Below are 57,671 nucleotides of genomic sequence, written 5' to 3' on the forward strand. Positions count from 1 at the left end.
GTTAAAACCATCATCTGCTAAGGGTACTTATGTGAAGAGCATTTATCTGTCGAGCACCATGAGTCCGGGAATTCGAATTGAACCCAAATCTCTTGAGGTTTAATGTTTAATTTAATGAGAAATTTGGAATCATGAAAAAGACAGAAAAAGCTGCTATAATAAACGACCTGACTTCAAAAATTGGTGAATACAGCCACTTTTATGTGACTGACACTACAGGATTGAATGCAGGTGCTACTAGTGAACTGCGTCGTCTTTGCTTCAAAAAAGATGTGAAACTGATGGTTGTTAAAAACACCCTGTTTCAAAAAGCTATTGAAGCAAGTGAGAAGAATATTGAAGGTCTGGATGTGGCCCTTAAAGGTACCTCAGCTATCATGTTCTGCAATACAGGAAATCTACCTGCCAAACTGATTAAGGAATTCCGCAAAAAAGGAACCATTCCTGCACTTAAAGGTGCATTTGTGGAAGAGTCGGTTTATATTGGAGACAATCAGCTTGAAGCGCTTACCAACATCAAATCCAAAGAGGAACTGCTTGGAGACGTTATCGGATTGCTTCAATCGCCGATCAAAAACGTGGTATCGGCCCTTCAATCTGGTGGCTCAACAATCCATGGCCTCCTGAAAACTTTGGAAGAAAGAAACTAACACATTACTAACAGAAATTTATTAACACTTACAAAAATGGCAGATATTAAAAAGCTTGCAGAAGAATTGGTGAATTTAACTGTAAAAGAAGTTACTGAACTTGCTAACGTTTTGAAAGACGAATATGGTATTGAGCCAGCTGCTGCAGCTGTTGCTGTTGCTGCTCCTGCTGCCGCTGGTGCTGGCGAAGAGGCTGTTGCTCAAACTGAGTTTGATGTAATTCTTAAGTCTGCAGGTGGCTCCAAATTGGCCATCGTGAAACTGGTTAAAGAAATGACTGGTGTAGGTCTTAAAGAAGCCAAAGAATTGGTTGACAAAGCACCCGCTCCAATCAAAGAAAAAGTTTCTAAAGAAGAAGCCGAAGCACTTAAATCTCAATTAGAAGAAGCTGGAGCAGAAGTTGAACTTAAGTAATCTCATACCCTTCTAGGAGGGAACGGTTTAGGAATCCGCCTTGCGGAATCCTAAACCTTTTCATGCTTATATCTTTTTAAGTTCAATAAATAAGTTGATAGATGACTCCAAATACTGCCGAAAGAATTAGCTTTGCTACCATCAAGAATCAGCTTCCATATCCTGATTTTCTTGAGGTTCAATTGAAGTCTTTCCGTGAATTCTTTCAGTTGGGCTCCACACCTGAAGAGCGGAAAAAGGAAGGGTTGAACCAGGTTTTCCTGGAGAATTTTCCCATTACCGATACCAGAAATAATTTCGTACTCGAGTTTATCGATTACAATATTGATCCGCCACGATACTCCATTCAAGAGTGCATCGAGCGTGGTCTCTCATACAGCGTACCTTTAAAGGCCAAACTAAAACTCTTTTGTACTGACCCTGAACATGAGGATTTTGATACCGTTGTTCAGGATGTATATTTGGGTACTGTTCCATATATGACCGATAAGGGAAGCTTTATCATCAATGGTGCCGAAAGGGTTGTTGTATCACAATTGCACCGTTCACCGGGTGTATTTTTCGGACAGAGTGTTCATGCCAACGGAACCAAGCTTTATTCGGCACGTATCATACCGTTAAAAGGTTCATGGATTGAATTTGCTACCGATATCAACAATGTGATGTATGCCTACATCGACCGGAAAAAGAAACTACCGGTTACGACATTGTTACGTGCCATTGGATTCGAAGCTGACAAGGATATTCTTGAAATATTCAATCTGGCCGATGAAATAAAAGTATCAAAAGCTACACTTAAAAAGGTTGTTGGTCGTAAGCTGGCAGCGCGTGTGCTTAAATCATGGATCGAAGATTTCGTTGACGAAGATACTGGTGAAGTAGTATCTATTGAGCGTAACGAAGTTATTATCGATCGTGAAACCGTTCTTGAAAATGAACACATTGATGAAATTGTTGACTCTGGTGCTAAAACCATTCTTCTGCATAAGGAGATTTCTAATGTCAGCGATTATGCCATCATTTATAATACTCTTCAAAAAGACCCGTGTAACTCGGAGAAAGAAGCTGTTGTTCATATCTACAGGCAGTTGCGTAACGCAGAGCCGCCAGATGAGGCCACAGCCCGCGATGTAATCGACAAGTTGTTCTTCTCCGATAAAAGATATGACTTGGGTGACGTAGGCCGATACCGTATTAACAGAAAGTTAGGACTGAATACGGACTATGAAACTAAAGTTCTTACCAGGGATGATATGATCGCCATTATTCAGTATTTGATTCAGTTAGTGAACTCAAAAACGGATGTGGATGATATTGACCACTTAAGTAACCGTAGGGTGCGTACTGTGGGCGAACAGCTTGCCAATCAGTTTGGAGTCGGGTTGGCACGTATGGCTCGTACCATTCGTGAACGTATGAACGTGCGCGACAATGAGGTATTTACCCCTATCGATTTGATAAACAGTAAGACATTGTCATCTGTTATCAATAGTTTCTTCGGAACCAATGCGTTGTCACAGTTTATGGATCAAACAAACCCATTGGCTGAGATTACGCATAAGCGACGTATGTCTGCTCTCGGGCCCGGAGGTCTCTCACGTGAACGTGCCGGATTTGAGGTACGTGACGTGCATTATACGCATTATGGGCGTTTGTGTCCTATCGAAACACCTGAAGGACCTAACATTGGTTTGATATCCTCCCTATGTGTATTTGCAAAAATTAATGAACTAGGGTTTATTGAAACTCCGTACCGTCAGGTTACAGCCAAAAAGGTTGACTTGACCAACGAAGGAGTTGTTTACCTGAGTGCCGAGGAAGAAGAGGCTAAGACAATTGCACAGGCAAACGCCCCACTCAATGAGGATGGGTACTTTGTTAATCCGCGTGTTAAAGCCCGTTTGGAAGGTGACTTCCCAGTGGTTGAACCAGAAGAGGTTATCCTGATGGACGTAGCTCCTAATCAGATTGCTTCTGTGGCAGCTTCTCTTATTCCGTTCCTTGAGCATGATGATGCAAACCGTGCGTTGATGGGCTCGAACATGATGCGTCAGGCAGTGCCGCTGTTGCGTTCTGAGTCTCCCGTAGTTGGTACCGGTTTGGAGTCCGTACTAACCCGTGACTCAAGAACTCAGGTTGTTGCTGAAGGCGACGGCGTAGTGGAGTACGTTGATGCCGATGAAATTGTTATTCGTTATGACCTTACCGAGGAAGAGCGTTTCGTAAGCTTTGACCCGGAGACAAAAAGATATAGACTTACAAAATTTCTCAAGACAAACCAGAATACCAGTATCAACCTTAAACCCATGGTTAACAAGGGTGACAGGGTAACTACCGGTCAAATTCTGACCGAAGGGTATGCTACCGAGAAGGGTGAGCTGGCACTGGGTCGGAACCTGAAAGTGGCGTTTATGCCATGGAAAGGTTACAACTTTGAGGATGCAATCGTGCTAAATGAACGATTGGTTCGTGAGGATGTATTCACTTCTGTGCATATTGATGAGTACTCACTCGAAGTAAGGGATACAAAACGAGGCTTGGAAGAGCTAACCGCTGATATCCCGAACGTAAGTGAGGATGCCACCAAAGATCTGGATGAAAATGGACTCATCCGCATCGGTGCCCACGTTAAACCTGGTGATATTCTTATTGGTAAAATCACTCCAAAAGGTGAGAGCGACCCAACGCCTGAAGAGAAACTGCTTAGAGCCATATTTGGGGAGAAAGCCGGTGATGTGAAGGATGCTTCGCTAAAAGCTACGCCATCACTTTCGGGAGTTGTTATTGACAAGAAACTGTTTTCCAGGGTAATCAAGGATCGCAAGGCGCGTTCATCAGAGAAACCGGTCATCGCTAAAATTGATGAGGAGTTTAACAGATCTGTGGCCGATTTGACGAACCGTTTGGTAGACAAGTTATTTGCGCTGATTAATGGTAAAACCAGTCAGGGTGTAAAAGATTATATGGGTGTTGATGTTATATCCAAAGGCACAAAATTTACACAAAAAGTGCTTCAGGATGTGGACTATCTTAATGTGAACCCAAATAAATGGACCACTGACAAAGATAAGAACGATCTGATCTCCGCTGTGATTCATAATTACAGATTGAGATACAAAGAGTTGGAGGCGAAAGAGAAACGCCAAAAGTACAATGTGACCATTGGCGATGAGTTGCCAGCCGGAATTGTACAATTGGCAAAAGTTTACATCGCCAAAAAACGTAAGATTACTGTTGGTGACAAGATGGCAGGACGCCACGGAAACAAAGGTATTGTTTCACGTATCGTGCGTGCCGAAGATATGCCTTTCCTTGCCGACGGAACACCTGTTGATATTGTTCTTAACCCGCTGGGCGTACCCTCGCGTATGAACCTGGGGCAGATTTATGAAACTGTTCTTGGATGGGCAGGACAGGTGTTAGGTGTGAAGTTTGCTACGCCAATTTTTGATGGTGCTTCGGAAGAGGATCTGGAGCATTACACGAGTAAGGCAGGTGTTCCCAAATTTGGTAAGAGCTACCTGTTTGACGGCGGCAGCGGTGAGCGTTTCCACCAGCCAGCAACGGTAGGTGTTATCTACATGCTGAAACTTGGTCACATGATTGAAGACAAGATGCATGCCCGTTCCATTGGCCCGTACTCACTTATTACCCAGCAACCGTTGGGTGGTAAAGCGCAGTTTGGTGGTCAGCGTTTTGGAGAGATGGAGGTTTGGGCTCTTGAGGCTTTTGGTGCTGCCAACATCCTGCAGGAGATCCTTACTGTGAAGTCAGATGACGTGATGGGCCGTGCAAAAGCCTATGAAGCCATTGTGAAGGGAGATCCGCTGCCATTGCCCGGTATACCGGAATCGCTGAACGTGTTGTTGCACGAGATGCGTGGCCTTGGTTTGAGCGTAAACCTTGAATAGTTTAGACCGGGTAAATTCCCAGGAGTGGGAGTTTACCAGGCCTCTTTTTTAATTATCTAATACTCTACTATATATGGCATTCAGGAGAGAACAGAAAGTCAAGAGTAATTTTACCCAAATCTCTATTGGTTTGGCATCTCCCGAAGAGATACTGGAACGTTCCAGTGGTGAGGTTCTCAAACCGGAGACTATCAATTATCGAACTTATAAACCTGAGCGTGACGGATTGTTCTGCGAAAGAATTTTCGGTCCTGTTAAGGATTATGAGTGTCATTGCGGTAAATACAAACGTATCCGTTATCGGGGTATTGTGTGTGACCGATGTGGTGTGGAAGTGACCGAGAAAAAGGTCAGACGCGAGCGTATGGGGCACATTTCACTGGTTGTGCCTGTGGCACATATCTGGTATTTCCGCTCTTTACCAAATAAAATTGGCTACTTGCTTGGGTTACCAACCAAAAAGCTTGATGCTATCATCTATTATGAGCGTTATGTTGTTGTTAATCCTGGTGTAAAGGCTGAGGATGGCATTAAAACAATGGATTTCCTGACTGAGGAAGAGTATCTTGATATTCTTGATGCGCTGCCCAAAGGCAATCAGATGCTTGATGATGAGGATCCAAATAAATTCATCGCTAAGATGGGTGCTGAAGCATTACACATGCTGCTTTCCCGTCTTGATCTGGATGATTTGTCCTATGATTTAAGACATAAGGCAAATACAGAGACATCACAGCAACGTAAAAACGAAGCGTTGAAGCGTCTTCAGGTAGTTGAGTCATTCCGTGAGTCTAAAGGAGTGAATCGTCCCGAGTGGATGGTTGTTAAAGTTGTTCCGGTGACCCCACCCGAACTGCGTCCTTTGGTGCCATTGGATGGTGGCCGATTTGCAACATCTGACCTTAATGATTTATATCGCAGGGTTATTATTCGTAACAACCGTTTGAAGCGATTGATTGAAATTAAGGCACCAGAGGTGATTTTGCGTAACGAGAAAAGGATGCTTCAGGAGTCTGTAGACTCGTTGTTCGACAACTCTCGTAAATCCAATGCAGTTAAAACCGACGCCAACCGTCCGTTGAAATCGCTTTCTGATTCATTGAAAGGTAAACAGGGACGTTTTCGTCAGAACCTGCTTGGTAAGCGTGTTGACTATTCAGCCCGTTCGGTTATTGTTATTGGACCTGAATTAAAAATGCACGAATGCGGTCTTCCAAAAGATATGGCCGCTGAATTATACAAACCTTTCATCATCCGTAAGCTCATTGAGCGCGGTATTGTGAAAACCGTTAAGTCGGCCAAGAAGATTGTAGACCGCAAAGATCCTGTGGTTTGGGATATTCTTGAGAATGTATTGAAGGGACACCCGGTGCTGTTAAACCGTGCTCCAACACTTCACCGTTTGGGTATTCAGGCGTTTCAGCCAAAGTTGATTGAGGGAAAAGCTATTCAGTTACACCCACTTTCATGTGCTGCGTTTAACGCCGACTTTGATGGTGACCAGATGGCGGTACACTTGCCATTGGGCAATGCTGCCATTCTTGAAGCACAAATGTTGATGCTTGGTTCTCAGAATATTTTGAACCCTGCAAACGGAGCGCCTATTACTGTTCCATCACAGGACATGGTACTTGGGTTATATTATATGACCAAGATGCGTCCAGGTGCTAAAGGTGAAGGATTGGTGTTCTATTCTCCCGAGGAGGCTAAAATCGCCTACAATGAGAAGAAGGTAGAACTTCACGCAAAGGTTAAGGTTAAAACCTATGATATCAATTCAAAAGGTGAAAGAGAACTTACCTTTATTGAGACAACCGTAGGGCGAATCCTTTTCAACGAAGTTGTTCCTCACGATGCAGGTTACGTAAATGAACTTCTTACTAAGAAGGCTCTGCGTGACATCATTGGTGATGTACATAAAAAATGTGGAACACCACAAACCGCAGACTTTCTTGATAATATCAAGAACCTTGGATACCAAATGGCTTTTGAGGGAGGATTGTCATTCAACCTGGAAGACGTGATTATTCCGGCGGAGAAGGATGAACTTGTAAAGGCCGGATATGATGAAGTTGAAGAGGTATTGAATAACTATAATATGGGTTTCATCACCAATAATGAGCGCTACAATGCCATTATTGATATTTGGACGCACGTTAACGCCCGATTGACTCATATTTTGATGGATCAGTTGAGTTCTGACCAACAAGGTTTCAACTCAGTTTATATGATGCTTGACTCCGGTGCCCGGGGTTCTAAAGAGCAGATTCGTCAGTTGTCAGGTATGAGGGGTTTGATGGCGAAACCACAGAAGTCTGGTGCTGAAGGCGGACAGATTATTGAGAACCCGATTTTATCAAACTTTAAAGAAGGACTGTCGGTACTTGAGTACTTTATCTCAACGCACGGTGCCCGTAAAGGTCTTGCGGATACGGCTCTTAAAACAGCAGATGCCGGGTATCTTACCCGTCGTTTGGTGGATGTGTCACAGGATGTGATTATCACTGAGGAAGATTGTGGTACTTTACGTGGACTTACAGCTACTGCCCTGAAAAACAATGAAGAGGTTGTTGCCTCTCTCTATGAACGTATTCTGGGACGTGTATCAGTACATGATGTGTACAATCCAACAACCGGAGATATTATTATTAAATCGGGTTCTGAGATTACTGAGGAGTCTGCCCGAATTATTGATAAATCGCCCATTGAGAGAGTGGAAATTCGTTCAGTGCTCACCTGTGAATCAAAAAAAGGTGTATGTTCAAAATGTTATGGACGTAACCTTGCCAACGGCCGTTTGGTGCACAATGGTGAGGCTGTAGGGGTAATTGCTGCGCAGTCTATTGGTGAGCCTGGTACTCAGTTAACGCTTCGTACGTTCCACGTTGGGGGTACTGCGTCAAACATCACATCTGAAAGCAGCATGCTTGCGCGCTACGATGGTATTGTTGAGATTGATGAATTACGTACTGTTCCTCATACAACCGACGATGGTCAGGATGTGGATGTGGTTATTGGCCGATTGGCTGAGATGCGTATTGTTGATAAGAATACAGGTATTTCACTCACTACACAACCAATTCCTTATGGTGCCAAGCTGTTTATCAAAAACGGTGCAGAAGTAGCCAAAGGAGACCTTGTATGTGAATGGGATCCATGGAACGCATTGATTATATCTGAAAAGACAGGTAAAATTGCTTTTGAAAACCTTATTGAAGGTGTTACTTACAAAGAGGAGTCGGATGAACAAACCGGTTTCCGTGAAAAAGTAATCATCGAAACCAGAGATAAGACTAAGAACCCAGGCGTACAGATTCTGTCTGAGGATGGTGAAGTACTTAGGGTTTATAACTTACCTGTGGGTGCCCACGTTTCAGTTGACGAAGGTGACAAGGTAAGACAAGGTCAGATACTTGTGAAACTTCCACGTGCGATGGGTCGTGCAGGTGACATCACCGGAGGTCTGCCACGTATTACCGAGTTGTTCGAAGCTCGTAATCCATCTAACCCGGCTGTGGTTTCGGAGATTGATGGTGAGGTTGCATTTGGTAAGATTAAGCGTGGTAACCGCGAAGTTGTTGTGACTTCGAAAAATGGTGAAGTTAAAAAGTATCTTGTGCCGCTTTCAAAGCAGATTCTTGTTCAGGAGAACGACTATGTGCGTGCTGGTATACCATTGTCCGACGGCGCTACAACACCTGCTGATATTCTTGCTATCAAAGGGCCTACAGCTGTTCAGGAATACATTGTGAACGAGGTACAGGATGTGTATCGTTTGCAAGGTGTGAAAATCAATGACAAGCACTTTGAAATCATTGTGAGACAGATGATGCGGAAAGTTGAAATAGACGATCCAGGTGATACAAGATTCCTTGAAAGACAAGTGGTTGATAAAATTGAGTTCATGGAAGAGAACGATGAGATTTGGGGTAAAATGGTGGTCGAAGATTCTGGTGACTCACAGTCATTGCGTCCCGGCCAGATTATCACAGCCCGTCGTTTGCGCGATGAAAATTCTCAGCTGAAGCGTCGTGACCTTAAATTGGTAAAAGCCAGAGAAGCCGTGCCAGCAACATCGAGTCAGGTGCTACAGGGTATTACCCGTGCAGCTCTTCAGACTAAGAGTTTCATGTCGGCTGCATCGTTCCAGGAAACAACCAAAGTGCTTAACGAAGCTGCTATCCAGGGCAAAGTTGACCGCTTGGAAGGTCTTAAGGAGAATGTTATTTGCGGACACCTTATTCCTGCCGGTACCGGTTTACGTGAGTATGATAAACTGGTGGTTGGTTCTCGTGAAGAGTACGACAAGTTGGTTGGTAATAAAAAAGAGAGCGAACGGGTTTACGAATAGTAAATATCGACTCAAAATAGAAGAAAATAGGGGAGCTTGTGCTTCCCTATTTTTGTTTCTATTAAACGAGTGCAAAAACCGGCTTTGAATTCTGTTGCTTTCCTGTCAAAAAGAATATCTTTAACCGAAAATTGAATAATTCATATATCATGGAAGATACTAAGAACAAACAGCAATTAACGATTGAAATTAACGAGGAAATAGGACAAGGTATCTATTCCAATCTGGCCATCATCAGCCATTCGCCTTCTGAATTTGTGCTCGATTTTGTGCGCATCATGCCCGGAGTACCAAAAGCTCAGGTAAAATCGCGCGTGATATTAACACCTGAACATGCCAAGCGTTTGCTTAATGCATTAAAAGATAATATTGTACGGTATGAGCAGCAGTTTGGTCCCATAAAACACATCGAGGACGGACAGGGTGGTTTCAATCCGATGGCATTTGGTGGACCTGCAGGTCAGGCATAATGCGTTGATGTATATTGTTTAAGCCGCTTCGTGTATAATTAGATATTTCTGGATTATGGTTTCTTTGCTTTTTGGACGCTTATTGCCTCTTATCTTTCTTATGCTGCTTGGATGCAGTCAGATAACTGCTCCTGCTCAGGAGGAGGCTTCCAGGATTATTTTTCCTGACATGATTTATGACGAAAGTCGGGCATGGGTCGATTCGGTGTATGAATCATTATCTGAAAGGCAAAAAATTGCGCAACTGTTTTGGCTCGCCGTGGAGAATGTTGACAATCAGGTAGCTTACGGCCGGTTGAAATCTCTTGTGAAAGAGCATCAGCCGGGTGGTATCTTACTTTTTCGCATGCGTCCCGAAAGAGCCCAACAGGTGATTACCGATTTGCAGTCTGAATCCGAATTGCGTCTGCTGGTTTCGATTGATGGAGAGTGGGGATTGGCCATGCGTTTTGCAGATGTAACACCATTCCCTTATGCCATGACACTTGGTGCCATTCAGGATGACAGCCTGATATTCCGTATGGGTCTGGAAATGGCTCGTCAGTTCCGGCTGATGGGCATACATGTGAATATGGCGCCTGTGGCTGATGTGAATAGCAACCCCAATAATCCTGTAATTGGTCATCGCTCATTTGGAGAGATTCCCGATAACGTTTCGCGAAAGGCGGTGGCATATATGCAAGGATTGCAGGAAGGCGGCGTGATGGCTGTAGGCAAGCATTTTCCCGGTCATGGTGATACCGACACCGATTCACATAAAACGCTGCCCATCGTAAACCATACTCTCGATCGACTTAATGAGATGGATTTACCGCCATTCAGAGCACTGACCGATGCCGGCATTTGGGCGGTTATGACTGCACACATTGAAGTACCGGCACTGGAGGCAACAAAAGGTGTTCCAAGCAGTTTTTCAAAGGGTGTGATAGAGGATCTTTTACGTAAGCAAATGGGCTTTAATGGTTTGGTAATTACTGATGCTGTGAACATGCAAGGAGCGAAAGTAATGGGTCGTCCGGGAGTGGTTGATGCACTTGCTCTTGCAGCTGGCAACGACATAGTGGAGTTTACCGAGAACTTGCCTGCCGCCATCGAAGAGGTTTTGAAGTTTATTGAATCAGGACAGTTATCCTGGGCACAAATTGAGGATAAATGCCGGCGGTCACTGGCTTTTAAGTATTGGCTGACTGAACGGTTGCCATCTGGCGAACACTGCACGGAGGATATCGTTAAATGCCTGAATAGTGTCGAAACTTACGAATTAAACCAGAAGTTACACAATGCAGCACTCACCGTATTAAGAAATGAAAACGAAGCACTTCCTTTGTCTGGGGGCTTTTCAGGTAATTATGCCTGTGTGGTTTTGGGGAGTGCACCTTCCTTATCGGCCGATATCAGGATTCAATTTAAGCTGCCGGTGTATGAACTCTCAACTTCTGATGGTGCTGCTTTTGACCGTGTTATTTCTTCGCTCGACCGCTATGATGGATTTGTGATTGTTGTGGCCGATACCCGATGGGGACGACTTGCGGCTAATCAGGCACGTAAAATGCGATTGATGCGGTTGGCTGAAAAGGGGCGGTCTGTTTCTGTGTTCATGGGCAATGCTTACCATCTCGCCAGCTGGAGCGGTTTAACCAAGTCAACCGCCTTAATCGTTTCCTATCAAAACAATGTGTTTGCCGAACGTGCGGTTATGCAGTTGCTGCAAGGTAAAATAACCGCCAATGGTCAGTTGCCGGTTTCTGTGGGTGAGCTGTTTAATGCAGGTGATGGTATTAATATTCCTAAATAGGATTGCTATAGCGCTTGTTTTTTTATGATGCTTGTTTTTATCAATCATCAAATCAAGGGTCTTTACTGGATGTAACTCATTCATCACTTAAATAATTCCTTATGATTCCGATGCGACAAATGCCAAAACTCGGTATCCTTTCTTCAGCATTGATATTTACATGTGCTGCCATTCTCTTGTATCTCTCTTCTCACTATTTAATCCCTTTTTTGGCGAGTGTGACTGGTCAGGAGATGATTTTATTTTGGTTCATTGTGGCTGGGCTAATCGTTTTTACGCCACTAATTCTATTGGCTTTTGTAATGCTCCGAAATGAAGGTCGTCAAATTACCGACATTGATACTTGGCGTGTACGGATGCGATTCAGGAAGCTAACGCGCCGTGATTTAATTTGGAGTTTTTCAGGCCTTGTGATTGTTGGATTATTTAGCGCACTAATTCTTGAAGGTATTACCCTTATCTGGGGCGAATTTGACCATAGTCCGGTTTTTATGTCGTTTGAACCTTTAACAACAGGCCGGTATTGGTTATTGCTTGTTTGGCTGCCTTATTGGGTACTAAACATTATGGGAGAGGAGATAATTTGGCGTGGGGTGATTTTGCCGCGTCAGGAATTGTCATTTGGCAGATATGCCTGGTTGATTCATGGATTGGGATGGAGTATCTTTCATTTTGCGTTTGGATGGCAGCTCATGCTATCTCTGCTTCCGCTCATGTTTTTGCAATCCTATATTGTTCAAAAAACAGGAAACTCATGGGTTGGCGTGCTTATGCACGGAGGGTTAAATGGCCCTGCGTTTATTGCCATTGCTTTGGGGTTGATATAATCAGAAAAACTCACTGTTTTCGTTTTACGCCTCTAATGGCTTTTTCCGTCCAGGGATCATCGGGCCAAACATGTTTAGGGTATCTGTTTTTGAGCTCTTTGCGCACTTCAAAATAGGTGTTGTTCCAGAAGCTGCGTAGGTCAGCCGTTACTTGAACGGGTTTAAAGCCCGGTGAAAGCAGATGGAGCAAAACCGGCGTGGTGCCATTGTTTACGGTGGGTGTATCGGCCAGACCAAACATCTCTTGAAGCCTCACCGCAAGTATCGGAGCTGATGCGTTGGGCTGGTATTGAATCTTTATGGATGAGCCACTTGGAACCGTTATTTTTTGCGGTGTCAGCCTGTCGAGCGCAAGTTGCTTATCGGTTGGCAAACTGTATTGTAACACGTCCAGCAGGTTTATCTTCTTCAAATCATCGTTTCTTTTTACCTGTGTGAGATAAGGTGCAAGCCAGATGTGGCAATTTTTCAGCAATGTGGCTGTGCTTACATCGGGCCATTCATCGTTGGGGTACCATTGTCGAAGGCTTAAAACGCGGTTTTGCCATTGCGCTATCTCATCGTTAAAATTTAAGAGATTCATACCTTCTTTCTCAATCACTGCGCACAGTGCTTCGATGATTTTATCCTGATTGGGAGATTCTATCGGTTTGGATTGCAAAACAATGGTGCCTATTCTTAAGTCCTTGGTAGCCACTACGCCGCCTTTTCGGGTGTCCCAAGTGACATTCTCCCGCTCTTCAACCATCGGCAGGAGGTCTTTGGGGTTAAGCGGTGCTGCCAGAAATATTTTGCCATCGCCACCCCGGGCATCCATGTGTGCCACCGCCAGCCAGGGTTCATGTGCCAGGTCATCGGTATGTGAAGCCATCACATAACTGCCGTTTGCCATCTGGAACCGTGCATTGGTGCCGGGTCGTGCTCCGGCTATGCGTTCAGGATAGGCATAAACCAGAAGTAGGCCGCTTTCAAAGGCATCAAAGGTTTCATTGTTGGCCTGAATGTTGAAAATTCTTCGGTACGATGCAGCCGACCGCTCAATTTTGCTCCATAGTCTGCTCTCCCTGTCGTTGCGTCTGCTTCGGCGCAAAGCTTCAATTCTGATGTTTATGTCTATACCGGTTTCTTTGGGCATTGGGTCTCTCTCCTCCAGAATGGCCGCTATGTCGGTTGCAAGTGCAAGTTGGTTTGATTCACGCGCCTTAATAAGCATGTGCGCCAGCCGGGGGTGGCAGGGGAGGTCGGCCATTTGTCGTCCATGTGGGGTTATTTTGCCGTTGTCGAGAGCTTTCAGTTGTTGCAGGAGTTCAGTAGCCTGGCTTATGTGCGATTGCGGTGGTGGAGTTACCCATGTAAGTTCATAAATATTTTCCACGCCCCATCTGGCCATTTCAAGCATCAATGCGGAAAGGTCGGCATCGCTGATTTCTGGGGTGCGGTGACTGGCCAGTCTGTGGTGGTCGGCCAGACTCCAAAGCCGGTAACATTTTCCCGGCCCGAGGCGCCCGGCTCTTCCTGCGCGCTGGTCGGCCGAATCTTTTGAGATCAGAGCTGTTTCCAGTCTGGAGAGGCCGGTTCCGGGGTCGAACCGCTGATTGCGACCAAAACCGCAGTCTATAACTATTGAAACCCCTTCGATGGTGAGGCTGGTTTCGGCGATGGAAGTTGCCAGCACAATTTTTCTTTTGCCATCGCGGCGCGGCATGATGGCAGCCATTTGTTGCGACGGTGTAAGTCTGCCATAAAGTGGGTGAATGGAGATGCCATCAGTATTTTTTCTTAGTATCTCTTCGCATTGATGAATCTCCCCCTCTCCGGGGAGAAAAACCAGAATGTCACCCGCGTCGTTTTTTAGTGCATCCAACGCAGCGCGGGCTGCCGATTCGGGAAGGATGGATACATCCGAAGGGCCTTTGTATGTTATTTCTACCGGATATTGTTTCCCGTGGCTTTCGATAAGCGGAGCTTTTAACAGAGTGGCTATTTTCTCGGTGTCGAGGGTGGCGGACATGATGACGATGCGCAAGTCCGGACGCAAAACTTTTTGAGTATCGCGGCACAGTGCCAATGCCACATCGGCAAACAGACTACGCTCATGAAACTCGTCAAAAATTACCATGCCAACATCTTCGAGGGCGTTGTCGCTTTGTATCATGCGGGTTAGAATACCCTCGGTTACCACCTCGAGTTGGGTGCTTTTTGATATTTTGTTGTCGAATCGGATGCGATAACCAACTGTTTGCCCAACTTCCTCCCCTATAAGCGAAGCCATGCGCGTGGCAATGGTGCGTGCCGCCAGTCGACGAGGTTCCAGCATAATGACTTTTTTGCGTGCAAGCCAGGGTTCGTTTAGCAGTGCCAGTGGCAGCAGTGTACTTTTTCCGGCACCGGGTGGGGCAGCCACAACCAGAGTGTTTTCTGATGTGAGTGTACGCTGTATATCGGGTATAATCTCTGATATGGGAAGTACGTTTCCGGATGAATGAAAAAGCATGCTGGCGTAAATTATTTTGGGCAAATATACATAATAGATGAGTTTCTATCCTGAGCGTTTGCAAAGTGAAATCGCTATTTTTTGGGCTGTTTCTTCAATCTGTAAACACAGTGCTTTTCCGAAAGCTCCATTTCCAATACCTGAATTACCATCAGGTTAATGATGATGCGTTCGGCAGTCCAACGCCTGATGCCTGCCAATTTCTGAAAGGCTGATAATGTGATGGAAGAGTTTTCGTTTAAATAGGCGAGAAGAAGGTTTTCTGCCTGGGAGAGTTTGAGCAGGGTGCCTTCCTTTCTTTTTTGTTGGGTCCATACTCTTATAAGAATCGAATTCGCCAGAATATTCTGGTCGTTTACACGCACATAAACCTTATAGTCTCCTTCTTTGGTGGGCGCTTTATGTGGTTTGTCCTGACTCTTGGGTATGAGTACTTCAAGAACCGTTTTTCCTTCATAATCGATTATGTTTGTTTCAAATTTAACGGGAGGACGGCAGTACATGTTGGCAGCAGCCTCTACCATATAATATTCTTCATCGGAAGCAACGCCGGCTACTCTGCCGTTGTCCTTCACACCAACCAACAGGCGTCCACCGTCCGTATTGGCAAAAGCGGCCAGTGTGCGGGCTATTTTTCGGGAGTCGTTGATGGCATATTTAAAGTCCTGCTTTTGGTGTTCACCTTCGGCAATTAACTCTTTAAGATATCGGCTCACTGTATTGCGTTTATTAATAGTTCAAATTTCGCAAAAAAAATGAAAAAATCTTCGTAGTGGTCGTGGTCATTGAATAAGTTGATGTTATCAGTTGGTTTTTTGAGGAGTTATTTGCACAGAAGGGGCAGTGTTGTCATTTTGTCTGACTAAATGCGGCAAATAGTCTCTATGGTTTTAAACTGCGCAATTAACACTTATCTTTTGATTTTAATAAATTTAAACACTGGTTGAGTGGTGAGATTTTTCAAACGATAAAACAGATTTTTTGAACTCATAAAAGCATATAAAAATGGACAGAAGAAAATTTATTGCTAGTACCGGCGCTGCGGCGGGAGCACTTCTCGTAAATCCGACAACTTCAGTGGCCACAAACAGGAAGTCGGGCACCCGCAAAAGGCGATTTGCCCTGGTTGGTACTGGCATTAGGGGGGTGAATATGTTTGGTAAGGATTTGATGAAGGATTATGGCCAGTATATCGATATGGTTGGTTTGTGCGATACCAATCCGGGGCGTTTAAAGTTTGCCGATGGCTACATTGGTGCCGGCTGCCCTACATTTACCAATCTGGAGGAGTTAATTAAAAAGCAGAAGCCTGATGTGTTGATTGTTACTACGGAGGACTCTTCGCACCACGAAGTGATAATAAAAGGGATGGAGATGGGGTGCGACATCATCACAGAGAAACCACTAACCATTGATGAGGTAAAAGCACAGGCTATTCTTGATGCACAAGAGCGTACCGGTCGCAATATCATTGTAACCTTTAACTACAGATATCCGCCCTACCGTGCCAAAATGAAAGAGTTGATAATGTCAGGTCTGGTGGGTGACATCAATACAGTTGATTTTCATTGGAACATTCACCACAGCCACCTGATGTATTACATGCAGCGCTGGCATGGCGAGAGTGACAGAGGAGGCTCCTTATGGGTTCATAAATCCACACACCATTTTGACATGATAAACTGGTTCCTCGATTCAGAGCCGCAACAAGTTTTTGCGTATGCGTCATTGGATCGGTTTGGCAAAAAAGGACCCTTCCGTGGTAAGAATTGTCGCAGTTGTGCGCACACTGCAAAGTGTCCTTACTATTGGGATATCAATAAAAACCAAATCCTGAAATCTTTATATGCCGACAATGAACAGCACGACGGCTATATACGTGACAACTGCGTGTTTCGCGAGAATATCGACATTTACGAGAAGCATTCTGCCGTAGTCAAATATATGAATGGCGCTGTGTTAAACTACTCACTTACGGGAGATACAGATTATGACGGGTATTGGATTGCTTTCAACGGCACCAAAGGTCGGCTGGAGGCGCGTATCGAAGGGTATCCGGGCAAGAGTTTTGCGGAGTTAATTTTTACTCCCATCGATCGTTACACCGATGAGAAGCCGAAAATTTTCCGAATTGATTTTGCTCGCGGCGGCCATTGGGGCGGAGATCCACTCATGATGGACAAGCTGTTTAAAGATCCTTCAATGTCTGATCCGTTAAGGCAACAGGCAACGTTGCGTGATGGTGTTATGTCTATTTTATGTGGTATTGCTGCACGGCAGAGTGTGGCCAAAGGCGTTCCGGTTAACATCAAGGGGCTTACATCACTTGAGCCCAAAACTAAAATCTCATAGGCGATTACGCAATCATTTGTTTTTTCATAGTAATTAAGTTGTTTGTTAAGGAGGCTACCTGCTTTTGTTGGTGGCCTCTTTTGTTGTTTTTATGAGCTGGTATTCAGGGTTGAATAACGCGATTGTGATTGTTTTGACTAAAATGCGTGTTCGAACACATTTTTTCTTTTGAAAATTTTTTAAAGAAGATTACAATGTTTATGTTTGTATAGTAATTTCATATCCGGCATTTATAAACACACAAAAATGAAGCCCGTTCACGGGTATCATAAAACAAAATTTTATGGGTAATAGTATGAATAACAAACAGATTGAGAGAGTTCCGGTTAGGGTATTCAAATCGAGAGAGGAGGGCTCAAAATATGTTGCCCGCGAAATAGCATCGCTCATCCGAAGCAGAAATGCCAGCAATAAAAAGACTGTTTTAGGTCTTGCCACAGGTTCTTCACCTTTGGAAGTTTACAGGGAGCTTATCCGTTTTCATAAAGAAGATGGCCTCTCTTTTAAGGATGTAATTACCTTTAATTTAGATGAATACTATCCAATGAAGCCAGATAGTGACCAAAGCTATCGTCGCTTCATGTACGAACACTTATTTAATCACATCGACATCGCACGTGAAAATGTGAATATTCCCGATGGAACTCTGGCGCCTGATGATATTGACAGTTTCTGCGCCGATTACGACTCTGCCATTGAAGCGTTGGGTGGCATTGATATACAGATACTAGGCATTGGCCGTTCCGGACATATAGGTTTTAACGAGCCTGGTTCAACCATTGCCACAGAAACCCGCCTCGTGAACCTCGACGAGGTGACCATTGAGGATGCGGCTAAAGATTTTGGCCATAAGGACAATGTGCCCTTCAGAGCCATCACCATGGGTGTTAAATCTATCATCAAGTCAAAAAAAGTGTTTTTGATGGCATGGGGCGAACCAAAAGCAGATGTTATCCGCAAGGCAGTGGAGGAAGGGGTGACCGATGAGTTGCCTGCATCATACCTTCAGCATCATGAGGATGTGTTGTTTCTTTTGGATAAAGGTTCTGCCTCAAAGTTGAGCCGGTTTGAATATCCATGGCTCACGGGCATTTGTGATTGGAACCCATATATGCAAAAGAAAGCCGTGATTTGGCTGGCTCGCAAAACCAAAAAGCCTGTTTTGAAACTCACCGAGGAGGACTACAAGGCAGGAGGACTTACTTCTCTGGTTAGGCTTTATGGCTCTGCATACGACTTAAATCTCAGTATTTACAACCAATTGCAGCGTACCATCACCGGATGGCCCGGCGGTAAACCCGGCGCTGATGATAAAACTCGTCCGGAACGGTCCAATCCGTTTCCCAAGCGTTCTATTGTTTTTAGTCCACACCCCGATGACGATGTAATCTCAATGGGTGGTACATTTCTCAGGTTGGTAGAGCAGGGTCATGAGGTGCATGTGGCGTATCAAACTTCAGGTAATATTGCAGTTTTTGATGACGATGCACACCGTTTCAGCGATTTTATGTTGGGCTTTTCCAAAAAGTTTGGTGTGGCCGAGAAGGAGATTGAAGGTTTGTATCATCAAGTAACTGGTTTACTTAAAGATACCCGCCGCAAAGGTGGAGAACATGAAATGGTGTTGGGTATTAAAGGGCTTATTCGTCAGGGCGAAGCCATTTCGGCTTGTCGTTTCTGCGGGGTGGAAGAGTCAAACATCCACTTCCTGAACCTGCCTTTTTATGAAACTGGTAGCGTAAAGAAGAGTCCCGTATCACAGGCCGACATTGATATCATTAAGCAGTTGCTTCAGGAGGTGCGTCCACATCAGATTTATGCCGCCGGCGATTTGCACGACCCACACGGTACGCATGCGGTTTGCCTAAATGCCATTTTTGAAGCCATTGAGCAACTAAAAGGTGAATCATGGATAAACGATTGTTATGTGTGGCTTTATCGTGGTGCATGGCATGAGTGGGACATAGAGGACATTGAGATGGCTGTGCCATTAAGCCCTGAGGAGCTGATGAAGAAGCGCAAAGCCATATTTAAACACCAATCGCAAAAAGATTCACCCGTGTTTCCAGGGAAGGACAAACGTGAGTTTTGGCAGCGTGCAGAGGATAGAAACCGTGCCACAGCCCGGCTTTATGATGAGTTGGGATTTACCGAGTATGAAGCCATAGAGGCTTTTAAAAGATACCATTTTTGAAATTGATTTTGGTTTAGATTGATTGTGATTTGTGTAAGTACCGTTCCCTGACACTTTAGGTGTTGGGGGACGGTACAATTACAAAACCGGGAAATTTGATTCCTTGTCAATTGTTAATTTGAGCAGTGTTGCCAACTCCTTAAACAGAAGTCTATGAACAGTGAAAATCTGCTTAGTATTATTGAAAAGTTCCAGATTCGCGGCAATGTTGAGTCTGTTGAGAAGTTTGGTTCCGGCCATATTCATGATACATACCGAGTAAAAAACGGATTGCCTGGGGGCGACGATTACATCCTTCAGAGAATCAATACATCCATTTTTAAGGAGGTGGATATGCTGATGCGCAACATGGTTGTTGTCACGGATTTTCTGAAAGCGAAGCTGAGCCAAATGCCGGGTTCAAATCCTGACAAAGAGGTGCTTACCATTATTCCTGCTGTGGATGGCAAAAGTTACGTTGTTGAAGCGGACGGTTCCTATTGGCGGTTTTTTCTTTTTTTGAAAGATACCAGAAGTTACGATTTGGTAGAGACAGAAATACAGGCTTATCAGGGAGGTGTTGGCTATGGCCGTTTCTATGCATTGCTTTCTGATTTGGATGCCAGTCAGCTGGGCGAAGTGCTTCCGGGATTTCATTGCATTGGCAACAGGCACAATCAGCTTCAGGACGCCATCTCAAAAAATCCGGTTGACAGAGTTAAAGATGTAGCGGTGGAACTTAGTGCCATACTCAGCCGTGTGCCCGCCATGAGCAAAATCAGGGAGATGGGTCTTTCTGGTGCACTACCGTTACGAACCACGCACAATGATACCAAATTCAACAATGTGTTGCTGGATGCCAATGACATGGCCCAGTGCGTAATTGATTTGGATACCATTATGCCGGGATATGTGGCTTATGATTTTGGTGATGCCATCCGCACCATTGTGAACTCGGCCGAGGAAGACGAGAAAGAGCTGGATAAAATTCAGGTTAACATGAATTTTTTTGAGGCTTTTGCGAGGGGGTTCATCAAAGCGGCATCTGGTAATCTGACCCGCGAAGAGGCTGACTCTCTTGCCGATGGCTGTTTGCTCCTGCCATATATTATGGGTATGCGTTTTCTCACCGATTATATCAACGGAGATGTCTACTATAAGGTTAAATTTCCGGAGCATAATCTGCAACGGGCAAGAGCTCAAATTCGTCTGGTCGAAAAACTGGAGGAGCAGTATGATAGTATGAAACGCATCATTTTGGATGCTTACAGTGAAAATCTTTCTGCAAAATAGATTGTAACTCCTTTTGATTTTATATTTTCGATAAACAGGTGATTTATGCAGCGCGATTTTCTTAGTATTCCATTTATTAAAGCTTCGGGTGTGGACGAGGTGGCAGATGCCATTGACCAGATAGCCGCCAATCCGATTGGTATTGCATCCTGGGATTCGGTGCCGGACGATGTGACAGTTAATTTTCGCATTGCCCATTCGCGTAATGCGCTATTACTCGCTTTTGATGTGGTTGAGACGGAGGTTTTAGCCCGGTTCAATCAGAACCAGCAGCCCGTGTACCGCGACAGTTGTGTGGAGATGTTCATCAGTTTCGACCAGGGTGAACATTATTATAATCTGGAATTTAACAGCTTAGGAACCACGCTTTCGGCATGGGGAAGTGGCAGGGAGAAGCGCATACCTCTGCCCGACCAGGCTCTGAGCGGCATTGAGTCCAGAACCATCATCAACCGAACTTCGCAGCTACGCAGCAGTGGATTGACAAACTGGACACTAAATCTTTACATACCCGTTTCGGTGTTTATTCATGACAGGGTGAGTGATATTTCAGGGATGCAACTCACGGCAAATTTCTATAAATGTGGCGATGATTTGCAGAAGCCTCATTTTTTGAGCTGGCAGAAAATAGAAACTTTGCAACCTGATTTCCATCAGCCAAAATGGTTTGGCCTGATTCGTTTTTCCTGATAACCAATATGAATCACATCAATTAATTCAACAGTTGAAACACAAATAGTAATCTTTGTTAACTAAACTACAATCAGATGAGTAATCATTTAAAATCAGCAGATGCGGGAAAGTATCTTTTTCCGTTGGTTATAATCGGAACCATGTTTTTTGCCATTGGTTTTGCACTGGGCATCAACAGTTACCTGATTCCATTGCTCGAAAAGGAACTGAGCATCTCTTCGGGTGAGTCATACCTGGTGCTGGCTGCTACTTTTTCGGCATTTTTAATTTTTGGCTATCCGGCATCGCTCGTCATTAATCGCATTGGATACAAAAAAACAATGGCGCTCTCATTCTTGCTTTTTGCCATCGGTTTCTATCTCTACATCCCTTCAGCCAAAGCAGAGAGTCTTTCACTCTTTTTGGTGGCATCCTTCATCAGTGGCATGGGCAACACTTTTCTGCAGGCTACTGTGAATCCTTATGTGACCATACTTGGACCACTTGAGAGTGCGGCGCGACGCATCAGCTTCATGGGCATCGCCAATAAACTGGCCTGGCCAATAGCACCATTGTTTTTAAGCCTGGTGATTGGCAAGGAGGTGTCGGATGTGGTTTTGGGAGATACAATGCTCCCTTTTACAATCATCATAAGCGTGTTTCTGCTTTTAGGGGTGATGGCATTTTTTGCACCTCTACCAGAAGTTAAAGCCGTAGGCGAAGACGAAGAGAGTGCCGGCGACTGCCCCTATGCAGCCAACAAAACTTCGGTATGGCAGTTTCCACACCTGCTGTTGGGCGTGTTGGCGTTGTTCCTTTATGTAGGTGTAGAGACCATTTCGCTCGGTACACTGGTGGATTATGCCAATTATCAGGGATTGCCAAATCCGGAATTATACGCATGGATTGGCCCCATTGGTCTGGTGATTGGATACATCTGTGGCATTATTCTAATACCTAAGTACATCAGCCAGTCAAAAGCGCTTGTGATTTGTGCCGTGCTGGCTTTGGCAGGTTCATTCATGGTTATCTTTGCTCCGGGAGCGTTTTCTATCTACTTTGTGGCCGTTATTGCCTTGGGAAGCTCATTGATGTGGCCAGCATTGTGGCCATTGGCGATGACTGATTTGGGCCGTTTCACAAAAGCCGGTAGTTCACTTATGGTGATTGCCATTGTAGGAGGGGCATTGATTCCTACGGCTTATGGCTTCCTTAAAGATGCCATTGGTGCACAGAGTGCTTACTGGATTTGCGTGCCTTGTTTTATGTATATTCTTTATTATGCGCTTAAAGGACATAAAATCCGAACTGGTGCTTAAATATTATTAGAATTTAGATGTAAGATATTTAGATGGATAGATGGGACAGATAGTTTTTCGCATTCTTCAAAAATTAAATCGTCTTATCTATCCATTTATCTTTGTTTGATAAAATTTCATCAGAATGCACGAACAGGCAGATAAAAGGCGTCATGTAATCCGCATAAAGGATATTGCTGAGAAGGCCGGTGTCTCCACTGGTACGGTGGACCGTGTTTTGCATAACCGGGGGCGTGTATCTGCCAACGTACGCGAAAAAGTGTTGCTCATTGCAAAGGATTTGAATTACGAGCCAAACATCCTTGCACGTGCGCTGGTGTCAAAGCGTAGCTATAAAATTGCGGCTGTTATTCCCGACCCGGTGTTTGACGAATACTGGTCGGCTCCCAGAGAAGGTGTGCGTCAGGCCGAACGTGAACTGAGGCAATACGGGCTCACACTGCATGAGTATCTGTTTAATCCTGCCGATGTGGACTCCTACAAGAAGGCTGCAAGTAATATATCAGAGGCTGGATATAATGGGGTTTTAACCGCACCCATTTTCTATAAGGAGTCTCTGGCATTTTTGAGTCAATGGAAGCGCGAAGGCATTGTTTTCAGTCTCTTCAATACCCATATTCCGGATTATGGGCCGCTTTCATACGTGGGGCAGGACTCTTACCAAAGTGGCGTGTTGGCCGGTAAACTGCTGCATTACGGCATGGAAAAAGCCGGTGTATTTGTCATTGCTCATATCGATGAAGATGTGCCTAACTCCTCGCACCTTATAAGGAAGGAACAGGGGTTTATCGACTATTTCGCCCCCATTGCACACGAAGGACACGCCACACTTACCGTGAACCTCAAAAACTGTGGCGATGAGGCCGCATTTTTTGCTCAGTTGGATGCATTGCTAAACAATCACCAAACCATATCGGGCATTTATGTAACCACTTCGCGGGCCTATGCCATTGCCAATTATTTCGAGAAAAAACGCATCCGTAACATTAAGCTTATTGGATACGACTTGCTTAAGAAAAATCAGTACTATCTGGATAATGGCTTCATTCAGTTTATAATCAATCAAAATCCGCGTGGACAAGGATATTACGGAATTTACACCCTGGTGGACCATCTCATTTTTCAGAAACCGGTGGCGCCGCTAAAGTACCTGCCCCTCGACATCATAACCCGCGAAAATATGCATTATTTCATCGATGTAGATGTTGAAAACATGCGGTAGGGACTATTTCCATTCCAGCAACCGCCGCTCGCCTTCCAGCGCTCTTATTTCTGTCACATCCTGGCTGACTTCAAGAGTACCTTGATATTGGCCGGCTTCACTGCGTACCGCAAAATAGCGGATGTGCAAAAATCGCCCCTTGAGCGTTATCCAGAAGTCGGCGTTATCACGACTACCATCCTTAAAGGCATTCACAATCTCCTCAACCACATGCACGCTCTCCGGCGGATGGCAGTTCTGCACTTTTCGTCCGATGATGGCTTTGGAACGGTTGAAAATACGATGCTTCCCCCCGGAGAAATATTTCACTTCGTCATTCTCGTCGATAAAGGTGACATCAACGGGAATGGTGTTGAGTATCCACTTGATTTGTTCGGGCAGGAGAATACCTGTTTCCAGGTCGATGCGCCCATACGCAGCCGCAGTATCTGCTGTGGCTTTTGTAGCTGTTGGGCTTGATGGCGGTGTGATATAGCACCAGCCGGTTTCGTGGCTTTCTTCCAGCATTTCATTCCATTGGTGAGGTGGAATGGCACGCATGGCCACCGGAAAAACAATTTGCTCTTCTCTGAAGATGATTGGCAGCACCACAAAAAAGAGCTTACCCAGTTCGTTGCTAAAAACCTTGCGGTCCACTTGCTCCGATGCCAAAATGTTATCCAGAATCTTTAAGCTGCGTCTAAAATCGTCGTGAAACGACCACATGATAGCCAGACAGCGGTAGTCGGGGAAGGCGCGCTCAATATAAGAGAAAAGAATATTCTCCTTTTTGATGTAGTGCAGTTCGTACGTTTTTAGCTCCTCTATTTTTTGGCGCAGCTGCCTGCGAGTAGCACTATCTTCATTGGCAAAGTAGGCTTTTGAGATGGTTTTTATTTCGTCCATAATACGCTCCACCGCCCGGTTTTCCTCCATGAGGTAATGCATGAAGTGTCCGGCTGCCGGTTTTTCCCATGTAAAATCCTTGAGCGATTTATAAAACACGTTGATAATTTTAGGCACATAAGCCTTTACTGTTTCAGCAGGAACGCCCTCCTTCAACAGCACATCCAGAACAACCATAGCTTCAAATGGTGTCACAGAATCTGTCCACGCTTTGTATTTCAATACCAGTTGATGCCCATTTTCGCCTTTCACCATGCCTCTGGCAAATGCGAGCAAATGTGCGAGGCGGTCGTTTTGGTTGTTGATTAATTCCGACATAGTTTGTAACTTTTTTATTTCATTCAATTTAAGGAGAATATCTCTTTTTTAACAACCCTCCTCAACCAAAATCATTTTCGGCTGTTAAAATACTAATAAATAAGGATGTTTTTATCTTTTATTATTTACTTTATTTGTCATCATGGTTTTTGTGGTTTTGAATTTATGGTGTTTTGTAATTAAAATATAGGTTATGAGTGAATTAATCAATAACTCAGGAAAACGAAAAGAGTTGCTCAAGCACATGATTCTTGAGCTTCACAGCGGTCACGCTCCCGACCAGGTACGTAAGAGATTAATCGAACTGCTCAAGAGTATTCCCTACGATGAGGTGGTGGAGGTGGAGCAGGAGTTGATATCGGAAGGGTTGCCCGTAGAGGAGGTGCTTAAATTGTGCGACATTCACACCATGGTGCTCGATGGTCACATCGACCAAAGTGGCGCAAAACCAATTCCTCCGGGTCATCCGGTAGATGTGTTTAAACAGGAGAACCGTGAGTTGGAAAAAGTTGCCGACGAACTAAAAGCGCTTTTTCAGCGTGTGGCCGACCTGAAAGCAGATGAGTTGCCCAAATGGCTCATTTGTGTACATGGCAAACTCAACGGTTTGATGGATGTGGACAAGCACTACCTGCGTAAGGAGTATTTGCTGTTTCCATTTCTGGAACAACATGGTATTACCGGTCCGCCAAAAGTGATGTGGGGCAAGCACGATGAAACCCGCCAGGTGCTTAAAGCTGCCATTGAGGCGGTGAGTAACCACGAGGCGCTTTCGCTGGATGAAATTCCCCTGGTGGTGGAGGGAGCCGTGAAACCGGCCGTTCAGTCGGTGCTCGACATGATTATGAAGGAGGAAGAGATTCTTTTGCCAATGAGCATGGATACGCTTACCGACGAGGAGTGGTACCAAGTGCATCAGCAAACCCCTGAGTATGGCTTCTGCCTTTACGACCCACAAGTGGAATGGAAGCCCGAAGGTGTCACCGCCAGCGAGGTGGTTTATGGCGTGGATAACAGCGTACGGTTGCCCACCGGGGCATTTAATATTGATGAATTGGCATCGCTCTTTACCACATTACCCATAGACCTCACTTTTGTGGATAAGGATGACAAGGTGAAGTTTTTCTCCCATGGCCCCAGCCGCATTTTTGCCCGTAACCGCGCCATTCTTGGTCGCGATGTGCGCATGTGCCATCCACCCGGCAGTGTGCATATTGTGGATGAAATTGTGAACGATTTTAAGAGCGGTAAGGAAAGCAGCGCAGCTTTCTGGATAAATTTTCAGGGACGCTTCATCTATATCGAGTATTTTGCCATGCGTGGCAGAGATGGTGAGTACCTGGGAACAGTAGAATTTACTCAGGATTTGACCAAGCTGCGACAACTTGAAGGTGAACAGCGACTGCTGAACTATTCCAAGTAGCCTCCTCTTTAATCTTTAGAAATTGCATTTCTGCATCCATGCGTTTATAGTTTAATTAAAATGCAAATAACACCAAAAACCAAAGTGGGGGAACTGCTCGATGCGTTCCCTCATCTTGAATCTGTGCTGATTGAAATTGCTCCTGCTTTTGAAAAACTCAGGAATCCCATTTTGCGAAAAACCGTTGGCAAGGTTGCCACCTTACAGCAGGCAGCTGCCATTGGCAATTTAAAGGTAGATGAGTTGGTGAACAAGTTACGACTTGCGGCCGGAATTTCTGCCGATGCCACTTCAGCAGACGAATTGGCTTATCTTGTGGATACGCCGCCAGAGTGGTTTGATGCCCGCACAGTGGTTTACAGCTTCGAGGCCAGTGAACTGATTAACTCCGGCGGTAGCCCAATGGCGGTGGTGCTTGGTGCCGTAAAAAAGCTTACCGGAGACGACATTTATGAGTTGAAAACCCCTTTTGTGCCTGCACCGCTTCTCGATATGCTGAAGGAACAGGGTTACGAAGTTTTTGCCATCCAAAAAAATATGGATGTGTTGAGTTATGTGAGGGTGAAGGGATAAAAATTTCTGTGATAGACAATGGTTGTTTTGAAGTACTTGTTCAATAGGTCTCTTTAGACCCATTACAAATTGATATTCAGATATGTTAAGCCTTGGTTTTATGATAAAAATCATAAAATCGGGCTTTTTTATTGTTGTAACTTATTTAAAGAAAAATATCCCTATTGGTTGAACTCAAATAGATGGAGAAATGACCAGGATACAATACTCCGTTACTGATATGGCCAATAAACATGGCCGTTCGAGGGAGGCGCTACTGCCAATCCTTCAGGATATCTATCAGGCTAAGCATGTGATTTCAGATGAAGATATGGTTAATGTAGCCAGAGAACTTGATATCTCTGCTGCGCATGTATATGGCACGGCTACTTTCTACAGTTTTCTGGAGACTCAGCAAAGCGGAAAATACATCATCAGGCTATGCAAAACCATTACCTGTATGATGCATGGCAAAAACCCAGTGTTGCAGGAGTTGGAGCGTATCCTAAAGATTAAACCCGGGCAAACTACGCCCGACGGTCTTTTTACTTTAAAGGAGACCAACTGTCTGGGGCAATGTCACAAGGGGCCTGCCATGCTGGTAAACGATAATCCACATACCCAACTCACTCCTGAATCGGTTAGGGAGATAATCGACAGTTACCGCAGAGAGGCTTTAAGCTATTGATAGTAAGTTTTATATGTGTGTTGTTGGTTTTGGTTTGTTTTTTAATCATTCATATAGTACGCAATGATTAAGAATCTGAAACGTCTCGATTTGATTTTCAAGAATGAGCAGGATACAGAAGCCATTCTTGAGAAAACACTGGCTCGCAGCAACGAGGAGATTGTGAATGATTTGATTGATTCCGGGCTTAAAGGGCGCGGAGGTGCCGGTTTTCCTACGGGTCTCAAATGGCGTTTGGCTGCCGATGATCCGGCGGATGAGAAATATATTATTTGTAACGCCGATGAAGGGGAGCCGGGCACTTTTAAGGACAGGGAGATTTTATCAAGCGTACCTAATAAGGTTTTGGCCGGAATGGCAGTGTGTGCCCGCATCATCGGTTCCAAACAGGGATTTATCTATTTGCGCAACGAGTACAAGTTTCTGGTGCCTGGATTGGAAATTGTTATAAGCGAGTTTCATGAATTGATGGATAGGCTAAACCTTGAGTTCAGAGTGGCCATTTTTATGGGTTCCGGTGCCTACATCTGCGGCGAAGAGAGTGCGCTTTTCGAGAGTATGGAGGGCAAACGGGGCGAGCCGCGCAATAAGCCGCCATACCCTACCAATTTTGGCTATAAGGGAAAACCCACCGTCATCAACAATGTGGAGACGCTGGCACATACATACTCTATTTTTAAGTATGGCCCCGACAAGTTTCGCGATTTAGGTATTAAAGACAGCCGTGGCAGTAAGGTTTTCTCCGTGTCGGGCGATACGCCTATTCCGGGAATTTATGAATTGGAATTTGGCATGACGCTGCAAAAATTTGTGGATGATTTTGGTGACGGGGACTCAAAGGCTGTGCAGGTGGGTGGCGCGTCGGGATTCTGTGTGCCGCGCAAAAAGTTTGAGAAAACCATTATTGGTTACCAGGGCAAACTCACCGGCGTCTCGTTGCCTACCGGTGGGTCGATGATGATTTTTAACTCATCCCGCTCCATGTACAATGTACTTCGGAACTATCTCGACTTTTTTGTGGAAGAGAGTTGTGGGCAATGCACGCCTTGCCGCGTGGGCACTCAGCAGTTGCTCTTGGGCATTGAAGCCGTGAAGCGTGGCGAGAAGCCCTCCGGATATCTGGATAAATTGCTGGAACTTGCCGAAACCATGCGCCTTACAGCCAAATGTGGGTTGGGGCAGTCGGTAGCCAACTCGTTCAGTTCCATCGTGGAGAATTTCAGAGAGGAGATGATTTATTAGACCCATCGAAGTGCGGAGTACGCCGCTCCGGTAGTGGACTGTCAAAATTACAACGCAGAAATAATGATTTTGGGAGATGGATTAGTTTGGGAAGAGTCGCAAGATATCACATCTGTTAGTCTGATGTCTGAATAGAATTTTGAGTTTGTTTGAGATAACCGCATGCTTAAAATCAGTAGATTATGAGTGATCAGGTCACATTAAAGATAGATGGTATATCCGTAAGCGTGAAGCGGGGTACTACTGTGCTGGATGCTGCCAAAACCATCAACATTCGCATTCCAACGCTTTGTCATCACGAAGATTTGTGTGTGGCAGGCAACTGCCGTGTGTGCGTGGTGGAGCAAACCGGCACGGATCGGCTCATTCCTGCTTGTGCCATGCCCGCAGCCGACGGCATGGAGATACATTCAAACAGTCTGAAAGTGCGCAATGCCCGCAAACAGATTGTTGAACTGCTGGTTTCGGAGCACCGTGCAGAGTGCACCACTTGCTATAAAAACGGGAATTGCGAGCTTCAGGCGCTCTCTCATGAGTACATCATCGGGGAAAATGGTTATATCAATCTCATTCCACTCAAAGAGTACACCATCGATTACTATTCGCCCTCCATCATAAAGGATGATTCAAAATGTATCCGCTGTCAGCGCTGCGTTCGAACATGTGATGAACTTCAGGGGGTGGGCGCACTTACCGTGTCTCATAAAGGTAGCGAAATGAAGATTTCCACCTTTATGGATAAGCCCATTTATCAGGTGGTTTGCACAAATTGCGGACAGTGTGTGAACCGCTGTCCAACCGGTGCTTTGGTTGAGCGGCATTACATTGATGAGGTTTGGGCTGCCATCTATAATGAGAAGAAATTTGTGGTGGTGCAAACAGCGCCAGCTGTTCGTGTGGCTTTGGCTGAGGCTTTGGGTCATGAGCCTGGCGAAATAGTGACCGGAAAAATGGTGGCTGCGCTTCGTCGGCTGGGGTTTGATGCTGTTTTGGACACCGATTTCACTGCCGACCTTACCATTATTGAGGAGGGGCATGAGTTGCTGCAGCGACTAAAACGTGCCCTAAAGGATAAGGACCCAGATGTGAAACTCCCAATGACCACCAGTTGCTCGCCCGGCTGGGTCAAGTTTCTGGAGCATATTTTTCCCGAGTTCATGGAGAATCTCTCCACGGCCAAATCTCCGCAGCAGATGTTTGGTGCGTTGGCAAAAACATTCTATGCATCCAAAATAGGTGTTGAGCCTGCCTCAATGGTAAGTGTTTCAATCATGCCTTGCACGGCTAAAAAGTATGAGGCCAATCGTCCGGAGATGTATGCCAGTGGTTATCAGGATGTGGATTATGTACTTACAACTCGTGAGCTGGCGTTGATGATTAAGCAGGCAGGTATTGATTTCAACTCTCTGGCCGACGATGACTATGACAGTATTATGGGCGAAAGTTCGGGTGCAGGCGTTATTTTTGGTGCCACCGGAGGCGTGATGGAGGCTGCCTTGCGAACTGTTTACGAAGTGGTGACTGGTCGTGAAGTGCCATTCGACGGGCTTAATATTACGCCCGTGAGGGGAGTCGAAGGCGTGCGTGAAGCCTCTATCCTGATTAATAAAACCCTTCCTGAATGGAGTTTCCTGGAGGGTGTGGAACTTAAGACCTGCGTGGCTCACGGTCTTAACAATGCCCGCAATGTGATGAAAGCTGTCAGGGATGGCAGCGCCAGTTACCATTTTATTGAAATAATGGCGTGTCCGGGCGGCTGTCTTGGAGGTGGTGGACAACCCATTCCAACTTCATCTGATATACGAAAACGCCGTAGCTCGGCCATCTATCAGGAAGATTCCCAGAAGGTTATACGTAAGTCGCACGAAAATCCTGAGATTGTGCAGATTTACAAAGAGTTTTTGATTGAACCGCTTGGGCATACATCACACAAATTGTTGCACACCAAATATACGGCACGAGAGCGCTACTAATCTGAACCTTAGAGCGGCATGGCTGCATGGGCGTAATCACTTCAGGGCTAAAATGATTAAAACAAATTTCTGTTGCGTGGAAACAGAAATGGTTTTCAGAACCCGATTTGAAGATATTACATCCATGCAGTTCTTTTTTTATCAGTTTTCCCGTGCATTGGCGATGGATTAGCACATCTTATCCAGGCGGTGAGACCTGGGCGGTGCGATACATCTGCTTATCATTCATCTGATTTTGAATGGAGAGAAATACCATAAGTTGTTTTTTTTGTGTAAATTGAACTCAACGTACATGTGACTCCACATGATAGAAGGTGAGCGTTTTTGATATGCTGTTCAACCTTACGCAGTGGTTTTTGATATCCTGTTTTGAGTGATGTTTTTGTGTTTGATTATCAGGCAAATAGTTTAACAACCCAACGGAGATGAATTACGAGCATCAGATAACAATCTGTCTTGGAAGTTCCTGTTTTTCAAGAGGAAATAAAGCTATTCTTGAGATAGTTAAGGACTATCTTCGTCAGCATCAACTTGAGCAGAAAGTTTTTTTTAATGGGGAGTTGTGTACCGGTTTGTGTGAGTATGGGCCTGTAATAAAGGTTGATGACAGGGTTTATAAATCGGTATCGTCCGATAACATTTATGATATTTTGAATGAGTGTTTCGGCATTGAGTAAAAGTGCCGTATTGCTTGTTTTTTGTCGCATTATAAAAGAAAACTGTTAAAGATAATGAGCCAGATAGTGTATGTGGATCCCGCAAAATGCAACCTGAGTCTTACCTGTATCAGGACATGCCCCGTTAAGGCCATCAAAATTGAGGAGAAGCATGCTGAAGTAGTTGCTTCCCGATGCATTGGCTGTGGCCATTGCGTGACTGTATGTGCGCAGGATGCCATCTCTTATCGCGATGAGAAGGAGCGTGTGAAGGTATTGTTGGCCTCAGGTGCTCAGGTTGTAGCCATGTGCGACCCTTCCATTTCTGGCGAGTTTGTGGACATTACCGACTACCGCAAATTTGTAGCCATGATTCGCAATCTGGGTTTTACTTATGTGGTTGAGACGGCTTTTGGAGTGGATTTGGTGGCTTTCAGGTACCGCGACATGCTCAACGATTTTCATGGAAAATACTATATACACACGGTCTGCCCGCCTGTATCTGCTTACGTCGAAAAGTTTCAGCCTGAACTGGTAGACAATCTGGCGCCATTTGTACCTCCTTATGTGGCGATGGCCAAAGTGGTGAGGCGAATGTATGGCAACGACGTGAAAGTGGTTTACATCACGGCTTGTGTGGCAGCTAAAGATGATGGCCGCACTTTTAAGGACGATGGCCGCATCGATGGCATACTCACCTTTGTGGAACTGCGCGAAATGTTTAAAGCCTATGGCGTAACGGAGTTTAACGTGGAGTTTAGCGATTTTGATCCACCGGTGGGTCGTAAAGGAGGTTTATTTCCCATCCGCCGGGGGATGTTACAGGCTGTTGACATCAATCAGGAGTTGTTATCGGGAGACATCATCAGCGCCAATGGCAAAGGTGATTTTTTGCAATCTATTGCCGAATTTAAAAAGGAGACCGGATTACGTCAACATCTGGATCTGTTCTATTGCGAAGGATGCGTGATGGGACCGGGTATGAGTCCCGGTGGAAAGAAGTTCTTACGCCGTTCGGAGGTTATTAAGTATGTAAACAAACGGTTGAAAGGTATTGATCTGGTAAACTGGCATGAGCAGATCGAGATGTTTCACGATTTGGATTTGTCGCGGAAGTTTCAGGCGCAGGATCGTCGTCTGCCTCAGCCACCTGAGTCGGATATTCAACGGGTGCTGCACGAATTGGGTAAAAGTAAAGTAGAGGATCAGTTGGGATGTGGCGCTTGCGGTTATCCTTCGTGTCGGGAGTTTGCCATTGCCTGCTGTCAGGGACTTACCAATTACGAGATGTGCTATTCCTATTCGGTAAACAAGTTGCACACCTTCATCAGCAAAGTAAATGCCACCAACGATAAGCTTAAACGTACCAAGGAAGCCCTCAAGGATAGCGAGGAGAAAGCCCGCTCAGGAGAGATGGCCGCATTAGAGGCTGCAGAAATTACCACGGCCATGTTGGATAAGATCAATTCGGGCGTTGTATTGGTGGATGAAAACCTGCGCGTGATGGAGTCGAATCGTGCTTTTGTGCACATGCTGGGAGAGGATGCGGCAACCATCAACGAATTGATACCCGGTCTTAAAGGAGCTGAGCTAGCCTCATTGGTGCCGTTTTACCGCCTTTTTGCCACTGTGCTTCAATCGGGCCAGGATCTGTTAAACCGGGATACGCCCTTTGGCGATTCCATTTTCAATGTCTCCGTTTTCACCATTAAAAAACAAAAGGTGGTTGGAGGCATCATTCGTGACCTTACATCACCTGATGTGCGCCGTGAGGAGATTATTAACCGCGCACGAGCCGTTATTCGCGAAAATCTTGAAACGGTGCAGCAAATTGCATTCTTGCTTGGCGAGAGCGCATCCAAAACGGAGAAAATTCTCACTTCCATCATCGAAGCACAGAAACTGGGCAGTGAGGTGGAGGAGGATGATTCAGCTGTCTGAAAGCACTCTCTATTCAGTATTTCAACATCTCATTACACAGGCGGAAGGTTGTTTCACCATTAATCCAATATTTTTCTTATAAACCTCAATGCTCGACCATGCGCTTACCCGAAAGCAACATATTTATTGATATTTTTTGCCATCAGGCAAATCATCACGGAGAGTCTATCTGTGGGGATGTGTTTTTAACGCGCAGGGTTAAAGAGGAAGGTCGCACAATCGTGGTCTTGTCTGATGGTATGGGTTCAGGCATTAAAGCCAATGTGCTGGCATCATTAACTTCGTCAATGGCAGTGAACTTTACGCTCGAACACCGTGAAGTACGTAAAACTGCTGAGATAATCATGAATACACTGCCGGTTTGTTCGGTTCGTAAAATCAGTTATTCCACTTTTACCATTATTGATATTGAGGACGATGGTTACACTACCATTGTGGAGTACGATAATCCATCTTGTCTGATATTGAGGGGGGAAGAGATTTTTGATCCGGGATGGGACATCATATTTCTGGAGTCGGAAAAGTATCAGTCAAAAGAGATAAAAACATGCAGTTTTAGAGCCGAGAAGGAGGATAGAATACTGTTTTGGTCTGATGGTATCATCCAATCCGGTATGGGATCCCGTTCGTTTCCGTTTGGCTGGGGTCGCGATGCTTTGGTTACCCAGGTAATTAAAATCCTGAAGAATAATCCTTTCACCTCGTCGGCAAAACTTGCCCGTAAAATTGTGAGCACCGCATTACAGCACGACGGTGGAAAGCCCAAGGACGATACATCCTGCGGCGTTATTTATTTCAGGGAACCGCGAAAACTTTTGTTGGTGTCAGGCCCGCCTTTTGACGACCGCAAAGACCTTGATTTTGCCATGAAGGTTCAAAAGTTTTCAGGCAAAAAAATCATTGCAGGTGGCACTACCGCAGAAATTGTGGCTCGGGAGTTGGCTCTAAGGTTCGATGCAGGCATGGATCAGACGGATCCTGAGTTACCGCCCATTTCCTTTGTGGAGGGTATTAACCTTGTTACGGAGGGAATACTCACTTTGGGAAAGTCTGCCCGAATACTGGAAAACCTCAAGAAGGATTCACAATTGGGGCAGGGGCCTGCCGATTTAATTGTAAAGCATTTTCTCGAAAGCGACCGTATTCACATTATCAATGGCACACGCATCAATGTAGCCCACCAGGATCCAAACCTGCCGGTAGAACTCGAGATTCGGCGCTCCGTGGTGAAGCGCATTGTGCGGGTATTGGAAGAGAAGTTTCTGAAAGAGGTAACCGTTGAGTATTTGTAGTTTAACGAGTCTCTTAGTAGCTGATTAAACTTAATTTATACAATATGTTATAGATGCGAAGATTGTTAGATTCTAGACAGATAGAGTAGCTGAGAAAGATGATTAGATTAATCTTTAATTCTGTTGAATCATATCTATCAGTCTAAATATCTTATCCCGCATTGCGGGACTTCGCTTTGCTCCGCATCTAATAGTCTAATAATCTAATAATCTTCTAAGCGGATTATATCGGTATAACAGTTGCTTAATTTAGATTAGATACATATTGTTGAAACCTGAATTGATATTGGGTTTTAAAGTTTTTTAAGATTAAGCAATCACTTATCTTCACATAATAAAGTGTGATTTATATATGTAAGTGACTAAACCAAAGGAGGCTTCGGTGAGGTTTGTCTACATCATTTATTAAAATGCAACATCCAAAAAAATATTGCCTGTGAAAGTTCGAGATATTGTTCAACTGCTGAAAGGGCGAATAGTGGCAGGTTCTGATATGCAGGACAGAGAGGTGCAGTATGGTTTTGCCAGCGATTTAATGAGTGATGTGCTTACCCTTGATACAGATCACTTGTTGCTTATAACCGGTTTGGCCAACCTACAGGTGATTAGAACTGCTGAAATGGCAGACATCATGTGTGTGGCTTTTGTGAGGGATAAGAAGGTATCTCCCGAGATGATAGAGCTTGCCACAGAAAATCACATCGTACTGCTCGAGACGCCTTATTCAATGTTCAGAGCCGTTTCAGTGTTGCACGACAATGGTTTAGAACCGGTTTATTGATGGGAGCCATGGAGTTCAGATACGAGGTTGAAGGCGGAAATTTCTCGAAGGCAGGTCACGCAAGCAGCGCTGTAAAGAAAATCCTGAAACAGCTCAACGTGGATGCCCGCATCATCAAACGTGTGGTAGTGGCGCTTTACGAAGGCGAAGTGAACGTGGTGGCACATGCACACAAAGGGCATATTCTGGTGAATATCAACGAAGACGAGATTGGAATCAGCATCATAGATCAGGGACCCGGAATTCCGGATATCGATTTGGCTATGCAGGAAGGGTTTTCCACGGCTTCAGCAGCAGTGCGCGAAATGGGTTTTGGCGCAGGTATGGGATTGCCAAACATGAAAAAGAACACTGACAACTTTGAGATAGAAAGTCAGGTTGGTGTTGGCACCACCGTGCGAATGACTACCCGTCTTTCATAAATTTTTCGGTTAAGGCAGATGTGTTAATGATAATTGAAAGGAGCAAATGGCATACGAGCAATTTTATCATGCAATAAAAGTGGATGAATCGCTTTGCTACGGTTGCACACATTGTATGTATGTGTGTCCCACCGGTGCCATTCGCATACGTAACGGCAAGGCTTCCATTCGAAAAGAGTGGTGCGTGGATTGCGGAGAGTGCAAAAAGAGTTGTCCCGTCGACGCCTTTTACATCGAACAGGACGACTTTGATAAGATTTATGATTTTAAATATCGGGTGGCGCTTGTCCCTGCGGTGATGATTGGTCAGTTCCCTTCTAATATATCTGAGTCAGAGATTTTCTCTGTGATGAGGGAGCTCGGTTTTACACATGTTTTTCAAACTGAGCACACAGTAGATGTAATTAACGATGCCATGTTGCTTCAGGCTCGTATGGCTGAGGATAAACCCTTGATATCGTCGTTTTGTCCTGCGGTGGTGCGCCTTATACAGGTGAAGTTTCCATCGCTCACGGATCAAATTATTCGGGTAATGTCGCCTGTTGATGCGTCTGCCATATTTTTCAGGAAAAAGCTACAGGATGCCGGAATTCCGGACGAGGAGATTGGCATATTTTACGTAACGCCTTGTGCGGCAAAAATTGCAGGCATTAAAAGTCAGGTGAGCGACCGGAAATCCCCTTTGAATGGGGTTATAAACATGGATTTTCTATACAATAAGGTCTATCATGGCATAAAAAATCGTGCCGGACGCAGTTCGCGCTCTCCGGGTGAGAATCTCCCTAATCTGGGACCCAAACACATCAGCTGGAGTCTTACAAACGGTGAGGCTCCCTATATGAAGGGGCGATGTCTGGCAATTGATGAGATACATAATGTGATTGATTTTCTGGAACGTGTAGAGAGCGAAGAGATTACGGATGTGGATTTTCTGGAGCTGCGGGCGTGTGACGAAAGTTGTGCCGGCGGTGTACTTGTGGTGGGTAATCGCTTTCTTACTGTGGAACGGCTTCGCAAGCGTGCCGCACTTTTTAAGGATATACACGGCATTCCCGAGGATTTGGAGCCATATCATGATTATTTGATGAACCGGCTCACGATTCCTACACCTGAGCCACGTTCCATGCTGGTGCTTGATGAGGATAGGGCAGTGGCAATTCGTAAAATGCAGCAGGTTAGAAAGTTGATGTGTTATCTGCCCGGCATTGATTGTGCAGCCTGTGGCGCACCTAATTGTGAGAGCCTGGCTCGTGATATTGTGCAGAAGGAGGCGCAGTTGTCCAGCTGCATATTCATTCAAAGAACCATGGAAAAGCATAAAAAACTTCATGGCGACCATGCCATCCGTATCATCGAAAAAACGTGGGGCAAGGATCGTCTGGATAAAGATTGTACTAAACTTGGAGCAAAAGATGAAGGTACGTGAAATAGCTGAAAAACTTGAATTGACGGTGTATTCCGGTCATTCCGGTCTCGACAACGAAGTTATCGGAGGTTATGTGTCTGATTTGCTGAGCGATGTGATGGGTAATGCCGACGAAGGTCAGGCATGGATAACGCTGCAGAATCACAAAAACATAATGGCGGTGGCTTCGCTCAAGGATTTGGCTGCTGTGATTCTGGTGAAAGGATTGAAGCCCGACGAGGCCACCATGATGCATAGCAACGAAGAAAATCTTCCGATTTTGGGAACCGATGCTGAAACATTTGAAACTGCCGGCGCCCTGTTTAAACTTTTACACCCTTGATGGTATGCGCACCTATCGCGCCGATTTGCACATTCACACGGTGCTATCGCCGTGTGGCAGTCTGGAGATGTCGCCGCGACGCATTGTGGACGCTGCCATCGAAAAGTGTCTTGATGTAATTGCCATCACCGATCACAATTCGACACACCAATGCAGTGAGGTGGTTCGTGTGGGAACTGAAAAGGGATTATGGGTAATTGGCGGAGCCGAAGTAAATACCCGTGAAGAGGTTCACGGCATAGCGCTCTTTGAGAATTTGGAGTTGTTGCAGCAGTTTCAGTTGTATTTGGATAAATGGCTGCCGAATATCCCCAACAAACCGGAGCGATTTGGCTACCAGGTGTGGGTTAATGCTGCGGAGGAGATTTTGGGCGAGGAGCATCGGCTGTTGTGGAGTGCACTAAACCAATCGTTGGATGAGGTAATTGCTATGGTAGCATCACTCGGCGGTGTTTTTTTTCCGGCTCACATCGATAGGCCGGTAAATGGTATTCTGCGCCAGTTGGGATTTATACCCACTGATTTGCCCATACAGACAGTTGAAGTTTTGCGAAACGATGCAACTATGGATGAATTAAGACTCAGGTACCGTATCATCAGTAATTCGGATGCGCACACTCCCGAGCAGATTGCAGCTCGAACTACCTGCCTCAAAATGGAGGCGTTAAATTTTAATGAGTTGAGGATGGCTTTGGGTGGTGTCAATGGCCGGTTGGCGTTTGTTGAAGGGCGTTGTTGATTGTAATTATGCTAAGATGAAGGATTTGGCAATGCACATAATTGATATTACCAGAAACTCGGTGAGAGCCGGCGCATCGCTAATTGGTATTCGTCTGGACGTGTACAAAACAGAAAAACTGTTGAAGATGACCATTAAAGATAATGGTTGTGGCATGGATTCGGAGATGATTTTGCGCGTAACAGACCCTTTTGTAACATCTCGTACTACCCGAAAAGTTGGGTTAGGATTACCTTTTTTAAAAATGAATGCGGAGCAAACCGGAGGTGCATTGTCAATTCAGTCGCAGCCCGGCGAAGGAACAGTGGTTACAGCAACATTCGATTATTCACACATCGATTGTGTTCCCTTGGGTGATATTCAAGGCACCGTGGCACTTATCATGAGTGGTAATCCAAATCAGGATTTTGAATTTGAGATATGTAAGGATGAATCAGTCTTTGCTCTGAAATCGACAGAGATAAAGGATGCGCTCGATGGCATCAGTATTGCAAATCCATCGGTGGCAAAAATGATTGCGGAGATGGTGGATACCAACCTGTTGTCTGATTTGCAATGATATCAGGAAACCCACTCATCGGTATGATAAATGTTATTTTTTATGGATATAAAATTTGTTAAATTCAGAATGAATTGATTGTTTTTGAGAGTTTTATTGAAGAACAACCTATACACCTATATTCAAAACTAGAACTATGGCTAAAGTTAAGACTTTGGATGACCTTCGTAAGATGAAGGACGAGCTTAAGAGCAGGATTTCGCTACGGGAGAACAGTGACAATCCCGAGAGCCTTGTGCAGGTCAAGGTTTCAATGGCCACATGTGGTATTGCTTCCGGTGCCAAAGAGATAATGAACTATTTCATCGAGGAGTTTGATTCTCAAAACATCGATGCGGTAGTGACACAAACCGGCTGCATGGGATATTGCTATGCCGAACCCACCATCGAAGTCACACTTCCTGGCGAAAAGCCTCTGGTGTTTGGTAATGTAACCTTCAGCAAAGCTTCTGAAATTATCGAAAAATACATCAAGGAGGGGGAGCTGGTGGATGGCATCATTCCCGACAACTATGAGACTATTGAATAGGCAGTTTTTAGTTCACTCTGATAATAAACGATAAGCATAACTAGATATGGCAAAGTACAAAAGTCACATATTGGTCTGCGGGGGTACTGGTTGCCGAGCATCCCTGGGCGAGGAGATTGTGCAAAACCTTATAACTGCACTCGAAGAGAATAACCTTGAACAGGAGATTCAGGTGGTGCGCACCGGCTGTTTCGGTTTTTGTGAAAAGGGCCCGGTGGTTAAAATGGTTCCCGACAACACGTTTTATGTACAGGTAACTCCTGAGGACGCCAATGAACTGGTGTTGGAGCACGTGGTAAAAGGGCGTAAAGTGGAGCGTTTGCTTTATCTTGACCCCGAAACCAAGGAGCGGGTGTCGGACTCCAAACACATGGGATTCTATAAAAAACAGATTCGCATTGCCTTACGCAATTGTGGATTCATTAATCCTGAAAATATTGATGAATATATTGCACGCGATGGCTATTCTGCGCTTGGAAAAGTGCTGGTTGAAATGACTCCCGAAGATGCCATCAAATGTATTAAGGATTCCGGTTTGAGAGGAAGGGGTGGAGGCGGTTTTCCTACCGGCCTCAAGTGGGAGTTCACACGTAAGGCGCAATCCAGCCAGAAATATGTGGTTTGCAACGCCGATGAGGGCGACCCGGGTGCATTTATGGATCGCTCCATTCTGGAAGGTGACCCGCATACAGTGCTCGAAGCAATGGCTATTTGCGGCTACTGTATTGGTGCCGATGCCGGACTGATTTACATCCGGGCCGAATACCCATTGGCCATTCAGCGGCTCAAAATTGCCATCGACCAGGCGCGGCAATATGGCGTGCTGGGACAGGATATTTTTGGCACCGGCTTTAATTTTGATGTGGAGATTCGATATGGTGCCGGGGCGTTTGTTTGTGGTGAGGAGACGGCCTTGATACATTCGATGGAGGGACTTCGCGGTGAGCCTACCGTGAAACCACCATTCCCTGCCGAGCGAGGATATAAGGATAAGCCCACCAATGTGAACAATGTGGAAACTTTTGCCAACATTCCACCAATTATCCTCAAGGGCGGAGAGTGGTTTGCCGCAATCGGAACACCTAAAAGTACCGGAACCAAGGTGTTTGCCCTTGCGGGTAAGGTGAACAATGTGGGGTTGATTGAAGTGCCCATGGGTATCACCCTCAGAGAGGTGATTTTTGACATTGGCGGTGGCATTAAGGGTGGTAAAAAGTTTAAAGCTGTGCAGACTGGTGGGCCTTCCGGTGGTTGTTTAACGGATAAGCATCTCGACATCCCAATTGATTATGAAAATTTGCTGGCTTGTGGCTCCATGATGGGTTCGGGGGGAATGATTGTGATGGACGAGGACGATTGTATGGTGTCGGTGGCAAAGTTTTATTTGGACTTTACAGTGGAGGAGAGTTGCGGAAAATGTGCGCCCTGCCGCATTGGCAACAAGCGATTACATGAAATGCTCGATAAGATTACCCTTGGCAAAGCCGATGAGGATGAGCTTACTAAACTGCGCAATTTGGCAAATGTGATAAAGGATACATCATTGTGTGGGCTGGGTCAAACCTCGCCAAACCCGGTGCTTTCCACCATGGATAATTTCTCTGATGAGTACCTTGCTCACGTAAGAGACGGAAAATGCCCCGCCGGTCAGTGTAAGGCGCTTATGCACTATGTGATAGATTCTCATTTGTGTGTAGGCTGTACCTTGTGCGGCCGGGTGTGCCCTGTGGATGCCATCTCCGGTGAAAAAAAGACACCTCACGCCATCGACAGCACCATTTGTATCAAATGTGGCGCCTGTCTCGAGAAATGTAAATTTGGCGCCATCAGCGTGCAGTAAGAGTGAAACCAACCGTATCTGAACAAAATAGATAAAGTATGGAAATCGTAAAATTGACCATTGACGACAAGCCTGTGGTGGTAGAAAAGGGAACTACGCTTCTGGAAGCTGCTAAAACCATTGGAATCAATATACCCACGCTTTGCTACATGAAGCTGGAAGATTTAAATTTTGAGAATAAACCCGGCGGCTGCCGCATCTGTGTGGTGGAAGTGGAAGGTCGCCGTAATTTGGCTCCTGCCTGTAAAACGGAGTGTTCCGAAGGCATGGTGGTACATTCGCATACCGTGCGGGTGGTGAATGCGCGCCGCACAGTGATGGAGCTTATCCTTTCTGACCACCCGGCAGAGTGTCTCACCTGTGCCAAATCTGGCGAATGTGAGCTGCAAACACTGGCTCAAAATCTTGGCATCCGTGAAATTCACTACAAGGGTGAGCAATCAAGGTACAAGGGCGATAAATCTCCGGCCATCATTCGCGAAATGGATAAGTGCATCATGTGTCGCAGGTGTGAAACTGCTTGCAACGATGTGCAGACCGTAGGCGTGCTGTCAGCTATCAACAGAGGATTCGAGGCGGTTGTGGCTCCGGCATTTGAGATGGATCTGGATCATTCTGTTTGTACATATTGCGGACAGTGCGTGGCAGTTTGCCCTACCGGCGCGCTTACCGAGCGTGATTATACCTGGAAGGTGATTGAAGCGCTGGTGGATCCAAACAAAACAGTGGTGGTGCAGACGGCACCCGCCGTGCGTGCCGCCCTTGGCGAATCCTTTGGTATGGAGCCGGGGACGCTGGTAACCGGAAAAATGGTGGCCGCACTTCGTAAACTTGGGTTCGACTATGTGTTTGATACCGATTTTGCTGCCGACCTCACCATTATGGAGGAGGGAGCTGAAATTCTGGATCGTCTCTCCAAGCACATTAATGGAGATAAGGATGTGAAATTGCCCATACTTACCAGTTGCTGTCCGGGCTGGGTGAACTTTTTAGAGCATCACTTTCCGGAAATGAAAGATATTCCTTCAACGGCTAAATCGCCTCAACAGATGTTTGGAGCCATTGCCAAATCTTATCTTGCCAAAGAGCTGGATATCAAACGGGAAAACATGGTGGTTGTTTCGGTAATGCCATGTTTGGCAAAAAAATATGAATGCACACGCGAGGAGTTCTCGGTTGGGGGCGATCCTGACGTGAATATGTCTATCTCAACGCGTGAATTGGCGCAACTCATCCGAAATGCCAATATCGACTTTAATAAATTGACCGACGAGGATTTTGACAATCCGCTTGGCTCATCTACCGGTGCCTCTGTAATATTTGGAACCACCGGTGGCGTGATTGAAGCTGCAGTGCGAACCGCTTACGAGCAGTTTACCAAGCTGGAACTCAAAAAAGTTGATTTTGAGGAGCTGCGCGGCATGGAAGGTATTCGTCAGGCTACCATCGATTTTAATGGGCTTCCCATCAACATTGGTATCGCTCATGGGCTGGGCAATGCCCGTAAATTGCTCGAGGATATTAAAGCCGGAAAATCTGTGTTTCACGCCATCGAAATCATGGCATGTCCCGGTGGATGTATCGGAGGCGGTGGTCAGCCTTATCATCACGGTGATGTAGAAATACTAAAAAAACGCCAACGTGCCATTTATCGTGAGGATGCAGGAAAGCCGATACGTAAATCACATGAAAACCCATATATCATTAAACTTTACGAAGAATTTCTGGGTAAACCGTTGAGCGACAAGTCCCATGAGTTGTTGCATACGCACTATTTCGACAAAAAGAAGCGGGTGGAAATAAGTTGATTTTGGTGCACGAAGTTTTAGTATATCTATATGAGTTTGGGTTTTATAGACGCGTAACAGAGACTGTTTCCGTTCTCTACCGGAATTAGGCGGTAAGGCTAACCGGATGATACATGTATATTGAGATGTATAAACCAGAAGAGGAGGTTGGTAAATCCAGTATCTCATATCTCATTATCTATCCATCTATTTAAAAATGCAATTAAGAGATAATAATATGGCAAGTGTAAAGTTATCAGAGAGCAAGATTGAAGAGCTCAGAGCAATTTGCAGGCAGTTTAACAACGAAAAGGGAGAACTTATAAATGTACTTCATGGTGCGCAGCAACTGTTTGGTTATCTGCCTGCCGAGGTGCAGGAGGTGGTTGCCGAAGAGCTTAACGTATCCCTGGCGCATGTATATGGTGTGGTTACTTTCTACTCTTTTTTCAGCATGTTGCCCAAAGGAAAGCATCCCATTTCAATTTGCATGGGCACTGCCTGTTACGTGCGGGGTGCCGAGAAGGTGCTTGATGAATTCAAGCGGTTGCTGAAAGTGAAGGTGGGAGAAACCACGCCCGACGGAAAGTTCTCGCTCAGCTGCCTGCGCTGCGTAGGTGCCTGCGGTTTAGCGCCTGTGGTTACCATCGGCGAGCGTGTTTATGGGCGTGTGTCGGCTGAGGATGTAAAGAAAATACTCGGTGAGTATTGAGTCGGTTTAAAGTGATTATCGGTTAATCCACTCCTTGAAATGTCGGGCGCGTTCGCGGCTAACAATGACTTTATCGGGGGTTTCGGGTTTGGTTTTTACTATTAGCTTGCCGTTAAACCAGTTTTCTATCCGGTTAATCACTTCAATGTTGACAATGTATTGTCGGTTGGCACGAAAAAAGGTTTCCGGATTGAGTTCCTCTTCCAGCTTTTCGAGTGTTAGGTCAACCACATGGTTTGTTCCATCGTGGGTAACGGCAGTGGTTACTTTTTGCGAGCTGTGAAACCATGCCACATCGGTAATGTTTAGCTTGGCATAACCATCCACCATGGGTACCAGCAGGCGCGATCGATAGGTTGTTTTTCCATCTATTAGTGATGCAGCCAGCATTCTAATATCAGCAGCATCTGTGGCATGTAGCGAGTCATTGAGTTTCTCAAACTTGAGAATGGCTTTCTCAAGGTTTTCGGGTCTGACGGGTTTAAGCAGATAATCAATGGTGTTGACCTTGAATGCTTGTATGGCATACTCATCGTAGGCGGTGGTAAATATCACGATGGAGTTTACCTCTGTGTGGTCAAAAATCTCAAAACTTAATCCGTCCGACAATTGGATGTCCAGAAACATCAAGCTTGGATGTTCATGGTTGTTAAGCCACTCGGTGGTCTCCTCCACGCCCGAGGTGCAGGCAACAATTTCCCATTCGGGACGCAGGTTTTCAATCATCCCTCTGAGTAAACGCTGGGTGGGGATTTCATCTTCTGCAATGAGTACTGAAATTTTCTTGTGCATGGCGGGGTTTGCTTCTAAAGGTTTTCTATCTCGAGTAGTGGAAGTATCACTTCAAAAGTTTCATCATCGTTGCTGATGGATACAACTTCGTTGGTTAGCAGCTGGTACCGTTGAACGATGTTTTCGAGGCCTGTGCCGGTAGAGTAGGTGGTGGCTTTGGGGTTTAAATTGTTCTTTACAGATAAGGTGCCGTCACTCTTACTGGTGATGGATATATTCAAGGGTTGTTTTTCAGTCGCCCTGTTGTGTTTAATGGCATTTTCGATAAGCACCTGAAGGGTCATTGGCGGCAACTGTTTGTTCAGGTGACCAGTGTCGATATCAACCGAAAGGTTAAGCGCATCACCCATCCTTATTTTGTGCAGATATCTGAAATCTTCCAGAAATTCCAACTCGTTTTTTAGCGGTACGGTGGTGGTTTTTCGCTGCTGTAATACATATCGGTACACGTCTGACATCTTTTGGGCAAACTCAACTGCGCCTGTCGGATTGTATTGTATTTCAGATATCAACACGCTAAAGCTATTAAACAGGAAATGTGGATTGAGCTGATTTTGCAAAGCCATATAGTCGGCATGTAGTTTTGCCTGCTTCAGTTTTTCGTTTTCAATAATAGACAGACGCCAGTTGTAGGCAAAGCTTCGCATAAACAGCACACTGTTGAACACCAGGATGAAAATGGTTCCGAAGATGAACGTCATTATGGCCTCTTTTGATAGCGTACGTGGTGCCAGAGCAGAAAAGAGCAGCGTGATAAAAAGCAGCCACCCAAAGCTTAGGGCGAGTTGTGTGTAGATGCGCTTGGTAAGCATACTGAACCATGGCATTTTGAAATCGAGGATGCGGTTGATTATAAAGTTTCCTTCGCTCAACAGATTGATTCCGATAACTGCGAGTATGATGGATACCGGCTTGTGGTATATGTCACTCACATCGAGTATCTCGCCAAGAAACAGCATTGACACAATGGCCAACGCCGATACATAAATCATACGTCGGAGCGTGGCCAATACGCTGTTGTTCATCAAACCTTCATGAATCCTCAAAAAATCTTCCGGTGAGGATTGATTATCTTGCATCTTATTCGTCATTATCCTGCTTCCAATTCTACACACCTGTAATTTAGGCAAAAATAGCAATCAAAATCGTAATGTGACAGGATTAATAGCTGAGATGCGTTTATTGAGGGTTGAAACGTTCACCATTATCCGGACAATGACTCATTTATCAGTTAATCCGGTTGTTTAGATAGTATCAATGCGATTTTAAGCAGATGTTCATAAGCATAAACATAAACAGTGAGAGTAAGCTAAACTACTCATTCATACCAGAATGGAAATGATGCGTTTTGAAACAGACGTGTGCGATTGGTTCCATTGGTATTCATCATCCATATTGAGGGTTCAGAGCCTGCGGAATTGGACACATTCACGAAAATGACTTTTCCGCCATTGGGCGAGTATTTCGCATACAAATCATTTGTTCCCGTTGATTTTCCGATGGAGATATTGGTGATCTCTTTGGTTGTGAGGTTTAGCTGATGGATTCTGGCATCCAGCATGCGCCCCATGTCAGATGAGAAGCCGCTTATATCCAGTGAAATAAGCAGGAGATTGTTGTTTGGATGCAGTGACAGACCTGAAATGGCATAGGATGGGTTTTCGTAAATCAATTCCATACCTGTTCCATTCGTATTCATGCTATATATTTTTCTGTCTTTTGCTTGATTACCAACAACAAGAACATACAGTTTGTTGCCTGTTTTATTGTAGATAACCTCTCTGAAATGTTTTCCTTCGGGAGCCGTGGCAATAGTTGTTAAACCTGTGCCGTCGGGGTTTATTCTGTAGAGCTTGTCGTATGACGTAAATACCAGGTGGGAACCATTTGGAGCCCAGTCATATTCTATGTTTTGATGAAAGTAACTGCCAATGGTGGATGTGGTAATTCTTGTGACCGATGTGCCATCGGTTTTCATGACATACAGTTGAGGAGATAGCTCTTTGGCCGATTCAAAGGCTATGGAAGTGCGGTTGTGATTTGGTTTTGCGTTCCAGACATGGTGTGAAAAGGAGATGAGTTTTACCGAGAGCAATTTTAGTGTATCAGCCACATAGATGTGGGCCGTTTCTTCGGCCAGGTTTGTGTACATTATTTGATTGGATGGAAATGTAAGCGTCTTAAACTGTTGAACCTCTGAATATACTTGTCCCGATTTGTTTGTAGCCTCAATTTGCCAGTAATACCATGTGGCGAATTTTAGTGCATTAACCGTCAGAAAGGTGTCTTTTAAGTTTGTAAGCGCCATCGGATTATTTGGTGAGCCCGCTTCAAAGAGTCGAAAGCCATAGTTTATGGAGTCGTTGGTATTTGTAACCTGCCATCTGAAAGTAATATTGATGTCGTTAACTGTTTGTTTGTCAGGTGGGTAAAAATTGGCCGTAAACGTTGGTATGTTTTCCGAAGAGATGCTTTTTTCGAGAATAATTTCCACTTCAGTGGCTTGGTTGTGTTTAACACTCAACGTGATACTCTGCGATTTATAGCCTGTTTTACTTGTGATAAGGTTATACTCACCCACCGCAATTTTATCGATGCTGAAGCGCCCGTCATCGGTTGTGACAACAGCCGAGCTGTATGGATGCGTAGTGATACGAACACCTTCAACCGGATGGTAACTATCTTTAAACAGTGCAACTCCCGAGAGCGAACCCGTGAGGTTGGTCTCCAGTTTGTCTTCGCAGCTGTTCAGCATCAATGCTGCCAGACAGACAAGTATGGTGATTTGAGGCTTCATAATTTTTGTGCGTTTGTTCCCATGCATGTAATTAACCGCTATATTTTAATGGCTCTCTGTCTGTATTTCGATAAATTGAACCGGTAATCAATTCCCAGATTGAAATACCAGAGTCTGTCGTTTAGTTTGCCTTGCACCAATCCATCAAATTCATCATTCATATAGAACCTTCCCTTTGCAGAAATGCTGATGCCCAGTTTATCTTCTAACAATTGCCAACGGTAACCGGCACCTGCCTGTATATATTGGAATGTGTTGGCATTCCATTCTGCTTTGGTCGAAAACCAATCGGCGGATGTGTGGTAACTTACACCGTATCCCAATGTGAGCCAGGGGCTGTTGGCGAAGTGATTAAATACCGTGTACTGAAGGTTTAAACCTGAAAATGCCATTTTGGCTTTTAACTCATTGTTGAAATTTGATATCCCGAGTTCCCAATCAAGACTCAGTTGTTTCCGTTTCATGAATCCAAGAGTTAGAACAGCACCAGGATTCAGTTTTTCTGATTTTACATCTCCATCGTAAAGTATGCCCGATGCATCCAATCCCACGCTCATGCATTTGGTGCGTTGTACTTGAATATTTCCAAGATAATCAGTGTCATACTGGTTATCGCGGTTGTCAAAATAGTCGCGAATTACTGGGAGGGTTATGTCGCCAGGTGTTTTCAAACTCCATAGTTCGTCTGCAATGCCTTCCACAATAAGGGCAAAAACAGCCTTGTCTATTGCTTCCTGCACAGCCAGAAAAGCAGGCTCATTAAATGTATATCCGGTCTCGGCTTCCAACAACTTTTGAAGGGAAACAAAGCGAAACATGCCCATGTCCATTTTTTGCGACAGTATGGTTTTTGAGGCATGAACGGTCTTTAAGATGCGGCCGGTACTGGTCGAAACTGCTCTAAGGTAGATGGTGACCTGGTCTTCGCGGTATTGGCCCGAGGCGCCGGTACCAAAATAGCGGGCGCCTGCTCCGCCAGTACGAATGTTGGTTTCATAAGCTATTATACCTCCCTCTATGATGATGCCGGCATATAGCAATGGCGATAAAGTGCCGCTACCCTGAAACTGTTCCTGGGTTTGCCTTATGATGCGCCGCTCGTTGAGCAGATTGGACAATCCTTCGCGTTCAATGGCAATGAACCAGTTTGACTCTTCCAACGCCTGTATAAGCACCGAGGTGGCGCCCTGAGTTACCACCGTTGACCAGCTGGCAGCATTTTCGGTGAGTTTGTATTGTCCTGTTTGGTCGCGGAAGCTATATACTGCTGCGTAAACTTTTTCGCGAGGCTGCGGCAATTGGCTTATCTCTTTTTTGTGTACCGATGAAAACTCGCCAAAACGTGCCGGTGCCGGACTAAATGGATGCCTGAATGTGCTGGCACAGCCCGAGATAAACAGCAGCATTAGCAGATTGAATCCGGTAAACAAGCTGTTTTTTATATGGAATGGTGCAAACATGGCGTTGCGGGTTTGGATTCAGCGACTTACGGTTAATAGTATGGCACGGTAACTGTGGTTTTGTCGCCAGTAGTGGTGTCTAAAATTACAATGTTTAATCCATCAGGGCCCGGTGCAATCTCAATTTCATAGCTGCCCACATTGTACTGACCCTGAGTCATACCTTCCCCAAAGTAGTTGCGCATCAGGTTGCGGGATAGTTGCCCCAGAATATTACGATTCAGGTTATCCTTAAACTCCAGCAAAGGATCTCTTTGTGCTGTGTCAGATTTTTTGTTTTCATAGCTGTTTTGCACTTGCGCAGAGGCCAATAACCATTGATAGTTGAAATAATTACCGCCAAATGCAGGGTTTATAGGCTGATAGACAAAATCCTGAGCCAACATGCAGAAACTGTGAACCACCAAGAGCCATATAATTAGTGCCATTCTTTTAAGGAGGCCGGATTTGGATGAACCTGTTATTTTATCTCGTGTATTCATAACCAGAATGTTTTTAGTTCGAAATTGGTTGGTAGCTAAAAAAGGCCTGTACCACTGAAATCTTCACTTTCGAGGTCGCTTTGTATCAGTTCATAGTTTAGAAAGTATGATTCTGTTTGTTGCAAGGCTCTGTTCACACTTTGTTGGAGCAGTTCCAGATTTGGTCTTACAAAGCCAATGAAGGTGAACTCATTTTCTACTTTAACCCATATTTGAGTGCCAATACCCGGCATCGGCTTTTCTCCAACATATACAGAGAGCCCTCTTATGCCAGATGGATTCTCCCATTCGCTATAGAACAGCTTAAAAAAATCGCTTCCTATTTTGGTGATGGTTTGGTCAAATACAAACTCAATGAACTCAACGCCGTCGGAAATGGTGTCTTTATCAGGTTTGTTCTGGCTGATTGCACTGAATGAATAAGCCGTAAGCAAAATCATGATGGCAAGCATCGTGCGTTTCATAGACTATTGATGGGTTTGTATGTGTTTATGGGAGATGTTGGTTGTAACTGATAGTTGGCATCAGCCATTCCTTGTGTTGTTGTGTCGTCCTCCATATAGAAATTTCATGATTTATTCTCTGATATCAAAGGTGAAAGTGGCCAACGACAAAAAAGCATCCGTAAACAACGGATGCCAGCAGAAGAGTCGATTTTTATGCCGTGAAATGGTGATTGTATCGATGGCTGAGACCACAACTACGCTGCGCTGAAGGGAGATATACGTTTCTATTCCATCTCAATAATCACCCTCATGCCATTTTGCCCTTGCTGATGAATGCGGATGTTATTCGGAGTAAAAATATTGTGTTCGATGTGAAATAACTGATGGTTGTTGCCTTCCTGAATCACTTCTCGTTCCTTACCCGAAAACATGAGTTGTTGCAGCAACAGGTTGTTATTGCCCATCTGAAGAATACGGATAAGATTTTCATTGCCTCGGAGGCTTCCGTCATATTGATTGAAATCGCCAATTTGCCTTAATTCAATCAGGTTTTGGTGGCCACGCTGAGTAATATTGGCTTGATTTGAAAACCCTACCTGTGCAATTACCGACTGGTTTTCGGCGGTTGTTTGAATCTGTTGAAGGTTTAAGCTTTTAGCATTATTGAGGATGAGGTTGTTAATACTGTTTCCCTGGTCGCTGGAGATAATGGGTGATTGCTCCAAAACAATCACAGGCTCGTTGCCATCATCAATTTTATTGTTATTGATGTTTTTTTGAGCTGGCAGTAAAGTCGTCAGCAGAGACAGGATTAATATCTCTAAAAATATACACCTGGTTAGCATATTCGTTTGATGATTTAACGTTGACGTTCGACAGCTTCTTTTTGCATCCTCAAAGGCGAATGTAAATTTTATGTTGATTCGGAAGCCCCATTGCACATTGAATCCAACACATCAGCACATTCGCCTTCGAAGCGCATTTTAGAGGTTCAGATTGATTTCTTATGTTTTTTGCAGAGCCATTACATCATGGGGTTTGAACCACATGGGCCACGTTGTTATCACCTATTTGGTTTACATTTTGATGGTTTCCGTTTCCATTTTGCAAGTGGGTTGAGATGTTGTCGTTGCCAATTTGCAGTGTCTCAATTTGGTTGTTGTTGCCATTTTGTCGTTGGCGGGCATAGTTTCTCAGGCCATCCTGTAAAATAGAGGCTTCGTTGTCATCTCCGTTTTGTCTCTGGCGTGCTATGTTGTGCGTTCCTTCTTGTTCAATTCTTGCCAAGTTATCGTCACCATTCTGCACTTGTCGGGCTCTGTTACGATAACCATCCTGCTCTATTGTGGCTTCATTGTTGTCGCCGGTTTGCAATTGCACTCCGCGGTTTCTGTTGCCATCCTGAATAATTTCGGCCTCATTGCGTTCTCCTGCCTGTTCCTGGCGGGCATAATTGTAGCTTCCAACCTGAATGGCGTCTGTTTCATTTCGGTATCCGCTTTGAGTGGCAGAGGCCTCATTGTAACTTCCCCACTGCATCTGGTCGGCACTGTTTCTGCTGCCAACCTGATGGATGTGTGCTTCGTTTGAGGTGCCAACCTGATCCTGATCGCCATGGTTTCGGTAACCGTCTTGTTCAACTACAGCTTGATTGTTGTTTCCGTTTTGGTCTTGCGATGCCAAATTGTACTCTCCAATTTGGGTCACAGTTGCATGGTTGTTGTTTCCATCCTGGTCTTGTAATGATGTATTTCTATTGCCGGATTGAGTAGTTGATGACATGTTATCATTGCCATCCTGCCACTGATAAGAATGGTTTCTGTAACCGGTTTGAACTGTCGAAGCCATATTGTTATCACCATCCTGCCTTTGGTTGGCATCGTTAGAATCACCGGTTTGAGTTATTGCAGCCACATTGTCTTCCCCATCCTGATTCAGAAATGCATCGTTTAGTTCGCCTGTTTGAGTTGCCGATGCACTGTTTCTCAGGCCGTATTGCCACTGTTCAGCATCATTGTGACTGCCTGTTTGTTCTATCAGCGCTTCGTTGCGCCGTCTTTCCTGACTCTGAAATGCACTGTTGTTACTACCAGTTTGAGCTATTGATGCATCATTGTATCGACCATCTTGCTCTTGTTCGGCTAAGTTATTGTTGCCTGTCTGAGCAATCGCCACCTCGTTGTGATAACCGTTTTGCAGCTGAGCGGCATGGTTGTTATCCGCACTTTGATTGATGTGGGCATTATTTAAGTCACCATGTTGTTCCTGATTTGCATGGTTGTCATTGCCTGTTTGGTTTACAGTGGCATTGTTCTGAGCCGAAGCAAACACCATCAAACAAAAGAGCAATGTCATCAGTGTGAAAATCTTTTTCATATTCTCGATGTTTAATTTGTTGATATTATAATACGGTGTGACCTGTTTTAAGCTGAATCCTATAGTGATTCAATCAACCAATCAACATAGGCTGTGGAGCAGGTTTCAGCTTGTATCGTCTATTTTGACTGTTTTTAGAACAGCCATTTGTTGCATGGTTTTCATACAAACCGAGGTTGGTAAAAATTTAACTTAGAGATGGCCAAACAGAAAGCCTTTCATCTCAGAGGTATGCCGGGGTAATTCCACTGAGATAAAAGGTAGATTATAACGAAGCGAAAATCTGAGGAAATTTGTTAACGGCAGAAATCTGGGTGTGAATTGCAGAGTTAGTCCTGAAGCCTGCTGATGAAGTTTTTGGCATAAGCCCGTCCTACCGGAATGGTTAAACCATTGATGTGGATATGTTCTCTGGAAAAATAATCAATCACAGGTAGCGAAACAATGTAGGATTTGTGCACCCGCATGAAGTTTTTTTCATCGAGCTGTTCTCCTATCGACTTCAGATTTTGAAGCGTCACATAGGTTTTCTTCTGGGTATGAATCTTCACATAATTATCCAATGCTTCGATATAGAGAATGTGCGATAGATTGATCTTTATCTTCTTATAGTCGGCTTTTATGATGATGTAGCCATCTTCGTCATGGTAATGGTCATGCTTTATTTTTTCCAGTTCAACACGGTCTCTGGCTTTGCATACGGCTTGATAAAACCTGTCGAAATCGATTGGTTTGAGCAGATAGTCCGCGGCATTTAGTTGAAAACCCTCAAATGCAAAATCTTTATGTGCGGTGGTGAAGATGATAACGATGTGTTCGTCAAGTTCTCTGGCAATGCTGATTCCAGACATCCCAGGCATGTTGATATCCAGAAATACAATGTCGGGCTTGTTGCTTTTCAGATGGGTGATTCCTTCAGTTGGGCTGGTAAATGCGGCATTCAGTTCTATACATGGCACTTTGCTGCAATGTTTCTTTAAAATTGCCAGAGAGAGGATGTCATCATCAATTGCCGTGCAATTCAGTATCATTTTATTGCAGTTTTTGAATTATACCAAATGCTTTTATCAATCGTCTGTTTTAGTATCTTTTAACATCCTGTTGGAAGGCAGGCTGGCCAAAGTAGGGTAGATGTTTCGCTTTGAAGCAGGAAGTTTGTCACATTTCTAATAACAAGAAACAAAAAATGTCGGATAAAGTCAAGTTTCTGGCAGAATGGTTTTATGTGTGAATTTATTGTAATACAGTTGTTTGTATGCTGTGTTTTTGGGTTATTTCAAGGGATGATGCAGGTTGATATAATATATGAATTGAGAAGCTTTTTTTGATGAATTGCAGCTTTTTGGTGACTTTGGGATATAGATATTTTTTTTGCTGCATTACCTTTTTTATGATAGAGCCATTACCACGCAATTTCACTTCGTAACGAGGTTAGAGGGGAATGATGGTTGCGGTTCCAGCTGGTTTTATTGCCGCTTGCTGGGTCTGTTTTGTATCGCCATTCATGTGAAAAATGGTTGTTGTTTTTTAGTTTTTGATACCTCTCGTTAACGTAACCTTAACTGTTATTTCATTGTATAAATGAAAGTTGTTGTAACTTTGCAACCAAAATTATGTCAGATTTATCTGAAGTACGAAGGCCGGATTGCGGTCAACAGTTGGAACATTTTCAGGTTGCGTAGCAGCTTCGGTACAAAATATGTAAGGAGAGGTCCTGATATAGTTATTAATTTGCAGGAGAAGTGAGATGAAGTATCAGTATGGTTTTGTTTTCCTGATGATTGCAATGGTGGTAATCATCGATTTGTTTTTATTTTGGAGATGGAAGAAGAGTGGTTGGGCAGAGAGCATTACCGGAAAACTTCTCGCACTTTTATTCTTTGCTATAATGCCCGCATTTTTTATTGGTGGATTCCTTTATGTTGGCAATGTTATTCTCGATGCAACATCTTCCCTTATCTATCGAAACTTTGGCTGGCTGTTGTATTCCTTTCTTCTCGTTTATACGTCAAAACTGGTTTTTTCCAATTTCCACGGTTTGGGTCTTGTACTATCAAAAATTCCAGTGAAGCAGAAGGAGAAAGTTCGGCATTATCCCCGTTTGTCGCGGCGTAAGTTTTTAAGTCAGGTGGGCATTATTATGGCCACAGCGCCATTTGTCTCTTTGCTATTTGGTGCCTTTCGGGGCAGGCATGCTTTCTACACACGTCACGTCAAACTCTCATTTCCAAATCTGCCAGAGGGTTTCGACGGATTGCGCATTGTACAGATTTCTGATTTGCACATTGGGAGTTTTGGCGGTAATCGTCAGCCCATTATCGATGCTTTTGATATCATCAATCGGGAACATCCGGATATGATTCTCTTTACTGGTGACCTGGTGAATAACTTTGCCGGAGAACTGAATGGATGGGAGCCAATTTTTGCCAGATTAAAAGCACCAATGGGCAAGTTCTCAATTCTTGGCAACCACGATTATGGCAATTACAGCCGTTGGTCGTCAAAGGCAGACAAATTGGCCAACTTCGACGGAATTGTGAATGGTTATGCCAAGCTGGGTTTTCAGCTTCTTCGGAATGAGTCGGTTGTGGTGTCTCGCAATGGGCAATCCATTGGGCTGGCTGGTGTTGAAAACTGGGGCACGGCATCATACCCTCAAAATGGAGATGTTGACAAGGCGGCAAATGGCATTGATGAACAGCCGTTTAAGCTACTTATGACGCACGACCCTGACCATTGGGATCAGCAAGTGCTGCCACAAAATATATTTGATGTTACCTTGGCCGGACATACGCATGGCATGCAGTTTGGCATTGAGCGGGGTAGCTTTCGCTGGAGTCCGGCTCAATACGTTCAAAAGCGTTGGGCTGGTTTGTATCGCGAAGGCAATAAGTTTCTTTATGTAAATCGTGGTCTGGGTTATCATGGTTTGCCTGCACGCGTGGGTATGCCACCGGAAATCACAGTGTTTGAGCTTAGCCGTGGACCAGTGGGTGCAGAATCAATATAGTCTAATTCACCAGAAATCCGCTGAACGAGTTGCGCAGAATAAATTCATGAAACACGGTTTTGTCCAAGGTGCGCACCCCAATTCGGTAACCTACTGAGAAGGGAAGTACAAATCTTAAAAAGTGCGTGTCGGCATGAACTTCTGTTCCGTATGATGCTGGCGTGATTCTATAGTTTTCCTTTACATTGTTGTCGGTTCGTGTCAGAGTGTAGTTTGTAACGGCTGCATCGTAATAAAGAGATAGCCTTACTCTTTTTAGGTAGGCAAGTGCACCAATCGAAAAATCGGGATTCCACAATGGCAGTGAATAAGTCGATCTAAAAACATACATATCGTCATTATACATGGATGTGTAACCACGCGGATAGCTTACCAAATCACCATATCTGTAATCTCTGTAATATTCATCGCTACCAGCGCTAAATCTGTTTCCCGGATTTTTTTTCTGATAATCGTTGCCCAGTGAAAGCGAGTGGTATCGCATGATACCCGGAAAATAGGCTCTTGTGCTTAGTCCAATGATACTCCCGTTTTTGTAGTTACCCCCGGTTGAATGCCTGTATGTGGCATTTACAGCCTGGCCCATCCGCGTGCCTACATCTCTTGATGTTCCACGCCGCAGGTTATGCAGATAGAGGCTGTATTCCATCCCATAGAAATTGAGCGCCTGTATGGTCTCTATGACAGTTACACCGGTTGGTACCAACGTTTGGTTTACAACCGTATATAGCTCCTTAGGGTAACTTATTTCGGATCTGTTTTGGTATGTGATTTTCATTGATGGACTTACTGTTCTGGCAAATGCCCCCCTGCTAATATTTATTGGCACTCGCAGTCCTGTTTTTATATGCAGATGGTCAATGCGTTGGTTGGTGTTCAATCGAAACGTGTCTGCCTGACCTATGTAAATGCCATTTCTTGAAAATTGTGAATCTCCCTTACGCACCGAGAAATCAATAATTGTGAAAAATCCCCGATAGCTCACATCTGCTCTGTATTTTTCCTGACGTGCCGACGGGTCTGTATTGTATCCTGCTGTAACAACCATCGTTCCCAAGAGGTTCTGAGACATCAAAGTGAAGCCTGAGTGCACATTTCCGGCATCAAAATCAGCGAAAACGGGTGCCCAGCTGTGCAGGTTGATGAGGTTCCATTTGCTGTATTTTTTCACTTTGTAATCAACTTGCGGTATTTCAGACGCAATTGCAATGGTGTCTTGATGCGATATTTCCGTTGCCAGTTTATCAACAACTGAGACCGCTTTGTTTTTTTCGGGTTGAGTTTCTGTATTGAGGTGCAAAACCGGTCTGGTTCCACTGCTTGAATAGTTTACATAAATGAGCGACTGTGCATCCGGAGTTACAGTTGGGTGTGAAGCGCCAAATTTGGAGTAGGTTATCTGCTGTTTCTCATTGTTCGTGAGGTCAATGTGAAAAATCTCATCACTAAACCTGCCTTTGGCGGTGTACCAGATGTTGTTGCCTGATTGCACGGGGTGTCTGTACTCATTCGTTTCATAGTCTGTGATTTGTATCCACTCATCATCCATGGGGTTTAGGGTATAGATTGCTTTTCCATGTTCCGACTGAAGAACGCAAACCAGATTTTCGCCAGTCTGATTCCAGGAGGGCGTGAGTATATACTGTTGATTGGGTGGAGCTATTTGTTTGATGGTTTCGCCTGTGAGGGCATCCAGTAAAGTAATGTAAAACTGATAACCGGTGGTTCCTTCAACGGCTGCAATGATGTTGTTGGACGGATGTATGGTGGGCGCAAAAAGGTATGACTGGCTTGTGAGGGTGGTTGTTTTTCCCGTTTTTAAGTTGTGGGTACGAATTACCGACCAGGAGGCATTTTCCCATCGGGGATGAAACTGAAGTTCGGCCCATGCCACAAGGTTCGAATTGGCCGTCACCGGCTCGGTTTCGCGTATGCCTGTATATGTCAGTGTATTGGTCTTTCCGGAAGGAATGTGAATGGAAACAATCTGAGCCCGGATACCGGGACCTCTAAGTTCGGCAATGAGTGTGGAGTCGTTAATGGCCGTTGGGTGCAAATAGCGTAAATAATCATCTTCCGGTACCGCAATGGGATAAAAGTTACCAACTGTTTGGTTATGCGTTTCTTGTCTCCAGTCGTGTTTCAACTCATCAAAGAGCTTGTTGTAGAGGTTTTTCTGGTTTAATCCGGTTTCCTTTTTTATTGCACGGGAAAATGGTCGCAATTGCCAGCTTTTGCGTCCTGTGTGAGTTACTGCTCTTTCCCATAATTCACTGCC

The 57,671-nt window shown here is 44.8% G+C and carries 47 protein-coding genes (2 of these 47 cut by a window edge); 34 read left to right on the top strand and 13 right to left on the bottom strand.

Features of this window, described 5'->3' with window-relative positions; genetic code table 11:
- The 8 genes from rplA to ALKIM_RS0113170 form a co-directional block, all read left to right on the top strand.
- On the top strand, positions 1–103 hold the 3' end of the coding sequence (rplA, locus tag ALKIM_RS0113135; protein ID WP_026475044.1) for a 50S ribosomal protein L1. The gene continues 593 nt to the left of window position 1, outside the view; only the last 103 of its 696 coding nucleotides appear in the window; its start codon lies off the left edge, out of view; the stop codon is at positions 101–103.
- A gap of 28 nt (positions 104–131) precedes the next feature.
- Positions 132–650, top strand: a complete 519-nt coding sequence (rplJ, locus tag ALKIM_RS0113140) for a 50S ribosomal protein L10 (protein WP_026475045.1) — start codon at positions 132–134, stop codon at positions 648–650.
- A 36-nt stretch (positions 651–686) separates the two neighbouring features.
- Positions 687–1,064, top strand: a complete 378-nt coding sequence (gene rplL, locus ALKIM_RS0113145) for a 50S ribosomal protein L7/L12 (RefSeq protein WP_026475046.1) — start codon at positions 687–689, stop codon at positions 1,062–1,064.
- A gap of 101 nt (positions 1,065–1,165) precedes the next feature.
- Positions 1,166–4,975 (top strand): DNA-directed RNA polymerase subunit beta, encoded by a 3,810-nt coding sequence (gene rpoB / locus ALKIM_RS0113150; RefSeq protein ID WP_026475047.1) that lies wholly within the window; start codon positions 1,166–1,168, stop codon positions 4,973–4,975.
- A 73-nt stretch (positions 4,976–5,048) separates the two neighbouring features.
- Positions 5,049–9,326 (top strand): DNA-directed RNA polymerase subunit beta', encoded by a 4,278-nt coding sequence (gene rpoC / locus ALKIM_RS0113155; RefSeq protein ID WP_026475048.1) that lies wholly within the window; start codon positions 5,049–5,051, stop codon positions 9,324–9,326.
- Positions 9,327–9,475: 149 nt separating this feature from the next.
- Positions 9,476–9,796, top strand: a complete 321-nt coding sequence (locus tag ALKIM_RS0113160; RefSeq protein ID WP_026475049.1) for a DUF3467 domain-containing protein — start codon at positions 9,476–9,478, stop codon at positions 9,794–9,796.
- Between the two features lie 55 nt (positions 9,797–9,851).
- Positions 9,852–11,591, top strand: a complete 1,740-nt coding sequence (locus tag ALKIM_RS18570; RefSeq protein ID WP_052345559.1) for a glycoside hydrolase family 3 protein — start codon at positions 9,852–9,854, stop codon at positions 11,589–11,591.
- 101 nt (positions 11,592–11,692) lie between these two features.
- The gene (locus tag ALKIM_RS0113170; RefSeq protein WP_084555887.1) at positions 11,693–12,418 is read left to right on the top strand and encodes a CPBP family intramembrane glutamic endopeptidase; all 726 of its coding nucleotides are present in this window, start codon (positions 11,693–11,695) and stop codon (positions 12,416–12,418) included.
- A gap of 10 nt (positions 12,419–12,428) precedes the next feature.
- On the opposite strand, the gene hrpB is transcribed toward ALKIM_RS0113170, so the two are convergent.
- Together hrpB and ALKIM_RS0113180 are read right to left on the bottom strand one after the other, a co-directional pair.
- Positions 12,429–14,912, bottom strand: coding sequence for an ATP-dependent helicase HrpB (gene hrpB, locus ALKIM_RS0113175; RefSeq protein WP_026475051.1), 2,484 nt, complete (start codon positions 14,910–14,912; stop codon positions 12,429–12,431).
- 74 nt (positions 14,913–14,986) lie between these two features.
- Positions 14,987–15,628 (bottom strand): AlbA family DNA-binding domain-containing protein, encoded by a 642-nt coding sequence (locus ALKIM_RS0113180; protein WP_052345560.1) that lies wholly within the window; start codon positions 15,626–15,628, stop codon positions 14,987–14,989.
- Positions 15,629–15,917: 289 nt separating this feature from the next.
- Here ALKIM_RS0113180 and ALKIM_RS0113185 point away from each other — a divergent pair, with 289 nt between their 5' ends.
- From ALKIM_RS0113185 to ALKIM_RS0113210, 6 genes are all read left to right on the top strand, one after another.
- Positions 15,918–17,264, top strand: a complete 1,347-nt coding sequence (locus tag ALKIM_RS0113185; RefSeq protein WP_044117944.1) for a Gfo/Idh/MocA family protein — start codon at positions 15,918–15,920, stop codon at positions 17,262–17,264.
- Positions 17,265–17,547: 283 nt separating this feature from the next.
- Positions 17,548–19,458 (top strand): glucosamine-6-phosphate deaminase, encoded by a 1,911-nt coding sequence (gene nagB / locus ALKIM_RS0113190; protein WP_026475054.1) that lies wholly within the window; start codon positions 17,548–17,550, stop codon positions 19,456–19,458.
- Between the two features lie 153 nt (positions 19,459–19,611).
- Entirely contained in the window at positions 19,612–20,730 is a 1,119-nt protein-coding gene (locus tag ALKIM_RS0113195) for a phosphotransferase enzyme family protein (RefSeq protein ID WP_026475055.1), read from the top strand.
- A 45-nt stretch (positions 20,731–20,775) separates the two neighbouring features.
- Entirely contained in the window at positions 20,776–21,420 is a 645-nt protein-coding gene (locus ALKIM_RS18575) for a carbohydrate-binding family 9-like protein (RefSeq protein WP_052345561.1), read from the top strand.
- Positions 21,421–21,497: 77 nt separating this feature from the next.
- On the top strand, positions 21,498–22,721 hold the full coding sequence (gene gluP, locus ALKIM_RS0113205; protein ID WP_218916705.1) for a glucose/galactose MFS transporter: 1,224 nt from the start codon (positions 21,498–21,500) through the stop codon (positions 22,719–22,721).
- A 124-nt stretch (positions 22,722–22,845) separates the two neighbouring features.
- Positions 22,846–23,943, top strand: a complete 1,098-nt coding sequence (locus tag ALKIM_RS0113210) for a substrate-binding domain-containing protein (RefSeq protein WP_026475057.1) — start codon at positions 22,846–22,848, stop codon at positions 23,941–23,943.
- Positions 23,944–23,946: 3 nt separating this feature from the next.
- Here the strand turns inward: ALKIM_RS0113210 and ALKIM_RS0113215 are convergent, their stop codons facing one another.
- Positions 23,947–25,146, bottom strand: a complete 1,200-nt coding sequence (locus ALKIM_RS0113215; RefSeq protein WP_052345562.1) for a DUF438 domain-containing protein — start codon at positions 25,144–25,146, stop codon at positions 23,947–23,949.
- Between the two features lie 193 nt (positions 25,147–25,339).
- On the opposite strand from ALKIM_RS0113215, the gene ALKIM_RS0113220 reads away from it, so the two are divergent.
- The 18 genes from ALKIM_RS0113220 to ALKIM_RS0113305 all read left to right on the top strand — a co-directional run bounded on the left by ALKIM_RS0113220 (position 25,340) and on the right by ALKIM_RS0113305 (position 44,030).
- Positions 25,340–26,569 carry a DUF438 domain-containing protein gene (locus ALKIM_RS0113220; protein ID WP_026475059.1) on the top strand — a complete coding sequence of 410 codons (1,230 nt, stop codon included), beginning with the start codon at positions 25,340–25,342 and terminating at the stop codon, positions 26,567–26,569.
- A gap of 60 nt (positions 26,570–26,629) precedes the next feature.
- Positions 26,630–27,142, top strand: a complete 513-nt coding sequence (locus tag ALKIM_RS18580) for a DUF1858 domain-containing protein (RefSeq protein WP_044117945.1) — start codon at positions 26,630–26,632, stop codon at positions 27,140–27,142.
- Positions 27,143–27,332: 190 nt separating this feature from the next.
- Entirely contained in the window at positions 27,333–27,809 is a 477-nt protein-coding gene (locus ALKIM_RS0113230) for an NADH-quinone oxidoreductase subunit NuoE family protein (RefSeq protein ID WP_026475060.1), read from the top strand.
- Positions 27,810–27,872: 63 nt separating this feature from the next.
- A complete protein-coding gene (locus ALKIM_RS0113235; RefSeq protein WP_026475061.1) occupies positions 27,873–29,051 on the top strand; it encodes an NADH-ubiquinone oxidoreductase-F iron-sulfur binding region domain-containing protein in 1,179 nt (392 codons plus the stop codon).
- Between the two features lie 182 nt (positions 29,052–29,233).
- The gene (locus tag ALKIM_RS0113240) at positions 29,234–31,024 is read left to right on the top strand and encodes an NADH-dependent [FeFe] hydrogenase, group A6 (RefSeq protein ID WP_026475062.1); all 1,791 of its coding nucleotides are present in this window, start codon (positions 29,234–29,236) and stop codon (positions 31,022–31,024) included.
- A gap of 425 nt (positions 31,025–31,449) precedes the next feature.
- Complete coding sequence (locus ALKIM_RS0113245; RefSeq protein ID WP_026475063.1) at positions 31,450–31,701, top strand: NAD(P)H-dependent oxidoreductase subunit E; 252 nt, start codon at positions 31,450–31,452, stop codon at positions 31,699–31,701.
- A gap of 54 nt (positions 31,702–31,755) precedes the next feature.
- Positions 31,756–33,621, top strand: a complete 1,866-nt coding sequence (locus ALKIM_RS0113250; RefSeq protein WP_026475064.1) for a [Fe-Fe] hydrogenase large subunit C-terminal domain-containing protein — start codon at positions 31,756–31,758, stop codon at positions 33,619–33,621.
- A 98-nt stretch (positions 33,622–33,719) separates the two neighbouring features.
- On the top strand, positions 33,720–34,913 hold the full coding sequence (locus ALKIM_RS0113255; RefSeq protein ID WP_026475065.1) for a SpoIIE family protein phosphatase: 1,194 nt from the start codon (positions 33,720–33,722) through the stop codon (positions 34,911–34,913).
- 436 nt (positions 34,914–35,349) lie between these two features.
- A complete protein-coding gene (locus tag ALKIM_RS0113260) occupies positions 35,350–35,694 on the top strand; it encodes a DRTGG domain-containing protein (RefSeq protein ID WP_026475066.1) in 345 nt (114 codons plus the stop codon).
- An 8-nt stretch (positions 35,695–35,702) separates the two neighbouring features.
- Complete coding sequence (locus ALKIM_RS0113265) at positions 35,703–36,116, top strand: ATP-binding protein (RefSeq protein WP_026475067.1); 414 nt, start codon at positions 35,703–35,705, stop codon at positions 36,114–36,116.
- A 46-nt stretch (positions 36,117–36,162) separates the two neighbouring features.
- A complete protein-coding gene (locus tag ALKIM_RS0113270) occupies positions 36,163–37,542 on the top strand; it encodes a [Fe-Fe] hydrogenase large subunit C-terminal domain-containing protein (RefSeq protein ID WP_026475068.1) in 1,380 nt (459 codons plus the stop codon).
- Positions 37,529–37,864, top strand: coding sequence for a DRTGG domain-containing protein (locus tag ALKIM_RS0113275; protein WP_026475069.1), 336 nt, complete (start codon positions 37,529–37,531; stop codon positions 37,862–37,864). Before ALKIM_RS0113270 ends, ALKIM_RS0113275 begins: the two co-directional genes overlap by 14 nt.
- A gap of 4 nt (positions 37,865–37,868) precedes the next feature.
- On the top strand, positions 37,869–38,603 hold the full coding sequence (locus ALKIM_RS0113280; protein ID WP_026475070.1) for a PHP domain-containing protein: 735 nt from the start codon (positions 37,869–37,871) through the stop codon (positions 38,601–38,603).
- Between the two features lie 16 nt (positions 38,604–38,619).
- Entirely contained in the window at positions 38,620–39,162 is a 543-nt protein-coding gene (locus ALKIM_RS0113285; RefSeq protein ID WP_026475071.1) for an ATP-binding protein, read from the top strand.
- Between the two features lie 136 nt (positions 39,163–39,298).
- Positions 39,299–39,691 (top strand): (2Fe-2S) ferredoxin domain-containing protein, encoded by a 393-nt coding sequence (locus tag ALKIM_RS0113290; protein ID WP_026475072.1) that lies wholly within the window; start codon positions 39,299–39,301, stop codon positions 39,689–39,691.
- Between the two features lie 46 nt (positions 39,692–39,737).
- Entirely contained in the window at positions 39,738–41,531 is a 1,794-nt protein-coding gene (locus ALKIM_RS18585) for an NADH-quinone oxidoreductase subunit NuoF (RefSeq protein ID WP_044117946.1), read from the top strand.
- Positions 41,532–41,569: 38 nt separating this feature from the next.
- Positions 41,570–43,339: an NADH-dependent [FeFe] hydrogenase, group A6 gene (locus ALKIM_RS0113300; RefSeq protein WP_026475073.1), complete on the top strand. Its 1,770-nt coding sequence runs from the start codon at positions 41,570–41,572 to the stop codon at positions 43,337–43,339.
- Positions 43,340–43,556: 217 nt separating this feature from the next.
- Entirely contained in the window at positions 43,557–44,030 is a 474-nt protein-coding gene (locus tag ALKIM_RS0113305) for an NADH-quinone oxidoreductase subunit NuoE family protein (protein ID WP_026475074.1), read from the top strand.
- 15 nt (positions 44,031–44,045) lie between these two features.
- On the opposite strand, the gene ALKIM_RS0113310 is transcribed toward ALKIM_RS0113305, so the two are convergent.
- The 6 genes from ALKIM_RS0113310 to ALKIM_RS0113335 form a co-directional block, all read right to left on the bottom strand.
- Positions 44,046–44,822, bottom strand: coding sequence for a LytR/AlgR family response regulator transcription factor (locus ALKIM_RS0113310; protein WP_044117947.1), 777 nt, complete (start codon positions 44,820–44,822; stop codon positions 44,046–44,048).
- A gap of 14 nt (positions 44,823–44,836) precedes the next feature.
- Positions 44,837–45,901, bottom strand: coding sequence for a sensor histidine kinase (locus tag ALKIM_RS0113315; RefSeq protein WP_052345563.1), 1,065 nt, complete (start codon positions 45,899–45,901; stop codon positions 44,837–44,839).
- 239 nt (positions 45,902–46,140) lie between these two features.
- A complete protein-coding gene (locus ALKIM_RS0113320; protein WP_162148821.1) occupies positions 46,141–47,619 on the bottom strand; it encodes a carboxypeptidase-like regulatory domain-containing protein in 1,479 nt (492 codons plus the stop codon).
- 38 nt (positions 47,620–47,657) lie between these two features.
- Positions 47,658–49,079, bottom strand: a complete 1,422-nt coding sequence (locus tag ALKIM_RS0113325) for a CsgG/HfaB family protein (RefSeq protein WP_052345564.1) — start codon at positions 49,077–49,079, stop codon at positions 47,658–47,660.
- Between the two features lie 32 nt (positions 49,080–49,111).
- On the bottom strand, positions 49,112–49,561 hold the full coding sequence (locus ALKIM_RS0113330) for a curli assembly protein CsgF (protein WP_052345565.1): 450 nt from the start codon (positions 49,559–49,561) through the stop codon (positions 49,112–49,114).
- A 35-nt stretch (positions 49,562–49,596) separates the two neighbouring features.
- Positions 49,597–50,025, bottom strand: a complete 429-nt coding sequence (locus ALKIM_RS0113335) for a CsgE family curli-type amyloid fiber assembly protein (RefSeq protein WP_026475080.1) — start codon at positions 50,023–50,025, stop codon at positions 49,597–49,599.
- Between the two features lie 106 nt (positions 50,026–50,131).
- Between ALKIM_RS0113335 and ALKIM_RS19935 the strand changes: the two genes are divergently transcribed.
- Complete coding sequence (locus tag ALKIM_RS19935; RefSeq protein WP_157363911.1) at positions 50,132–50,275, top strand: hypothetical protein; 144 nt, start codon at positions 50,132–50,134, stop codon at positions 50,273–50,275.
- A gap of 16 nt (positions 50,276–50,291) precedes the next feature.
- Here ALKIM_RS19935 and ALKIM_RS0113350 read toward each other — a convergent pair whose 3' ends face one another.
- The 3 genes from ALKIM_RS0113350 to ALKIM_RS0113360 all read right to left on the bottom strand — a co-directional run bounded on the left by ALKIM_RS0113350 (position 50,292) and on the right by ALKIM_RS0113360 (position 53,414).
- Positions 50,292–50,852, bottom strand: a complete 561-nt coding sequence (locus tag ALKIM_RS0113350) for a hypothetical protein (protein ID WP_026475081.1) — start codon at positions 50,850–50,852, stop codon at positions 50,292–50,294.
- A 184-nt stretch (positions 50,853–51,036) separates the two neighbouring features.
- Positions 51,037–52,383, bottom strand: coding sequence for a hypothetical protein (locus tag ALKIM_RS19390; RefSeq protein ID WP_052345566.1), 1,347 nt, complete (start codon positions 52,381–52,383; stop codon positions 51,037–51,039).
- Between the two features lie 329 nt (positions 52,384–52,712).
- The gene (locus tag ALKIM_RS0113360) at positions 52,713–53,414 is read right to left on the bottom strand and encodes a LytR/AlgR family response regulator transcription factor (RefSeq protein WP_044117949.1); all 702 of its coding nucleotides are present in this window, start codon (positions 53,412–53,414) and stop codon (positions 52,713–52,715) included.
- A 716-nt stretch (positions 53,415–54,130) separates the two neighbouring features.
- On the opposite strand from ALKIM_RS0113360, the gene ALKIM_RS0113370 reads away from it, so the two are divergent.
- Positions 54,131–55,393, top strand: a complete 1,263-nt coding sequence (locus ALKIM_RS0113370) for a metallophosphoesterase (RefSeq protein WP_026475083.1) — start codon at positions 54,131–54,133, stop codon at positions 55,391–55,393.
- Between the two features lies 1 nt (position 55,394).
- Here the strand turns inward: ALKIM_RS0113370 and ALKIM_RS0113375 are convergent, their stop codons facing one another.
- Positions 55,395–57,671 carry the 3' portion of a TolB family protein gene (locus ALKIM_RS0113375; RefSeq protein WP_044117950.1) on the bottom strand. The gene runs 690 nt beyond the window's last position, so the window shows 2,277 of its 2,967 coding nt (coding positions 691–2,967); the start codon falls outside the window, past its right edge; its stop codon occupies positions 55,395–55,397.

The organism is Alkaliflexus imshenetskii DSM 15055, assembly GCF_000517065.1.
GTDB classification, from domain to species: domain Bacteria; phylum Bacteroidota; class Bacteroidia; order Bacteroidales; family Marinilabiliaceae; genus Alkaliflexus; species Alkaliflexus imshenetskii.

Excerpts from the sequence above, each read along its gene's own strand:
- ALKIM_RS0113245 (WP_026475063.1), top strand. The coding sequence starts at position 31,450 with ATGAATTACGAGCATCAGATAACAATCTGTCTTGGAAGTTCCTGTTTT.
- ALKIM_RS0113300 (WP_026475073.1), top strand. The coding sequence starts at position 41,570 with ATGGAAATCGTAAAATTGACCATTGACGACAAGCCTGTGGTGGTAGAA.
- ALKIM_RS0113270 (WP_026475068.1), top strand. The coding sequence starts at position 36,163 with ATGGCATACGAGCAATTTTATCATGCAATAAAAGTGGATGAATCGCTT.
- ALKIM_RS0113370 (WP_026475083.1), top strand. The coding sequence starts at position 54,131 with ATGAAGTATCAGTATGGTTTTGTTTTCCTGATGATTGCAATGGTGGTA.
- ALKIM_RS18585 (WP_044117946.1), top strand. The coding sequence starts at position 39,738 with ATGGCAAAGTACAAAAGTCACATATTGGTCTGCGGGGGTACTGGTTGC.
- ALKIM_RS19390 (WP_052345566.1), bottom strand. The coding sequence starts at position 52,383 with ATGAAAAAGATTTTCACACTGATGACATTGCTCTTTTGTTTGATGGTG.
- ALKIM_RS0113170 (WP_084555887.1), top strand. The coding sequence starts at position 11,693 with ATGATTCCGATGCGACAAATGCCAAAACTCGGTATCCTTTCTTCAGCA.
- ALKIM_RS18575 (WP_052345561.1), top strand. The coding sequence starts at position 20,776 with ATGCAGCGCGATTTTCTTAGTATTCCATTTATTAAAGCTTCGGGTGTG.
- ALKIM_RS0113275 (WP_026475069.1), top strand. The coding sequence starts at position 37,529 with ATGAAGGTACGTGAAATAGCTGAAAAACTTGAATTGACGGTGTATTCC.
- ALKIM_RS0113325 (WP_052345564.1), bottom strand. The coding sequence starts at position 49,079 with ATGTTTGCACCATTCCATATAAAAAACAGCTTGTTTACCGGATTCAAT.
- ALKIM_RS0113215 (WP_052345562.1), bottom strand. The coding sequence starts at position 25,146 with ATGTCGGAATTAATCAACAACCAAAACGACCGCCTCGCACATTTGCTC.
- ALKIM_RS0113220 (WP_026475059.1), top strand. The coding sequence starts at position 25,340 with ATGAGTGAATTAATCAATAACTCAGGAAAACGAAAAGAGTTGCTCAAG.
- ALKIM_RS0113285 (WP_026475071.1), top strand. The coding sequence starts at position 38,620 with ATGAAGGATTTGGCAATGCACATAATTGATATTACCAGAAACTCGGTG.
- ALKIM_RS0113315 (WP_052345563.1), bottom strand. The coding sequence starts at position 45,901 with ATGCAAGATAATCAATCCTCACCGGAAGATTTTTTGAGGATTCATGAA.
- ALKIM_RS0113250 (WP_026475064.1), top strand. The coding sequence starts at position 31,756 with ATGAGCCAGATAGTGTATGTGGATCCCGCAAAATGCAACCTGAGTCTT.
- ALKIM_RS0113305 (WP_026475074.1), top strand. The coding sequence starts at position 43,557 with ATGGCAAGTGTAAAGTTATCAGAGAGCAAGATTGAAGAGCTCAGAGCA.
- rplJ (WP_026475045.1), top strand. The coding sequence starts at position 132 with ATGAAAAAGACAGAAAAAGCTGCTATAATAAACGACCTGACTTCAAAA.
- ALKIM_RS0113265 (WP_026475067.1), top strand. The coding sequence starts at position 35,703 with ATGGAGTTCAGATACGAGGTTGAAGGCGGAAATTTCTCGAAGGCAGGT.
- ALKIM_RS0113320 (WP_162148821.1), bottom strand. The coding sequence starts at position 47,619 with ATGAAGCCTCAAATCACCATACTTGTCTGTCTGGCAGCATTGATGCTG.
- ALKIM_RS0113350 (WP_026475081.1), bottom strand. The coding sequence starts at position 50,852 with ATGCTAACCAGGTGTATATTTTTAGAGATATTAATCCTGTCTCTGCTG.
- ALKIM_RS0113240 (WP_026475062.1), top strand. The coding sequence starts at position 29,234 with ATGAGTGATCAGGTCACATTAAAGATAGATGGTATATCCGTAAGCGTG.
- ALKIM_RS0113330 (WP_052345565.1), bottom strand. The coding sequence starts at position 49,561 with ATGAATACACGAGATAAAATAACAGGTTCATCCAAATCCGGCCTCCTT.
- ALKIM_RS0113185 (WP_044117944.1), top strand. The coding sequence starts at position 15,918 with ATGGACAGAAGAAAATTTATTGCTAGTACCGGCGCTGCGGCGGGAGCA.
- ALKIM_RS0113160 (WP_026475049.1), top strand. The coding sequence starts at position 9,476 with ATGGAAGATACTAAGAACAAACAGCAATTAACGATTGAAATTAACGAG.
- ALKIM_RS0113290 (WP_026475072.1), top strand. The coding sequence starts at position 39,299 with ATGGCTAAAGTTAAGACTTTGGATGACCTTCGTAAGATGAAGGACGAG.
- hrpB (WP_026475051.1), bottom strand. The coding sequence starts at position 14,912 with ATGCTTTTTCATTCATCCGGAAACGTACTTCCCATATCAGAGATTATA.
- gluP (WP_218916705.1), top strand. The coding sequence starts at position 21,498 with ATGAGTAATCATTTAAAATCAGCAGATGCGGGAAAGTATCTTTTTCCG.
- ALKIM_RS19935 (WP_157363911.1), top strand. The coding sequence starts at position 50,132 with ATGATTTATTCTCTGATATCAAAGGTGAAAGTGGCCAACGACAAAAAA.
- nagB (WP_026475054.1), top strand. The coding sequence starts at position 17,548 with ATGGGTAATAGTATGAATAACAAACAGATTGAGAGAGTTCCGGTTAGG.
- ALKIM_RS0113230 (WP_026475060.1), top strand. The coding sequence starts at position 27,333 with ATGACCAGGATACAATACTCCGTTACTGATATGGCCAATAAACATGGC.
- ALKIM_RS0113195 (WP_026475055.1), top strand. The coding sequence starts at position 19,612 with ATGAACAGTGAAAATCTGCTTAGTATTATTGAAAAGTTCCAGATTCGC.
- ALKIM_RS18580 (WP_044117945.1), top strand. The coding sequence starts at position 26,630 with ATGCAAATAACACCAAAAACCAAAGTGGGGGAACTGCTCGATGCGTTC.
- ALKIM_RS0113310 (WP_044117947.1), bottom strand. The coding sequence starts at position 44,822 with ATGCACAAGAAAATTTCAGTACTCATTGCAGAAGATGAAATCCCCACC.
- ALKIM_RS0113335 (WP_026475080.1), bottom strand. The coding sequence starts at position 50,025 with ATGAAACGCACGATGCTTGCCATCATGATTTTGCTTACGGCTTATTCA.
- ALKIM_RS0113360 (WP_044117949.1), bottom strand. The coding sequence starts at position 53,414 with ATGATACTGAATTGCACGGCAATTGATGATGACATCCTCTCTCTGGCA.
- ALKIM_RS0113210 (WP_026475057.1), top strand. The coding sequence starts at position 22,846 with ATGCACGAACAGGCAGATAAAAGGCGTCATGTAATCCGCATAAAGGAT.
- ALKIM_RS0113280 (WP_026475070.1), top strand. The coding sequence starts at position 37,869 with ATGCGCACCTATCGCGCCGATTTGCACATTCACACGGTGCTATCGCCG.
- ALKIM_RS0113235 (WP_026475061.1), top strand. The coding sequence starts at position 27,873 with ATGATTAAGAATCTGAAACGTCTCGATTTGATTTTCAAGAATGAGCAG.
- rpoC (WP_026475048.1), top strand. The coding sequence starts at position 5,049 with ATGGCATTCAGGAGAGAACAGAAAGTCAAGAGTAATTTTACCCAAATC.
- ALKIM_RS18570 (WP_052345559.1), top strand. The coding sequence starts at position 9,852 with ATGGTTTCTTTGCTTTTTGGACGCTTATTGCCTCTTATCTTTCTTATG.
- rpoB (WP_026475047.1), top strand. The coding sequence starts at position 1,166 with ATGACTCCAAATACTGCCGAAAGAATTAGCTTTGCTACCATCAAGAAT.
- rplL (WP_026475046.1), top strand. The coding sequence starts at position 687 with ATGGCAGATATTAAAAAGCTTGCAGAAGAATTGGTGAATTTAACTGTA.
- ALKIM_RS0113255 (WP_026475065.1), top strand. The coding sequence starts at position 33,720 with ATGCGCTTACCCGAAAGCAACATATTTATTGATATTTTTTGCCATCAG.